Origin of the sequence: Epilithonimonas sp. JDS (assembly GCF_021261315.1) — a bacterium.
Taxonomy (GTDB): Bacteria; Bacteroidota; Bacteroidia; order Flavobacteriales; family Weeksellaceae; genus Epilithonimonas.
Genome location: NZ_JAJSAX010000010.1, coordinates 57,672 through 114,936, shown reverse-complemented (window position 1 = coordinate 114,936; position 57,265 = coordinate 57,672). Strand labels below are relative to the sequence as shown.

Below are 57,265 nucleotides of genomic sequence, written 5' to 3'. Positions count from 1 at the left end.
CGCTTCCCAAAGATCTCTCCTGTGAAAATCGGGATCTTTGCCGGAAATCTTGGTCGCTTCATCCCAAGCTACGGAATGAACACCTAATTTTGGTTTGAAATGAAATTTGACAAAGTGCATTTTCCCTTCATCATTAATGAATTTAAAAGTATGAACACCGAATCCTTCCATCATTCTGTAACTTCTAGGAATCGCTCTGTCGCTCATTGCCCACATAATCATATGCATACTTTCCGGCATCAGGGAAATAAAATCCCAGAATGTATCGTGCGCAGATGCGGCCTGTGGAATGGCATTGTCCGGTTCCGGCTTTACAGCGTGAACCAAATCAGGAAACTTCATCGCATCCTGAATAAAAAATACGGGAATATTATTACCTACCAGATCATAGTTTCCCTGTTCTGTGTAAAATTTAATAGCAAAACCTCTGACATCTCTTGCCAAATCCGTACTTCCGGCACTTCCGGCAACAGTGGAAAAACGCACGAAAACCGGCGTTTCTTTTCCTTCTTCCGATAAGAAATTGGCTTTGGTATATTTAGCAAGACTTTTATTAAGCTTAAAAGTACCGTGTGCACCGGATCCTCTTGCGTGGACAATTCTTTCAGGAATTCTTTCGTGGTCAAAGTGTGTAATTTTTTCCCTTAGAATAAAATCTTCCAGCAGACTTGGACCTCTCTCGCCGGATTTCAGAGAATCCTGGTTGTTGTTAATTTTTAAACCTTGGTTGGTTGTCAAAGCTTGTTCTGAGTTATCTGTTTTCGATAATTCCAATTGCTCCAACTTGTCGTCAGAGAATTTAGGTTTTTTCATAATAATTTATTTTTAGTATCCTTGATTCAGGATGGTGGCTTGGTAGTATCAAAGGTAGAATAGAATCAACGAAGACTTTATGACTTCAATCACAAAAAAATTGAAAATAAAATTGTTCAAACAATGAATAATTTTTATAAATTCTTTTAAAATAACGTAGTACTGATAATCTTTATAGTTCGCATCATAATTGACATAACGTCTTACGTCTAGCTCTACGTCATTCTTTTAGTTTTAATTACTAGATGATTTTTAAAGAATATTGGATATTCTGCCTTCCGAATTTGCGCCACCGCAGCTTTCGATACTGAAAGATGAACTTTTTAAAAAAGCTCAATTGATTCTTCTTGTTTCAACGAGTTTGAGGATCCAATAAAACTTTATCTAAAGAATCTTTTCTATACATTTTAAAATTTATACGAATAAAGAAAATATTGACTTTTATCTAATATATATATATGATCGTCAAGATGTAAGTTTTAGCAATACTTCTAGTATTCAAGCAGACAAGGAGATTGGTCATACGATCCATCGCTTGCCTTCAGATAACTTTGCTATTTTCTACACGACTTTCCCTATGCAATAATTTACAGAACAAATGTGTCAACAAAAATTGCAAGAATTTCGACAACTTACCATTACTAAATTTCACATCACTGACATTGTACAAATCTTTTCGTTTTTTTTTATTTTGCGCATATGTGTACTATCACATCATGAGAATCTACAACTGTTATGTAGTATGTAAATATGACTCTTGTCGCTCAACATATAAATTAGCAATGGGCAATAGTAAGCAACGAATTCAAAAAAATCATAATACAAGTTCTGATTGTTTCATTAACTACAGGGACTGAAGAGTACTTCAACTGTTTGTTAACCTGTACAGTAAAACTTTAGCTGATTACTCAATTATAAATAAAAGCTCATAATAAATATGATCTGTAAAAAACAATTATCTCTAGGTTACTAATTGGTATATTTGTTGACTATATGTTCCAATCTATATCATAATAGATTATATTTTCTACTTTCTAGAGCAGGCACTTGCCTGTTCTTTTACTTTAAAGTAGAACTTACAAGAGATTATAAATTGTTGTGGTATGGTCACATTGTTTTAAATTAAAATCAACCTATCAGACCTATACAACATTTTTGTTTTGTAATAATTTTTTCAATAATACAAAATCTGGCAAATGTAATTCGAATCATAAAAATTGCTGGAAATTATTAGTAGATTAACATAATCTTTAATATTAATTTTTGAGTGCAAACCAAGGCAGTTAATATTGGGAAATTTTTATTAATTTATCAATTCCAAATGAAAAATTTTTCCACTGCAATCTTGCACCTACTGGCAGTCGCAACTTTTGTTATTCTAACCAATTTTTTCGTAAGTAAAATATTATTAGGTAATAGTCCTTTGATTGGCTTTACAATAATCGTTAGCGGATTTGGTATAGATTATTTAATATTGATGTCTATTCAGAAAAGAACAACAATATTCGGCGGATTGAATTTAGTTCATTACCTAAATATTTTTTTTTCATCCTGGATTATTTATGTTTTGTTTTTTTTAAAGGATATAGTTTTTAACAGCAGTGATAATGCGAAAATTATTATGCTTCGAGAGCATAATATCAATATTATTGTCAGTACTTTAATCATACTCTTATTACAACATCTAAATAAGAAGAAAATTACGATCAACAAAGTTGCCAATATCTATCTTTTTTCTGCATCTGTAGTTATATTATTTTTATGCAGGATAATTTTCACACATGTAAGATAACTTTCCACATTCCCTTAAAGAATATTTAATTTGCTTTAGTTAACTAATTTGTCTTTACTGCTTTTATTCTTCATGGTAGAAGATTGAAGTAAACAAAATTATCAGTGAGATTTATATCTTTTAATTTATTTTTTAACAATATCCCTCTTGCTTTAGTTATTAAGCATTAAATGATAAACCATGTTAAATCTAGCAGCTATTATATATACATGACAAGTTCACTAAATAAGATCAACGTAATAAATAGTAGATTAATAAGGACAGATTCAAGATCTTACCTCAGTATCACTTCCTAATGGAACAATCGAAAAAGGATAATGATTTCAACATTTTACTACCAGTATAATACCAGTTTCAACAGTTGGACTTATCGTTGTTTACACTCTGCTCTTTTGAATTCTTCGTTTACCAATCACTAATAATTCCAAAAACTCCACTGATTTCCATTGTAGACAGCCAATGTTTTGATACCGCCGTTGTTGACCAATGCCATCATCCCCGGTGCGGGATTGACGATATCCTGATAAGATGAGACAACAGGCAGCACCATTGCTTTGTTTGCAGATTCCAAAACCAGAATCCCATCCGCTGTGGAAGTTGCACTTCCGATGATCATTTTTGCGTTTGCATTTTCTTTTGCAGCCGGCTGAATCCCAAGAAATGCGGATACATTCGCCGTCTGAACACTCAGGTCAACCCAAGTTGTACCATTGTAATACTCTACTTTTGCTGCGGTTGGCGTTGTAGCGTTCAGTATAATACTTCCAGGTGTTGTAAGACCTGTTTTATCAGTAATGTAAGGCAAAATGATTCCCCGGTTTCCGGCATTTGAAAATTCCATCAACACAGATGTTTTATTTGCGGCAGTTCCAACATTATCCCCGAAAATGACTTGAGCAGAAACTGTATTGATAAGGAAAATAAACAGAAAAAATAGTAAGATTTTTTTCATTTTAAGGACAGGTTTTTTTGTTGTAACATCTCCACCCAATTGCGGCATTCACATATATCTTGAGGCAATTTTCCGTGGTATCATACACCATCATACCTTCTACAGGATTTGTGATGTTGGCAAGATTGGCAGTAGAGCTTCTGGTTATGACGAATGGTTTTTTGTTAGATTCCAAAGCCAGATATCCGCCTTTTCTTACCATTGGCCAATTGTTATTTACCGTTTCAGCTCCGGCCCTGTTTAGAGAAGTGATTCCACTCCTAGTATCCAAAGCAGTTCCTGTGGTAACGGCATTTTCCAGACAATACAGAGACATCGAGTTGGTACTGTATGCAGAAAAAGCCACATCACTAAATCCGGATAAAACTTGTACAAATTTGACTGCCGAGGTATAATTTGCCAACGTAATTCCAAAATCACTTAATTTAAAGGTCAAAACCCGAACATCTCTAGGCGTGTTGGAAAAACCAGAATTAAATGGATAAGGACAAGCAACTGATGCTGAATAAAAATTCCATTGTGCTTTCCCTACTGGCGTTGCGGATGAAAACGCAACAGCTTTTTCGTTCCCTATTGTAACACCATTTATATCTGTAAACTTGAATATATCTGTAAACGTAGCATGAGGTTCGCCGACCTGTGTCACAATGATATCTGGAATATTATCGGATATGCATGATGGATTAATGTCTGCTAATACATTTACATAATAAACTAAATCTTGTTTCGGAATATTAAAAATTGCCGTGCTGAGATCTAATCCATTCTTTCCGTCTCTCAAGTAATAGGCTAAAGAAAAATCACAAGATAGATTTGGTTTTGTTGCATTTGTCTGCAGCACACCATTGGCATAAGCCGGCTGACCAATCAAAAAATCATTAGCAGTAGAAAGTACGGAAAATGAAGATGGAAAAGCCTTGTAATTTTCGTTTACGAAATTGGTAATTCCGTGGGAAGTCAACACTGAGTTATCTGCACCAGTTCCATATATTGTGGAACCAATAGTAAAACCTACCAGATTATTAGTTTCGCGGGAAAGCGTACCATTTGCATTAGTGGAAGTCCAATAACCATTGTAATCGCCATAAACTGCATCTGGTCTTACCTGAGAATTAAAATTGGAATTAAATAAAAAGGAAGTAATTAGAATTAAAATATTAGTTTTTAAAATCTGTTTCATTGTCAATATTAGATTATTGTTTTCGTGCTGCATATCATGGTTATTCACAAAATTATAAAAAACCAAACAAATATTGATTTTATTTAAAGTAAATCATATATAAATGATATTTATCAGTATTTACTTTATAATAATTTGATTATATTTAAATATAATTTATTTATAAAATTAAACCGGTTCAAATGACGAAAATGAATAGTAAATTGTAATGTATTTAATTATTACTATTTCAGTTATCTTCAAGTTCGGTTCTGACCTGTCTTATATCCAATTGATCCGGTTGATATTTATTGGAAATTGCACTAGTAATGCCATCAATTAGTCCTGAAACCAATCATGTGCTGATCGCGTACTAACTAGTTTGCGTTGCACCTAGTAGCATAAAACAGCATCTTTGAAAGCACTCACAGAATTAGTCAATGGATGAGTTTCTGAATTAATAAAGTAGAACATTGTTGCCTAACATATTAAAGGAACATTCATAAGATAATTAAGAATGTTGAGTCTTATTACTTTCGTTTATAGATTCTCATATCAAATTTGCTAGCAAATAAGTTTGTACCCAATTCCTCTAATACTCATCAATTCAATTCCTGCATCATCTTTTAACATCTTTCGAAGGTGGGACATAAAAACATCCATACTTCTAGAATTATAATAGCTGTCATCACCCCAAATTTTCATTAGTGCAGCTTGCTTTTGTAGGACATCGTTTTTGTTTTCCAGCAGCAATTTCAGGATGGCGGTTTCTTTATAGGAGATTTTATAAGAGGCTTTCGGTGTTATCAGTTCCTGATTTAGGGTATTTAGTTCACAGGCACCAAATTTTTGATGGTTTAAAGTTGACAATTTCTCCGACTGAGTATTACCAAATCTTTCGAGCAGGCTTTCAATACGCACCAGAAGCTCACCCATCGTAAATGGCTTTTTTAGATAATCGTTTCCACCACTCCTGAAACCTTTGACTACGTCATCGCCAAGCGATTTGGCACTTAGAAAAATGATAGGAACAATACGGTCAATTTTCCGAATGTCTTCAGCTAGGGTATATCCATCTTTCAAAGGCATCATAATATCAAGAATACAAAGATGTGGTGTATCATCCTGAAACATCTGGTAAGCTGATACTCCGTCTTTAGCGAGCATCACATCATATCCACTGCTTCTAAGTCCATCACTTATAATTTCCGCCAAAGTGCCTTCATCCTCGGCATAAAGTATTTTATATTTCATCGTAAGCAGGTAAGTAAATTGTAAATAATGTGCCTTGCCCCAGAATTCCTGAAACCTCTATCTTTCCTCCGTGTCTGTTAATAATCTCCTTAACATAGTGAAGACCCAGCCCGGTTCCTTTAACGTTATGAATATCGGGATTCTCCGGGATTCTGAAAAAACGTTCAAAAATACGTGTTCTATAAATATTTTCAATGCCTGGCCCATTATCCTGAAACATAATAAGCACGTGACTTGTTGTACATTTACAGCTCACTTTAATGACAGGCTTTGAGCCGCTATACTTGATTGCATTATCTAATAGATTATAGAAAACATTGGTAAGATGTACCGGATCACCATTCACAAAACAAGGATCTTCAGATGGTTGGTAGTCTATCTTTACCAAACCACTATTTTCCCGCAGACGCATCGATAATACTACACTTTCAAGGCCCTGCTGAATATCATAAAGTTCCATTCTAAGGTTGATATTACCATTATCTAGCTGTTCGAGATTCAATACCTTGTCAATGATCTGGTTCAACCTATGGATTTCATTTTTGCTGATTTTAAGATAATGATCCATGCGAATTGGATCATTAGCCAGCTCATATCTTGTAATTGAATCAAGAGCCGCTTCAATGACTGCAACAGGTGTTTTCAGTTCGTGGGTCATATTTCCGGTGAAAGCTAAACGGGCATTGGTATAAAACCTTTCGCTGCGCATAACTTTGAATAGGAACCAAAATGCAAGTCCTGTAAGCAATATCATTGCAAATGACGAGCCGAGATAATAACGCATTCTGTAGAATAGTGTTTTGGTAAGTGATGGAACTACAAGCTGATAGGAATGAATAAAAAAATTAAGGTTGTATCCGAAATGCTCACTTTTATAATCAGCATTTTTGGATCTTATCCAATTTTCCCTAGATCCCGGTTTTCCAGTCATATAATCATAAAGAATATAAAAGCTGTCTTCATTGATTTTCTGACGTTCACATTCTAGCTTCACCAGACTGTCCATTCTTATCAGGTCTCTCCTATCCTCTTTTATAACTGATTCCATTGTCTCTCCATCGTCCAGAATAGAGATCTTTCGGGCTTTTTTTGGCGCTGAACTATTGTTGGCAATGCGAAGTGCAATTTTAATTTGGGTGCTATCGTTTCGGAATGATGACTCAAAACGGCTCATAATACCCATATGGCGCATTTGTGTATATGCCTGCTTAAGCTGGAGCCACTGTGGGGAAAGAAAAAAACTTTTGAAATTAGCATTGTTTTCATGTCCCGGTGCCACACTAAGATATTCGCTCATTCTCGCAGCATTTGCGACAGCTTGATCAAGATCTCTTTTAACCTGTAGTTTTTGAGCATCGAACAATTGCACCAGCCACGCAATCTGAAGACCAATACTGGCAATCATTGCAACATAGACAAGTGGCTGGGCATTTCGGTGAGATAACCATTTCATATTGCTAATTTGATAATAATTTAGGAATAATTAAAAAATTCACCTTTATATTTAACCATAATTAACCTTGGATAATATTGTTTAACAATCATTAACCAGCCTTAACAAAGGGCAGTTGTAGGTTTGCATTATGAAAAATACAACTTTATTTATCCTGTTAATTATTTCAGGATTTTTGCAATCACAGAATATTCTTAAAAGTACTGTGATAGATGCCGACGGTCATATGGTAGACGCTGCGACCATTACTTTAACAAAGGACCAAAAAATAGTTTCCACTGCTTTTTCGGATCTTGGATATTACACTTTGACATTCGGCGAAGCCGGAACCTATGAAATCACTGCTGCACTTTCAGGCTATCAGACTTTGACGCAGATTGTGGATCTTCCGACAGAAAATTTAGCGCTTGTAATGCACAAAAGTGAGACTACAATACAAGAAGTTACCATCAGTAAAAAGAGACCTTTGATAGAAAGGAAGATTGACCGGGTCAGTTTTAATGTGGAAAACAGCATTATTTCCTCGGGTGGAAGCGCGTGGGAAGCTGTGGGTAAAGCTCTTGGTGTACAGATTACCTCTTCAAATACAATAACAGCTAATCGTAAAAACGTTCGGATTTATATGGATGGCAAACCATTACAGGTTTCAGGGGACGATTTGGCTACTTACCTTCAGGGAATTCCTTCAGATCAAGTGGCTCAGATCGAGATTTTCTCCAATCCTCCTGCAAGGTTTGAGGCAGAGGGTGCTTCTATTGTAAATATCATTACCAAAAAATCAAAAAAGAAGGGTTTCAACCTTAGTCTAAACAGTGGAATCACACAGGGTCATTACACCGGATATTCAGGAAGTATAACATTTAATTACCGAAAAGATAAATGGAATGTCTATGGAAACTACGGTTTTACGCAACGTCATACGATTCAGGACCACAACAGCGATATTAATTACGGTAACTCAATCTGGAATGCCCTGAACCGCACCGTCTATAAATCTGATACGCATTCGTATCGCTTTGGTGTTGATTATCAACTATCTCAAAACCAATTGCTGGGATTTCTGATTACTGGAAACAACCGAAGAGGTGACTCAGATGGCAGATCACGTACCCAAATCTACTCCTCTGCAATGAAACTTGATTCGCTGATAACTACAGAAAGTTATGGTTCTGTTAAGGGAAGCCAGTACGCCTATAATCTTAATTATAATCTTAAGTTGGACTCTGCCAAAAGCAGTCTTAATATTGATCTTGACTACTCGCCCTTTCGAAACAGTAACCTTTCCTTCACAGATAGTACGACGCTGCTTTCTGATGGTACGCAAACCAATAACTTTTTTCAGATCTTTACCCCAAGTTCTCAGGACATCAGCATCCTTTCGGGTAAAGCAGATTATCAAGCGAAATTATCTGATGGACTGGAAATCAGCTCAGGGTTAAAATTCAGCGCTACCAAAAGCATCAATATTTTCGATTACTACAACCGGCAAGATGCTAAGTTTACAGCTGTTGATAACAATAACAGTAATTTCACATACAAAGAAGATGTTGCTTCGCTCTACACTAGTGTCTCCGGAACATTGGGAAGTTTGAAATTCCAAGGCGGACTACGTGGAGAATATACCAGAACCGTTGGGCATCAGAAGAATCAGGACATTCTTAATAAAAGGAATTATTTAAAATTGTTCCCAACAGCATTTCTACAATACAAGCTCAATGATAACCATGAGTTCCAACTTAATTATGCATACAGAATTGAACGCCCTGAATATAACCGCCTAAATCCTGCTAAGCGCTATTCATCGCCTTATAATTTTTATGTCGGAAACCCAGCACTTCAACCCGCCTTTGTAAACAGTGTAGAGGCTGGATACACCTTCAAACAAAACTACAATCTCACCGCCTATTTTTCTTCTACCAAAGATGTCTTTACAAATATTGATGTTCAGGACAACGAGACGAACAGTTCTTACGGTACTCACGCAAACCTTGGGCTAAGTACAATGGCTGGTCTGAGATTTTCGGCACAGTTTAAGCCAATCTCTTGGTGGGATCTCAATCTGTTAGCAGATATTTACCAACAGCGCGAAAAGTCCGATTATCTGTCAGGAAGTTATGATTATCATATGTTCTCATTCTATTCTTCACTTACGCAGTCTTTTCTGATTGATAAGAAATCAGGCTTAAAGGCTGAAATCAATGGGACATATAATAGTGCTGGAATTCAGGGTGTCTATCGTGCACAAACAAATTACTTCATAGATCTCGGTGTGAAAATGGATGTGATGAGAAAAGCAGGAACATTGAAGTTTGCTGTAACGGATTTATTTAATACCAACAGTAATTATGTCAGAATCAATTTTCAGGATCAGAACAGCCGATTTTTTCATCAAAGGGAGAGCAGATTCGTCTCTGTAAGTCTTCTTTATCACATCGGCAAAGATGCAGCAGCATCAAGAAACCGGACAACAGCAAGTGATGACGAACGAAAAAGGGCATCTTATTAAAATGTCTCAACTATTCTTGTTCTGTAATACGTAAATTATTCTCACCAATACGGTATAGGATAAATGAAATAAAGTTTACATTTCGTTATCAGTTTTGCACTCACTTTTTATTTACGATCAGGATAATTTTCTAAATTCAAAACCGGGTACAAATCGCGACTATTCCAATATAGGTACAGGACTTGTAGGCTATATCATTGAGTTGAGAACGGGACAAAAACTTAGTGAATACAGTAAAAAATATATTTTCAAACCTTTAAAGATGAAAAATTCAGGTTGGAGCCTATCGGAAATCAATTTAAGGAACCACTCCAAACTTTATCAAAAGGAAAACGGTAAAATAAATTCAATACCATTATATCAGGGTATAACCTATCCAGATGGCGGTGTCCGCACTTCTGTAGAGGAGCTTTCAAGATTTTTTATCACCCTGCTGAATGATGGAAAATATAATAACACGAGATTACTAAAAAAAGAACTGGCAGAAGAAATGCTCCGTTTTCACTTCACAAAATCTAATAAACCTGACAATGTCAAACCTGACAAGCTTAATTCAGGAATTTTCTGGGCAACAAAAATGGGAGGTACAAGAATTGGCCACAATGGTTCTGATCCGGGGGTAAGAACATTTATGCTTTCTGATCTAAACAAAGAAGTAGCTGTGATCGTATCTTTCAACACCTTATTGGGTGAGGCAGACGAAGACAAATTTTTCGACATTTATGAAGATTTATATAAATACGGTTTTGAATTGAGATCAAAGTTACTACTTAACTAGTTCTAAAAAAACATTATTTAGTCAGATAAACTTCTTTTAAACCTATATTTGATCTTTCAAAAACACCATAGAAACAACTAAAAAACTGAATTACCTTAATTAGTATACAAAAATCATCCCTAGCATTATATTAATATTTCAACCCTATAAAAATAACTATGAAAAGATTAATATTCACCTACAGCATTTGTCTAGTATTCATCTTATTATCTTCTAAAACGAACGCGCAAATTCCTTTTGAGGTCAACAGTAACGGACACATTATCATCAAAGCAAAAATCAATAATGTGGAAGGAAAATTCATTCTTGATACCGGAGCAGGTCTCAATGCTATTTTCACAAAATTTTCCAATAAGATCAAAAATGAAAAGACCCCTAATTTTTTTGTCGGACACAGAGCAACTGGTGAAGAACTGAACGTAGACTTATATAACGCCAAAAGTATGGAGATCAACAATAAAGTATTTACTGACCAGCAATATACGATTGTAGATCTGGAATTTGGAGATATTGACGGGATGATCTCATTGCAACCTTTCAGAAATACACCTGTCACCATTGACTATAACAACAAAAAAATACTTTTTAACAAATCTACAAAAGGGGAAAAAAGCATTGATATCCAAATAGCAGATTATGCAGGAAAAGCGCTTGATATTTTCACCTACGTCGAACTGAATGACACCCTGAAGATCCAGACTTTACTGGACAGCGGTGCCGGAAAAAATTCCTTTTGGTTCAGTTCCAAGTTAATGGAAGCTCTGGCTTTAAACAAATCAGATTTTAAAGCAGTTCCTATTAAAAGCGATTTCAAGAAAGAAAATAATTATTACATTGGAAAACTGTCAAAAATAAATACAGCAAATCAACTGCGCAAAGTAGAAAACACAGATGCCGCCTTTGTTGACGGGCTGATCTATGAAGGGAAAACCAGTATTGACTGGCTAGGTCATGTTCTGACCATTGATATTGCCAAGAAAAAAATATTTATTGCAGATTAAAAGTTTCTAAGATCATTAGCTATTGGAAGATTTGAGATCTTTTATATATTTGGTACTATTAAAACCATCCTACCATGCTGGCAGAATTTGCAGATTTTTCTGATGCTGAAATACATTTATTCAATAAAAATATCTGTAGAATGAATCTGGACAAAAATGCGGTTCTAAGCAAAAGAGGTGCTATTTCAAAATCCATATTTTTATTGTTAAAGGCTCATTTTACCAATCTTACTACAATTCTATCAGGGATGAGGACATCATCACGGATCTTTATCTTGCAAATGAATGGGTCTTCAATACGGAAAGCCTCGTCAATCAGAAGCCTGCAAAAACTACAATTAAGGCATTTGAAAGTTCCGAAGTAATTGAACTGAGCCTTAACAGTCTTCACAAACTGATTGCTATATCGAATAAATTCCTGCAGTTCAACAAGCTTCTTATTTCAAGTCCAAAACTGAGTTTCTATGACGAAAATATGACCCCGACAGAGAAGTATAACTATATCCTCACAACAAGACCTCAACTGATCCAGGTATTCCCACTCTCAATGATTGCATCCTATCTCAAAATCAGACCGGAAACTATAAGTAGAATAAGATCGAATGTCTCTTTTTGATTTCGATCAAGTGTTGTTTTGAAAGATTATCATCATTTTTGAAAAAAAAATATGATGACAACCATAATTCCCAAACTGCCTATGCGCAGCAAAGAAACTACCAGAAACTATTACGTTCAATTAGGATTTGAAGCATCTGCAAATGATTTTGAAGGCTATCTTATGATGAAAAACGGTTACAGTTTCTAATCTTGATTTTTGGCTACATTAATGCATAAAATAACCAAATTTACAACAGGATGATTCAGTTGATAGATTTCTGGTGTTCAAATGTCAAATTATTTAGTCACTTTCTTATGCCTTGCACCCCAACTTTCCAACTGCCGCCAAATTGGAATTAAATCGGATGCAATTTCCGTCAATTCATAATCTACCCTTGGAGGGACTTCGGCATAAACCGTACGTTTTACCAAACCTTCTTTTTCAAGATCACGCAATTGAAGCGTGAGCATTCTTTCAGTAATGCCATCGATTTGATTTCTCAATTCACTGAATCTTAGTTTACCATTCTCCAATTTTCCTAAGATCAGGATTTTCCAACGTCCGCCTATTTTACAGACCGCATACGCCAAATCACATTCTGTGATATACTTTTCATTCTGGCTGTTGGTAGAATTTTCCTTTCTGATTCCCATTACTTACAAATTTGTCTGTACCATACATTTAGATGTGTACTGTGCAAAATTAAGTATTAGCAGATACATTTGCTATCTATTTAAAATAAACAACAATGAAATTATCAGAACAGGAAGAATCGGTATTAGATTATATTCAAAATATTGAGGTAGTCGAAACATTAAACCTTTGGGAAGCTGGAAGTGCTTTTTTTAAAACGGTTGCATTAATTGGCGATTCTAAAATTTTGATGGAGAATCCTGCTGAATTGATCAAAATCAAAAATTCTTAATAATGAAAAAATTCGCTTACATCGGCTGTCTGGGTTTTCTGGCAGTCATTACCACAGAATTTGGCATCATCGGCATTTTGCCGCAAGTTGCGGATCATTATGAAATCACTATTGATAAAGCAGGTTATCTATTAAGCGCATTTGCTTTGGTTATTGCATTGTCAGGTCCTTTTATGACTTTGTTGGCATCAGGCTTTGATCGTAAAAAAGTGATGCTCACTGCCATTTTTATTTTTATGATCACCGGAATTGTATCGTCCTTTTCACCACCTTACTGGCTGTTGATGTTAGTGAGGATTTTACCCGCTTTTTTGCAACCTGTCTATATCGCAACTGCTTTAGCTGTGGCCGTTTCACATGCTGATAAAAAACGGGAAAATGAACTGATGAGCATCGTATTCAGCGGTGTTGCAATTGCAATGGTTACCACGGTTCCTTTTGCCACCTGGCTGGCCAGTTTATGGTCCTGGGAATATTCGTTTATTGTTCAGGCCGTCGTTAGTATTGTGGCTTTGACAAGCATTTACTTTGTGTTGCCTCCAATGCCTGTAAAGGAAAAAAAATCGTACCGAAGTCAATTAAAAATATTGAAGCAGCCAACTTTTATTGTCAGTACGGCAATGAACTTTTTTATGATCACCGCATGGTTTTCAACCTACAGTTATTTCGCTGAATATCTGAATAAAGCCAAAGGAATGGATGCAGCGATGGTAAGTTATATGTTGTTTCTTTTTGGTATTATTGGCGTGTTTGCCAATTGGATTGCTGGTAAAATGCTAAATAGGAGTGTCGCAAAAACAACGGCATTTTTCCTGTCCGGGACTATTTTAGTACCCATTCTTCTATACATTTCTGACGGAAATAATCTTGCAACCATTGTAGTGATAGGAATATGGGGATTTTTGTATTCACCAAGTTTTTTGAATGCCTCCACTTATATGATCTCATCAGTACCTGATAGTTTGGAATTCGGAAACAGCCTCGCCACTTCATTTGGAAATCTAGGCGTGACTTTGGGAACAACCATTGGCGGTTGGATCATCATTACCAAAGGCGTTTCTTATAATCCCTGGGTTGGAATTGTTTTTGGAGTTTTGGCATTTGTGATGATTGGCTTGAGAAGTTTTTTAGAACAATCTGAAAGGAAAAGTTTTAGCGACTAGAATAATCCTAAAAAAAATTATTTTATATTTTGAAAGAACGCTGCTCTGGAAATAATAATCAAATCCCGATTTCTGTCGGGATTTTGATGTTTTAAGGAAATCCGTAAATAATTACATTTCGATCTCTAATTAAAAGACTGCCTGAACTCTAAAGGGGTTAAGTTGGTTTTGGTTTTGAACAACCTTATAAAAGACTGGGGATAAAAAACTGAATATGCTGTTGCGTGTTAAGTCCAGTTAATGATCGTTACAGATCACTTAAATAATTGGCGGAAACATGCAGTTGTTCTGCAACATTTTGAACAGACGGCATTCCGTTCTGCAATTCGTGTTCAGAATTAAAATAAAAATCCAGTACCGTTTCAAACTGCTAGATAAGATCAGTATTAACTGCTTTGTAGGTTCGGATAAGATACTTTGTTGTCCTCCATTAAATAAAATGATCATTTGTATCAAGATCAGATACAAAGATATTGCTTATTGGGATCACATCATAATTTGCAGCAAGATCAATTAAAAGACCTTCTGAATTCTAAAGGAGAAATTTTTGTTTTGGTTTTGAACAGATTACTGAAGGATTGGGAATGCTCAAATCCCAAAGCATACGCAACCTCTCCTACAGAAAGATCTGTAGTGGAAAGCATCTGTTTGGCCTCACTGATCAGCCTATCATGGATGTGCTGCTGGGTACTCTGTCCTGTAAGAGAACGCAGCATATCTGTTAGATAACTTGAGGAAAGGTTTAGTTGGTCTGCAAAATATGAGACAGAAGGCAAGCCAAATTCTACAGACAAGTCATCTTTAAAATAGGCATCCAATAGTGTCTCGAATTTTTCAAGAAGATTATTTCCTACTGCCTTTCGGGTAATGAATTGTCTTTTGTAAAAACGATTGGCATAATTGAATAGTAATTCAAGCTGTGAGATGATCACATCATGACTGAAATCATCGATCCTGGCATTTAATTCATTTTCCATAAAACTAAAGAGCGATAGAATAGTATCTTTTTCTTCTTCCGAAAGATGCAAGGTCTCTTTGATGGAATACGAGAAGAAACCAAACTGTTTGATCTTATTAGCCAATGGATAACCCAAAAAGAAGTCGGGATGGATAAACAAAGAAAATTGGGAACATGCTGAATCTTCCGATCCTTTACCTCCCATGATCTGACCCGGTGCTGCAAATAACAATCCGCCCTGATCAAAGTCATAGTAATCCTGTCCATACTCCACTTTTCCGCTTAATTTTGGTTTATACGATATTTTGTAAAAACCTAAAATGTGGCGATGGTGTATTTTATCCAGAGGCATAAAGCTGTGCACTTCATTGATCAGGCTGATCAGCGGATGTTTCGGCCTTGGCAGGTCAAAGAAAAGATGTGCTTCGGTAAGTGATCTAAATTTTGTAGGTATCTGTTCGTCCTTTTTCATATTCTTTATTAAAGATAAGAAAAACCGACTATAAAAATAATCGGTTTTTTTTTAAAATTATTTACTGTTACCCTGTGCCGACCTCGAAACTTCATCCCAAGATTCCCATAATGCTATCCGTTCTGCATAGACCCCCTTGATCAAAGGCAGGTTATGACTTCCCATATTAAAACGCAATGGCGGGTTTTCAGAATCTACAACTTTGAAAAGCGCTTGAGCTGTCGCATTAGGATCTCCTTGCTCAAAAGTTGAAAGGCTTTTAATGAATTCTGTCTTTAGATCTGCATAAGCTTCGATATTCCCTGAGAATTTTAATGATTCCTGACTGCCAAATTCTGTGGCATAGGCACCCGGTTCAATGATGGTGACTTTGATCCCAAACTGCTTCACCTCTTCTGAAAGACTTTCGTGAATGGCCTCGAATGCCCATTTCGAAGAACTGTAATATCCAAGGACCGGCAAAGTGAAGTGGCCAATGTTGCTTGAAGTTCCTAAAATATGACCAAAACCCTGTTCTCTCAAGATAGGCAATGCTGCCTGAACAACACTTACCGGACCAATGATGTTGGTCTCATACAAAGCACGAATCTCATCCGCATTTGCTTCCTCAATAGTGCCGACCAATGAATAGCCTGCATTGTTGAGAACGATATCCAATTTTCCGAAATGTTCGTGGGCTTTCTTGATAGCTTCGTTGACCTGATCCGATTTTGTGACATCTAACTCAAGCGTCAATACCTGATCGCCATATTTTTCTTTAAAATCAGAAATACTCTCCAACTTCCTCGCTGTAGCAACCACTTGGTCACCACGTTCCAATGCAGCTTGTGTCCATACACGTCCGAAACCACGGGAAGATCCCGTAATAAACCATACTCTATTTTGCTGTGCCATAATATTTTATTTAATTTTTACACGACAAAATTAGTAAGAGGCACATTCATATTTGTAGGCGAACCGCAGATGTTTGTATGCTAATGGCAGAACTTTCGGTTTTACAAAAGAATTTCACCTCAATTACGTTTAATTTTTATCTGATTGAAATGATATCGCCGATTACCCGGCAATAATTGATTCATTTAAAGAATTAAACAAACCCAGCATACTTGATCTCTTATCAACCACTTTGAAAAATACAAAAAGCAATTATAAACCCTCTTGGATCATTGCTTTTTAAATCTGAAAGAAAAACTTCATTACAATCCAAAAGATTATTGACAGCAATTGGCCTGCCATTATAACTATCTAATTCTCAGTGTAATTTAGATTAAATTTAAATAATTTTTAAGAATCTCCTAACGATGGATAATCCAATGATGATTTTAGAATTATATCAATAATATTTAAATATAAATATATTATAAGTAAACATAGTGTTATATAATTATTAATAATTGGTACTAGACTTGCAAATAATAAGATAACACTAAAACAAATTATTATGAAAAAGATCTTTACCTTAGTCGGACTTGTGTCCTCATTTGCATTAACAAATGCACAGATTGTTATCAATGAAATTTATACTGGCGGTGGGCTTTTAGGAGCATTGCTTGCAAATGATTTCATTGAATTAAAAAATATTGGATCCACGACTCAAACCCTTACAGGAGCAACTATACAGTACGGTCCCCAATCCGGTCAATTTACACAGTACCATACTTTGCCTACGATCACGCTAAATGCAGGACAGACCTATCTGATCCAGCAAGCTTCTGATGGACTTGGTGGAATTAATTTGCTCAACCCTAACCTTATAGTTGATGTCGTTTTGAATTTGGATGGTTCAGGTCCTGTAGTTGGTGTTGGTTTACAGATCGGCCTGACTTCCGGAAAAGTTGCTTTAGCAACCAATAACACTCGTGTCACAGGGCCAACAGCATCTAATGTCATAGATTTTGTAGGTTATGGTCTAGCAGATCAATTTGAAGGTACTGGAGCAGCACCTTCCCCTACCATACTTAACTCTATAACGAGACTAAACAATGCTGCAGATACCAATAGGAACAATATAGATTTTGTAGCTGCAGTCCCTACTCCTCAAGCTACAGGTCAACCGCTTTCAGTAGGAGATATCAATGGAGCTTCTACAGTATTCATTAAAAATACTCTAGTAAGAGACAATGAGATAATCTTTGGTAAAGAAGTGCAAAGTATAGAGATATACTCTATGTCAGGTCAGCTTGTTAAGACAGCCAACGTAAAGGGCAGTATGAAAGTAAACATATCAGATCTTCCAAAAGGTAACTACATAGTTTCTGGAACTATTGCTAATAAAAAGGTCAACGAGCGAATTATAAAAAACTAATCTTATTAAAAAAAAAGAGAGCTATTAGCAATAGCTCTCTTTTTTTTGCTATAAAAAACTGAAGGAAATAGGATCACTAGATGAATAATCAATCTCTCAAGAATTAAGTATTTCTACTTAATCATATGCCAATACTCAGTTATAAATTTGAATTAAAATCATTGTCATGTCTTTATCAATATTTAATGGGTTTGAATTAATTGTGATTTGCTTATGTTCTTTATTGTTAGCATTTCTAATCTCACAAGGCAAAAAAAGTAATTTTTGAAAACTTTCCAACTTCTCAAAAAAAATGTATGTCCTCTAATCATTACAATATATGCTAAAAGACAAACAAAGCTATTTGAATTTAATGCACAAGACTATTGCAGAGCAGAAAGTGTTTTGTTTGCAAATGACCTTAAGGACATTTCTGTTCCTTCGGTAGATTTTTTTTATGACAGCGATCACTTTTGAAATGATCTGATGACCTCCTTGCGATTCGACAATCCAAATTCTATCAAGGTGTTCAACACCGTCCAGATCTCCTGAGCGTGTGTAGTCAGAACATAATAGGTGATATCTTTGGAAGGTGTAAATTCGATCTTCTTTTGGATCAGCTGGTGCGCTTCTAATGTCGCAAGTTCAGAAGTAAGTACTTTAGGGGAGATTCCTTCTGAAACCTCAAAAAATCTTTAAATCTCAATTTCTCATGATAATGCAGATTCAGTAATATACAGAAACGCCATTTCCCACTTAGTAGATCCAAAGTATCCCGCAATGCTAAAAATCTCTGTTTTAAGATCTGTTCATTTTCTATACAGGGTTTTATTTTCTTTTCCATATTACTTTCCTGGAGGTTAGTAAACACAAATATACTAAACATCGAAAGTAAATTTGCTCAAAAGAAATTTTACAATGAAAAGAATATTGGTAACAGGTGCGACCGGAAATCAAGGAATTTCCACAGTGTATGAACTGTTAAAAAATGATTTTGAAGTGTTTGCGTTGACAAGAGATCCTCGATCACAAAAAGCTTTGAATTTAAAAGATGCAGGAGCTGTTTTAGTAAAAGGCGACTTGGAAGACACTGACGTTTTGAGAGAGGTATTTCAAAAGATCGATGGATTATATATGGTCCTTCCAGGTGTTTGGGTCTGCAGCAAAGAAACAGATGAAAAGGAAGCCGACCTGGGGATCCAGACCCTTAAGCTGGCGGAGGAACAAGGCGTTCAATTTGTATTGTATTCTTCAGTTATGGCTTCTGACAAGCAGGACAGATTCCGCCCCAGATTCAAGTTTACCATTGAAAAATATTTACTGCAAAGTGCATTACAGGGTGCTGTCATAAGACCTGCCTCATTTATGGAGAATCTTCTTCTGCCAAGTTTTGGATTAGGGGACAACAAGTTCATCAACCCCTTACCTGAAGAAACAGCCATATCGTGGATCACGACAAAAGATATCGGAATCTTTGCCCGCATCATATTTCAGAATTACAAAGACTTCAATGGCAGAACAATTGACTTTGGCGGTGAACTTTTCACCCCTAAACAGGTTTTGAAACTGTTACAGGATAAATTAGGTCGACCTATAGAATTTGTTCAGGTTCCTTTGGAAATGCTTTATCATCAAAGCGAAACCTTTGCAAAATTGGTAGAGATGGTAGCAACTGAAGGATATGACCCGATCGACTTGGATCTAATATCTGACTGGCTGCCCAAATTGACAAGTTTCGAAAAATGGCTGGATGATACCGGCATTGAAAAGATAGGTAAACTGCGTCCTTCGAATAATCTGTAGCTAAAATAAATTATGACAGTTTAAAAGCGGCTTATGCCGCTTTTACTTTAGAAATACTATTGCTAGAACGTTAATTTTAAAAATTCATAATCGACGAAAAGCTAACCCCGTTCATTATTGCTATTGATCCCATTATTCTCATAAGCACTGAGACTTACAATTTTATTATTATTCATATTGTAAACGATCTCAACAATGAATGATGACACCTGATATAACAGAAATTTTAGGTCTCTCTTAACAGTTTCACTAATCAATTTTCCCTCAGTCATAACAAGTTCATGCTGAGATTGCTCTGGTAGATTTTTAAAATCATAGTACGAAATAGCCATAATTGTAAGTGCTTAATTTGGGTTTACTTATAGATTTTACAGATCACGAATCAAACGAAACGTTAAATTAATTCTCTCTTTCATAGGGACTGTAGATTTAGCGATCCGATGTTCCCAATTTTCCTGCAGATCACCTTTCATAATGAGAAGGGATCCGTTTGGAAGCGGCAGGCTATATTTGCTCTGATGATGTTCCTTTTTTCTGAAATCAAAGTTTCTTGTTTCGCCTAAACTGATAGAGGCGATCACCGGGCGCTTTCCATACCTGCTCTCTTTATCCCGGTGCCAGGCAACTGAATCATTGTTGTCACGATAAAGATTTAATAAGACACCATTAAACCGGTAACCGAATTCTTTTTCTATTCTTTCTTTTAAAGATAACAACTCCGGAGTCCAGGAGTTGGTGTTTGATGTATTATTATCTGCTGACTCGTTGTATTTTGAATCACCGTACCAAGCTGTTAACCTTGGCGTTATAACCATCTTATCGTACATCATCTGAGTACGCTGTTCCCATCGCACTGTCTGAAGCAGATGTTCTTTTAATTGATCTGCCTCCTCTCTACTCAGTAAATTCTCATTGTATTCCAAAAGGTCTTTTGGAAATTCGTAAAATTCTTCGGCATCAAATAAGCTCAACTGTCCCATTGTGATTTTAAATAAAATATATACTTTTGTTTAATCCCTTTCAATGGGATTAATTTTTTTTTCATCATTTGTGTTTTTAGCTTCCCTTCGGGGAAGTTTTCTGAATAACTAAATTCTAAATAAGCTTTTCGAAATCGATTGAACCCTAATCTACAATTTTTGCTTTGATTTGCTTGATATCGGTTTTGATCTCTTTTATAAAATTTTGAATATGATGTTCTGAGAATTCATCAGGCTCATATTCTTTTGTATTGATACTGCATGCAAATTCCCAGATCTCTTTGATCTCAGGCAATGGAATTTTGTACGGCTCATAAAAATGATTGTCAGCCTTAACCCAAATACCATCTGCTTCATGAAACTGAAATCTTTTGTAACTGATACCATCATTGTTTGTGATAAAAACATAAGTTCTGTCTGTTTTCAGGTCCGAAAGATTTTCAACATATTTCCCTACGATGTAGGTCCCATTCTTGTAAGGTGGCATTGAATCACCGTCAGCGGGGAATGCCCTGAACTTACCTCCTTTTAAGAATGGTAACGATATGGTCTCCAGACTTTCTATATATTCCGGATCTCCATAGCCGTTCAAGTATCCCATAGAGGCTTTTTGTGGAATAATCTCAATCTGATCGTTTCCATCCTGATCAACCCTTATAGGCAGAACGATTCTATTGTCTGGAAGTTCCATGATTTCATCTACCGAAAACTTTCTAACATCTACAGTCAATAAAAGGTCAATGCTGATGTTATAGAACTTTGAAATTCTAATCAATACTTCATTCGGAGGTTCTGATCTTCCATATTCATAAGCGACATACCTGGATCGGGTTAGAATTAACAGATCTGCCAGCTCTTGCTGGGTCATATTTTTCTTACCTCTCAAAAACGTGATGTTATCAGAAAATTTTGACATTGTTACAATTTTAGACAACAAAAATACAAAATTTGTTTCAAAATGTAACTAAATTTGTATAATGGAAAGAGCAATTGCACATATGGATCTGAACACATTTAAATCCCGGGAACTTGAAAGAATTTTACGGGAAGATGTGAGTTTGACATTTAGGGAGCCATATCCTTCGGAATATGAGATCGGCTGCCTAGAAAAAAAATTGATCTGAAAATAATAGTTAGTAACTGATATTTGACTTTAAACATTTATGATCCGATAAACTAAACACATCAAGTTGCTCGCTATTCTTGCCCTTGTATTTAATCCATTTCCCTAAACTGCATCGGGGTCATCTGCATATTTTTTTTAAAGAAATTATTAAAATGCGTAGCCTCTTTAAACCCCAGTGAATATGCAACTTCGGAAATATTCCATTCGGTATGTCTCAATAAAATCTTTGCCTCCTGTAGTAAACGTTTCGCAATGATCTCAGAAGTCGTTTTTTCAGTAATTTCTTTAACGGCCCGGTTGAGGTGATTGACGTGCACGGAAAGCTGACCCGCAAATTCAGAAGGTGAACGAAACTGTATCCGCTGCCTTACGTCCTCAATTGGAAACTGACGCTCTAATAGCTCAAGGAATATATGGGTGATTCTCTGAGAAGCATTAGCCTGCTGCTTTTCAGCTTTTGAAGTCGGTTTCATCTTGAGGGTATAGTGTAGCAGATCAAAAACCAGGTTTCTCAACAGATCATGTTTATGGGCATAATCTGAGACCAACTCTGTCTGCATTTTCATGTAGACCTGCTTTACATATTCCAACTGCTCATCTGTCAGCTCAAAGACCGGTGTCACGTCAGGTTTAAAAACTTCGTAATTGTTCAGATTTCCGAAATGATGGAAAAAAGCCGGAGTAAATACGCAAAAGAATCCTGCCTTATGGTCATCAAGCCATTCAAATTTGTAAGGAATCTGCGGATTGGTGAAAAATAGCGCTTGCTTTTGAATATCAATGACCTTATCAGCATAATGAATCCGGTTTCGGCCGACGATCAGGGTAATCTTAAAATAATCTTTCCGGCTGTAAACCACCGGCTTAGCATTGTTACCGATGTATTCATCGATGGAAAAGACATTGAAGTGCCCCAACCCATTACGGATATTGTCAGGAACCCTGTCAAATTTAGACCGGTAAAATTCTTCCAGTGACTGCATTTTTTCCATTTAATAAATATACAATAATCAAACAAAAAAAACGCTCCCACTTTCAAATGGTAGTAATATTACTTTGATGATATTTAAAAATCAGTATAATACGAAATATCCCTATTATTTTCCAATTCTTGCGACAGCAACTCTATTTTGTCTTTTGCACGGTTGTAAGCATCAGTACCCAAATACAAACGCACGGGAGGATTGGGATTTTCTGCAAGAGCGATCACGACTTGGGCCAACTTGTCGGGATCTCCGGCCTGCGTTTCGTTCATTGCAGCGTATTTTTGGTGTGAAGCTCTGATCGAATCGTAGCCGTCAATTTTATTCTCAGCGAAAACGAGGGAGTTTTCTTTCAGGAACTCGGTCCGGAAAGCACCCGGTGCCAACACCGTCACCTTAACACCGAACTCTTTTACATCTTCTGCCATAACCTCGGACAGTCCCGTTACCGCATACTTTGTTGCGGCGTACATGGCCCAGCCGATTCCCGGCGCAAATCCTGCAATTGAAGAAATATTGATGATGTTCCCTGACTTCTGTTCCCTAAAGTAAGGCATGACCGTCTGCATTGTCTTAATCACAGCCATAACATTAATGTCAAAACTGTCCATGATCTCTTCTTGATTTAATTCTTCCACGGCTCCACCGATGCCATAGCCCGCATTATTGACTAAAACGTCTATTTTTCCAAAGTGGCCAACAGTCTTTTCAAATGCTTTTCTGACAGATTGCTCACTTGTCAGATCTACTTCCAACGGTAAGAACTGCTTTTTGTCCAAATCACCGACCGCCTCCATTAAACTCTTGGAGTTCCTGGTGGTTGCAGCGACGCTATAACCACTTTCAATCAGTTTTCTCACTAATGAAAGCCCCATTCCTTTGGACGCTCCCGTTACAAACCATACTTTATCTGTTTTCATATCTTAATTTTATTATTATACAAAATTAGAATGACTGTCCAATTCTGCTGTAATAAAACTGAAACAATAGATTACGAAAATCAAACAAGTTTGGAAAGTCTCTTAATGAATACAATAGTAAGTTTTAGCACAACTTTACAAGAATCTAAATTTTAAAAAATAGGTCTACATCTAAGGATAATAACTTGTGAACTTTTTGATAAAAAGCAGACTCGGATCATTTTCGCATGAAATGTTTTAAACTTTCCCAAATAACATTGATACCGTAGTTTAAACTTCTTTTAAAGTTAATGCTGGATGCTTCAGGAAAATATTTTGTCGGACAACTGATCTCACCGATTTCATAACCAGCTTTAAAAATTTGAATTATTACCTGGTTGTCAAAAATAAAATCATCACTGTTGCTCTCAAAATCAATCTCTTCCAAGACTTTCCGCTCATAAGCGCGGTAACCCGAATGGTATTCACTCAATTTTTGGTTGATCAGTATATTCTGAATAAAAGTCAAGATGCGATTCGCAAAATATTTATATAAAGGCATTCCACCTTTCAAAGCGCCATTACCTAAAATGCGACTACCGAGGACAACCGGATAAACTCTGCTGGCAATCATACTGCACATGGCAGTAATGAGCATTGGTGTATACTGATAATCAGGATGGAGCATAACCACAATGTCAACATCCAGTTCCAGTGCTTTGTTATAGCACGTTTTCTGATTGGCTCCATATCCTTTGTTCTTATCATGCTTTATAATATGTCTAATACCCAAACTATCAGCTACTGTCAGAGTATTGTCAGCACTAAAATCATCAACAAGAATAACCTCATCAACGACATCAAAAGGAATCTCCAAATAGGTTTGTCTCAAAGTTTTTCCCGCATTGTATGCGGGAAGGACTACGACTATCTTTTTATTCTGAATCATCTCATTAAACCTTTAAGTTATTTCTGAAGTTGCAAAAGAATTTTTCCTGCTTCATCTTTACGGTTTTGTGCCACATAATTATCATAGAGAAAACCAAGATTTCTTTTGAGGCACTGTTCCTTTTCAATACTTTCATTTGGCAGTGATTTGACAGATTTTATAACTTGGAGAAATAATTTTTCTGCATTTTTCAGTTCGGTTTGGGGAAGCTTACCCGAAAAAATATTTTTCTGCAAGCTCAGAGCATAGTTTTCCTGATAATCTCTACTTTCCGGCTGGTTGTTATAGGCTTTTTGTGCATAAAAAAAACTTTTGGCAGAATCACCTTTTATAGAATATGCAGTTCCCAAAAGAAAATATGCATAAGAATTTTTCGGATCAGTTTTCTCCGCTAATTGCAGATACTCAATCGCTTTTTCTAGGTTTCCAAAATTTTGTCCGTATAATTTACCCAAAGAAGTGTAACAAAGACTTTTGAACGTTTGAAGATCTTTGAGATACTGGATTGGTTTGTAAGTGTCTGTAATTTTGTAAGCTGCTTCGGCCGTTTTCAGATAAATCAAACGTTGGTTTGCGTCCAAACTTTCCTGATCACCGAGCATTTTATTAGTTCTCGCAAGGTTGAACCAAACTAGTCCATACATCGGATATATGTCCAGAGCTTCTTTATAATATGGCAGAGTTTCCTTCAAAAGATTAACTTGGTTTGTCTTTTCGTCATCTGTGAGTTCGCGCTGTTCTTGCTGTACTTCGATAGACTTTTTATAAATATTTTCCAGTACAACTTCTCCAAAATCTGATTTCACTTTTGCACTGTTTTTTGAAATTAGGATATCATGGGAGAATAAGGTGAAATTATCTTTCCAGTCAAAGTTTCTTTTAAAAGTGATTCCTATAAAAAGTATTGATACGATTGTAACAAAACTTAAAACTAATTTAGATCCTGCCCGATTGATTAATTTTAACAATAAAAATGAAAATGCCATCAGAATCCCAACTGAAGGCATAAACATAAAACGCTCGCCCATATTAGTTCCGATCGGAAAAAAAACATTTGAAGTGATGGAAAATGTGATGAAATAAAACAAAATCCCATAACTGTAAACTTGTTTGTTTCTCAATCCAGAAATTGCAATGATCAATAATCCAAGATTGACGATTAACGAAATCCAGACCTCAACATCAGAGAAAGATTTTACAGTAACGTATCTTGGATAATAGTCATAAGTTAAAGATACAGGAAGAATCAATAACTGAATGTACTTGCCAAAAGTATAAATGTTAGTTGCCAGTTTATCTAAAAAAGGCATCTGATGAATACTCTGAAATGACGGGTTTTGTAAAACCATCACATCAGAGCTTTCTAAAAGAGGCTTAAAATCTGTATTTTCATCTATAATTAAGAACGGATTGTTCATCATATCCATTTTATCTTCCATCTTAAAATTGATGGTTCCGGCAGCATTGGTCCTCAATCCAAAATAAATTAAAAAAACAACAGCCAAAGCTCCCGTTGATGAAAGGATATTTGATATTTTAACCTTACCAAAAAACCAAAGCGTCATCGGAATAATGATCATAAACATCATCGAATTTTCTTTCGCTAAAAGAGCATTAAAAAATAAAACACCAGACAAAATAATTTGTGAAATCTTATTTGAATAATTTTCCCGAAAAGCCTTGAACATCACTGTTGCTGCAAGTAATGAGAAAAGTAAAGAAAGAATTTCGTCACTTCCTTTGACGTTTGCCACCACTTCTGTGTGAATCGGATGGACAGTGAAAATTAGAGCTGTTAAAAATGCCAGAAGAAAACGGTGCTTCTGATGTTCAAAAATAAGAATAAGAAATTGATACAAAACCCAGCAAAGAAAGGCGTAAAGCAGAATATTCAAAACGTGCATCACGTTTGGGAAAGTCGTTTTTTCGGAAAGATCATTGAGTGGATTTCCGTATTTGTCCTTTTGGATTTTGCCTGTCAGAACATCGGTATTAGGTTTTGCTAAAATCTCCGAAAATACAGCATACATCGCTGGCGTTAACGGTCTCCATCGTCCCCCGGAAACTGCATCTGTATTATTTCCTAGACTTCCATACATAAAATCTTGTGAAAAAATATCAGGAATTCCGGCAATACCACGTTGAACCAACTGGTTTTTTTGAATCACAACAACATCATCAACAGCCCATTTGTTAGGAATCGTATTGATATAAATAAGGGCTGCCAAAATAGTGATCACAATTCCTACATGTTTGGTATTGGTAATAAAATCCCAAAATTTATCCATTAGATTTAGTTTTTTTGAATTTAAAAATAATTAGCATTATTATCGATGAGAAAAGGGAAACGATGGAAATCCAGGTTCCTAAAATTTTATGTGGAGGCGAATAATCTAATTTGATCTGATGATTTCCCTTGTCTAAAACTAAAAAAGTAAGTCCACCGAAAGCTTTATAAAGACAGGCTGTTTTGTCGTTATCAAGTGCTTTCCATCCTTCATCAAAAGGCATTGAAAGAAAGAGAAAACGGGATTTATTTGTTTTGATATTTCCGGAAATATGATTATCATCAAAATGAGTGATTTTTAAAGTTTCACTTTTTCTGTCTGTAATATTTTCTTCAATTGTTTTTCGCGATATCGGCTGGAAAATAATATCGGAATTCTTAAACGCTTTCAAATCTCTTTCTTCTACAACTAAAGTCTGAAAAATGAGTTGCTTTCGTTCATTTTTGGAATAGAAATTAAAATCATTAATTCCCAAAATATTGTCGTAGCAAAAGCCAAAAGGAAGCGAATTTTCGTCTTTAAATACTTTAAACTTTCCATTGTCTTCCACTTCGTTAAATCCGATTTTAATTAGATTTTCATTGTGAGATTTCGAAGAGAGAAAATACTTGACAGAACATAATTTCATCAGCAAATGTGAATTTCTGATGCCTTCAACAAATCTGGTTTCAGGTTCGTTCTGAGTTTTAATAAATCCGAAAGTCTGCAGAAAATTAATATAATTGGAATTATTAAATGAGTTGTAAACCGACGAAGAATTGTAATTCTGAATTTTCGCCTCATTATAAGAATTCAGCCAGGAAATACCGGAATAAAAGTCTTTTTCCATTCGAAAAAAGGAATTGTCTTTTTTATTAATTTTCGAAATCACCTTTGACGAAAGATCGTTGTAACCTTTTATTTTAATATCATTCTCGCCACAAATTTCTCTCTGGGCGATTGTTTGTGAAGAAGTGACAATGAGCTCGGTTGAAATTAATAATAGAAAAAGGATTGATAATTTATTATCTGAAAATCTATTTCTAAAGATCAGAAAAATGGTAAAAACAATAATAAAAAAACAGGGAACTAATACTGAAGAACCGCTGTCAACTTTTATATTAAAAAAATCAAAAACCAGAATGGTGATAAAAGCTGCAGCCGTAGTAATCAAAGGTTGAATTATAATTTTACCTTTAATGATAACCTTTGATAGGATAAAGCTTGAGATTACAGTTAATATTAGTACGAAAAAAATATTTAATATTCTGTAATAATCTCCGGAACACAGCCAGACGAAACTTCTTAAAAGTGGAGATAAATAAATTAAAGTCATTATTAAAACTGCAGAAATGGCCACGGTCGTACTCTTCTTTGCGAGTAATAATAACTGTGATAATAATAGTAAAGTCAGAATTCCGCAGTACAATAATGGTGCTTCGAAGTAATTTCTATATGCTGAAAAATGCCCTGCGTCACCTAATAAATTTGGAGAAAATAATCTGTAAACCATGGAAATCAATTCACCTTTTCCTGCAAGCCATTGTGGTTCTGATTCGAATGCTGAAACGTTCCCAACCGCACGCGGACTTTGAAACATCAACTGTAAGCTGCTGAACAACATCCAGCAACTTATTCCGATTCCTAGCAAAATGCAGATAGCTGAATAAAAGATCTTTTTCCAGAAATCTCGTGTTTCAAAACCATTTAGATAAAATTTAATCAAAAAATAAATGACTGAAAAAATAATGGCGAAAAATAAGTTGAAAGGATAACTGATGCCAATTAACGCAAAAACTATTGCAAGCCAAAAATATTGTTTTCCAGAAGTTGCTCTCTCCAACGCAAAAAGTAAAAAAGCAAAATGAAAAGCATAAGGTGAAAACAAAGAAACCGACCAGCTGGAAGCCAATAGATAATATCCTGAAAATGCCCAGACCAAACTCCCGAAAACCTTTGCGCAGAAATGAAGTTTATGCTCGGAAAGAAAAAGAAACATCAGTAAACCTGACAGATATATATAAACCAGAGGTAAAATCAGCATTACCCTTTCGGCAGAAACGTCTGATATTTTAAATAAAATCCAGGAAACCGGCTCGAAGGAATAAGGATAGAGATTTTCTCCCAAACCATTATGAAATGACCAGCCAGGCAGAAAATGTTGTTTCGCTTCAGACATTCTGTTAACCAGCAGCGGATAATCATTCACGTAAGAATCAGATCCCAGATCCTTGAAAATGAAATATAGGTCTCCAAAAAGAAATTCCCGGAAAATTATCATTTCCAGAAAAATCATTAGTAAGGAAAAAAAGAGAATTTCTTTAGATTTCATCAATAGTATTACTAAAAAATCGCACACCTGAGGGATCTGAATGTGCGACTGTCATTTGTTTAATGAGATTATTTAAGTTTTATAATTTTGATATAACTTACTTTTGTAGCTGCAAAATCGGCACCCACGACCGTGCTTCCAGACATAGCACGAATGTAAAAGAAATCATTTGGATTCATATAGACCAGACGTTGCAAAGTTCCTCTTTGTTTATGGGGTGTCTGTGCTGTGGTTGTATGACCTGTACCATTACCGTAATAACTGCTTTCCACATTACCAAGACCATTATAGTCCAACATAGGAACACCGTACATTATATTCCCCACCAACTGAATGTCTACAAGATAAAGACCTCCTGTAACAGCGGTAAATTTGCTGATTTGATTACTTACCGAATTTCCTCCCGTACTACCTGCACTCGGATCTGTAAGGGTAGTCCAAGTGTTACCTCCTGTCAGAGCTGCGGGAGAGTTGTTGGAAGAGAATGAAACTCCTGAGGGCAGAACAAGAGAACTTCCTACAGAAGTGGTCTGTGCCGTAGCGATAGTCGCATAAACTTCATAGCTAGAACTTCCGCCAGAGGATGATCCCCAGGAAAGATCCGTTCCATTTGTGGTCAAAAACTTGCCCTCATTACCTGTTTGAGCCGGCAGAGATGTTCCACTTGGAGGCGTTGACCAGCTCCCATCGCCACGAAGATAAGTGGTTGCAGAAGCAGTTCCTGTTGCAGATAACTTTTCTTTGGTTACACTTGCATCAGCTAATTTTGATGTGGTTACAGCATTGCTTGCAATCGTGGTAACTGCAGAACTGCTGATTGTTACGTCACCAGTTACAGTTGCCGGGTTTTGCGAAGCATATGGTGAAGCAGAACCTGTCAAAACCAATTGTCCTGCAGCGGTACCATTTTTTAGACCATTGTCAGCAGATTTTGCATTTAGAGCGTACGGAACGCTTAGTAGTTGCTGAGTTCCACTAATATTGTAATTTGTTCCTCCATTTGGATCAATTTCAGTTTTAATGAAATATTTGTCAGCACTCCAATTAACAAGGGAAAGTGCTCCCGTAACAACAGTCCCTCTTCCCACTTCTGTACTTAAAAGTCCGTTTCCGTTGGTTGTTGCAGTCTGCGTTTCAGCAAATACGACAGTTCCCGTAGCCGAAGTTTTCAGAACTGAGAACTTGATTCCTACAGATTGATTCTTAATAAGATCGTTATTGGAATTCCTTACCACCGACTGGTAACTGAGTAGATCCGGTGACTGTGCCAGTAAAAAAGTAGCCATAAAAAAGGCTGCGAGTGTAAAAATATTCTTCATTATTGATTATTTTTTAATGATTTTAAAAGTTTTGATGATTTTTTGATTCTGCTTTACGGTGAGAAGATAAGTACCGGCAGGATAATTTGACATTGGGATTTTCGTATCGTGCTCTTTCGTATTTTGCGTTTGTAACTGTGAACCTTTTGAGTCAAATAATTCGTAATTGTAAGTGGTTGCGTTTTTAGCATCGATTTTCAGATTAAGGTAATCGGTTACGGGATTCGGATAGATTTTCATTTCAAGTTTTACAAAGGTTTGATCCATTCCCAAAGTAGCCGTAATCACATAAGAATCTATTGTTCCCGGACTGGATGAACCACCTGAGCCGGAAAGTTCTTCATAAAATACGTTTCCGAGAGCATAAATAGCACTTCCGCCAATTCCGCTTAAGTTCCCGCCAGCAGCATTTTCTGAACTCTGTGCAAAAGCGCAGAAGGTTCCCATCAAAAGAAAAACCGATATTGTAATTTTGGTTTTCATAGGCATTATTATTTAGAATATTTAATTTTCAATATCTGATAGGCGTCTGCGATATCCTGTAATATGTAAGACTAGTTCCAGAAACAGAGTGACAGCGCGGATGAATAAAATTAATTTCATCGGTGATAATTGATGCGAAGTAAATAGAAAAAAGGCTCACAATTGCTACCCGTACAGGTAGTTCTCCAAAATAATGATGACTACCCATTCGGGTAGTCACTTTTAACTTATTGACTTTAAATAGATTAAAGAAATTACAGAATTCTTATAAGAATTAGATCTTTATTAGATAAGCAATTCTGCTAATTTTTAAATCGATACTAATATTTGAATTTCAATGAATCATTTATATTAAAAAAGGATTATTTTTGCCCACTTATATTTTATGAAATCAAAGTTTTACTCTTTTTTATTTCTTCTGATAACAGGCTTCACCCTTAGCCAGTCATTTAATTTTAATGACTTAGAAAAGACTGTTTACCGAAACAATCAACTTGGAAAGCACAAAGTTTCTCAGCAGAAATTACTTAAAGTTTTAAAGAATAAAGATCTGGAATTAGAGGACCAAGTGAAGGTAAACCTTCTTCTTGCGAAGACATTCAGAAGTATCAATGACTATCCGACATCCATTAATTACCTTAAAACAGCGCAAACACTTTCTATTGATCTGACGTTGCAGGATTCCTTAAAAACAGACATTAAAGCAGAACTCGCATTTGCACAATTTGACAATCATAATTATACGGAGTCTGATAAAATAATGCAGCAGATAGCTTTGGTAAAATATAAAAACCTGGATGAAGACAGCAAAGCGTATATTATTATGCAGCAGGCTTATATTAATTTTCTTCAGGAAAATTATGATCTGGCGGAAAAGCAGTATAAATCTTCTTTATCTCTATTAAAAAAGAGTTCACCCTGCAATCTGCCTCCCGTTCTGGTAAAACAAATGCAGCTGTATGGCGAAAAAAAGGAGTTTGATAAGATGGAAGAAATTTATACTCAAGTCCTTCAAAAAGCTGATTCCTGTTCTATCCTGAAATATAAAATCTACGCCGCCGAGGAAATTCAGAATGTTTATAAAGCTAATAAAATGGTGAATAAGGCTTTCGCAGCAAGCAAATTTCTGGATTCACTAAAAATTCTTGACGGCAGGGAAAACAATCTGTCTCAGATGCACGTGGAAAACGAAACTTTTTTACAACAGCAGAATCAAAATGAAAAAGACAATTCCTTCCGGAACATCATAATATTCACTATTCTTTTAATTATTCTGATCGGATTCGGAATTTATTTTTACCGTAGATCAGCAATACACAAGAAAGAAAAGCAGAAGTTTGAACTGGAACTTATTCAGATGAAGGAAGTTCTGAAAAACTACTCTCAACAGCAATTTTCATACAATAACAACAGCAACAAAATTTTAGAAACAGAACTTCTGAATGAAAGACAGAAGCAACTCCTTGAATTGATGTCTGAAGGACTTTCCAATAAAATGATTGCTGATAAATTATTTATATCCGAGAATACAGTCAAATATCATATCAAGAATATTTATCTTATTCTTAATCTGAAAGACCGGAAAGACCTTCTTACTAAAATAAAAAAATAACATCCAATCAAAGATTTAAAATTGTAGCTATTTTCTCTTGATCATTACTGTAGTGTCGGAACTAACCAGAGTTGAAATTATCATTGCAATTTTGTATCTATTGACCAAGCAAAAATAACCAACAATGTTTTGAACATAATAGGACTGAAATATTTTAACTAACTGAATAAAAAATGTACTACCACTAACAAAGGTTTTACAACAGTATGGCGAACTGCAAAGTTCGTTGCCGAAGCGTCGGGATTCTTCGATTGAACTTTATTGCAAAGTCGGAGACTTTTGGCTCGATCGCGATCCGATACGAACCTTTACGGCCTCACGAATAAAAAAATCGTCATAAACGAAGCAGGAACTGACGATCTGAAATTATCTGGTCATCAAAAAAAATTCTGGTAGATTGAATGCTGCTGACCAACAGTAAAGATCTGCCATTACAAAGTCGATCTTTAAGAGGCAGATCTTCACAATGATCTCTAAGAATTATTAACAGCAATACTAAACTATGGTGCAAGTTATAATTGTTGACCAGAATTCTTTTGGCTGTCGATTACTTTTTTATGATCTTATCGATATTTACATCTCCATTTTTATCCAGATAATTGATGATATACGTTCCTGATGCTAGATCTCTAATGTTGATCTTGCTTGTATTGTTGAAAGATCTTAACAATTTGCCGGAAGTATCATAAATATGAACCCAGGTAATTTCTTGGCTAAAGTTAACTGCATCTGCAGTCGGATTTGGATAGATGCTTAATTTATCTTTATCAAAATCACTATCACCCAGGGTCGCAAAGTTCAAGACAGAAAATGGTGAGAAACTATTGATGCCATTTGCCAAGATACTGTAAGGGTTATTACCGGAAACCGAGCCAGAGTTTTCTTCGATCCATACCCCGTTTTTATAATGTCCTACTTTTGCTGTATTTCTTTGAAAACCCGCTTGCTCCTGAGATTGATTCCAACCCAAATTCAATGCAACGTTACTTCCACCAGCAGTAGATTCGGAAATATCCCAGCTAACATTCAATGATCTGTCTGCATTAATAATACCTTCAGAAACGCTTAATGAAAAAGAATCTGCGATCCCATTATTTGAAATTATTGCCGGGTTGTAATAATTTGATGTTCCTACAGGAATCATAACAGCACCTCTTGAAGCGTCCAGATTTTCAATCACAACTTTACTATTTTCATTCGTGACGATATAATTAGAAGTATTAGAACCGCTTACTTTTGAAATGTTTCCGTTAAGAACCAGACTACTGTTACTTAAAGTAATTTTGGATTCCAAAGCAACATTTCCGGAAACATTTAAAATTCCATTGGTTAAATTAACCGGAGAAGACACCTGAAAATCTCTTGTGTAGGCAGTCCCGTCTATAACAACATTATAGGATGAAGGTATTATTGAATTATCGGTAATCATTGGTGTAGCACCAGCCTTCCAGTTAGTTGGACTACTCCATTTACTATCCTGTCCGCCATTTGTAAAAGTAAAATCAGGGTTAAATTTGAACAATTTTCTTCCGTTAACCTGATCTGCTATAAAATACATCTCGCCGTTGTGTGCAAAAAAGCCTTTTGGAGATGCATTATTTGGGAAAGTATAACCTGAAAATGTAAGAAATCCTGGATAGATATCCTTTAACAATTCTGTGTGCAGATCATCCATACGCCATAATTCACGACCATAGATCTGTGTATCATTTTTCAAAGCATTAGCAGAATAAAAAGTATTTTTAAATGCAAATGTATCCTGAGATGATACAAATAAATTCCCTGTGTTGACAATTCTCACACCACTATTACGATTAGCAAAATAAAAAGTATATTCATCACTCAGATTAACATTTAGAAGTTTTGCATATAATAATCCGGCATCAGTAGCGGCTAAAAAATAAGTGTTTGTTTGAGGAAGATCGGCAATCTTTTTCACATCGGAAAAATCAGTTGTATGAAATAAGGTTTTACCTGTTGCGGAGCCCAAATACAATTCTTTATTATCATAATTATAACCATCGATACCGTTTACCGGTAGGGAAAGAGGAATTTTGTTCGATGTAATCCCATCTGCTGTGTAACTGATTAAGTTCGCAATCTGATCATCAAATGTTGCATAATAATAAAATTTCCCGTTCAGCATACCTAGCGTTGCAAATAGTTGCGAATGGAACTGAGTTCCGGATGCGGTACCGTCTGTAATCCAAATTTCCCAAAAATTAGTAGACCCCAGCACGGTAAAGAGCATCTTATTTCCCACTTTATCTATAGGCGAATAGGCTGCAGTAGAAGTATTGGTCACGGTATTTTCCATTAATTTTACGGTGCCTTCAGGTGTTCCGTTGGTTATCCAGACGGCTCGTGTACCCGGTGTAGGAGACGAACTGAACATAAAATCGCCGTTAATAGAATTTTTTGCAGCAAGATTCGATTTCACAGAATACTCCGCACTCTTGATATTAAAAAAGTTGACCGGTGCTCCCTCAAAAGATTTAATTTTCACAGTTCCAGACTCTGTCCCATCTGTGCGCCAGAGTTCATTGATACCTTTTGCAGATGTGATGTAGGTATAAGTTGTAAAGTAGAGATATTTCTCGTTTGCCTTATAAGTCATTATCGATGTCAGTCCTGTATTGGTGGATGACGCTGAAATGTCCTTCACTGAAACTGGAGCTGAAGTGCTGGTATCTTTATAATATAAAAAAGTTTTTTTTGCAGTATTGTCCTGATAATAATAGAAGAATTTTCCATCATAGATTCTTTCCTTTGTTTCGCCCGCAAAATCGTTGGATGCAGGCCCAGTGTAACCGAAATTATACACTTCCGTCAATTGCGCCTGACTTAAAGTAATCAATCCCAGTAATAAAAACAGTATAATTTTTTTCATTTCTTTAATATTTTTTGCTAATAACTATTTATTAAGATTATTCTGGTATTTCTCCAACCCCTTTGCAGCGGCTGCAGACATCATAGAATGTTCTTCCTGTTGACGTCGTTGTTGTGGGATTCGTCAAATTAATTCTTCCCTGACCAAACTCACTCATCGTGTAAGTTCCTGCCGTTGTGTAAGAATAGCTGGATTTGCTTCCGGTAATTCCTTTGCCATTACAAACCGGGCATTTTACATGTTTCACATTAGCGGCTTTCTGCTGAGCTTCCAGTTGAGCTTCCAATGCAGGATTGTGAACTTCCGTGATCACGTTGTCCAGCATTCTGACGGTTGCGCCTGTGTCGTAATGGGTGTAGAGACCGGTTTTAGGAGTCCCATCCTGATTAAATGTGCCGACGAAATCCACTTCTTCAGGATGATAGGAAAATTTGCCATCAAGGATGACATTCTCTCTAAACTCACCCTCAAAAATATTTCCTCCTGCGAAATAAAATGTTCCGTTACCATGAATCATTCCGCCCTGAAAATTGCCTACGTATAGGTTACCGCTTGGGAAATGCATTTCGCCGCTTCCGTTTTTACAGTCTCCTTTTTCACAGCCTTCTACCGGCGCACCACCGACGTAATTGGGTGCACTTTTTCTTACCAGATTACCAAAGCTGTATTCTACATTTTCGGTCTTACCGTTTTTACGGGTTAATATGCCCTTTCCGTGTTCTGAACCATCTGCAAATTCTCCGGTATATTTTTCGCCACCGTAGTCTATCACCCCGCGTCCGTGAGGTTTCCCGTTTTTAAAACTTCCTTCATAAACTGCATATCCCAAATCAGATTTTCCTGTTCCGTCTTTGCAATTGCCACTCAAACACTGTGCAGTAATCAAGTCAACTGAAATACTTATCAGTAAAATAAAAAATATCAGCTTTTTCATCACTCAAAATTTATCACATTGTCTGAACAGCTTCCCAATCTGAGATCCCTGGCACTTTCAAGACTAATCTTCATTTTTCTTGCAATGTCGCTGTATAAATCACTGCATTTTGATCCCTGATTAAAAGAATATCCCACATAGCCGCTGTCTGAAATGTATTTGGACTTTAAATTCTGAACAACCGTTTCCTCTGAAACTGTATTTCCAAATTTCACCGAATATGCTTTGTATGAAGTGGCAGATGCTGATGTTCCAAACCAGAAAATAACCATACCCTCCGTATTATTCCAACGGCTGAGATTGGCGTATGAAAAAGTGACATTCCCGTTCTGAGCTTTCGCCAAAGCTTCCGGAGAAGGCGGTTTAGTCCCTGCCAGTTTGATTCCTGCAAATTTCGGAACACTTACATAAACGCTTACGAAAGTTCCTTCATCAGTTTCGGGAATATATTCAGCAGGCATATGCATATTTTCTTTTTTCGGAATGTAAATAACACAGTAAAAATTGCCGTCGATTTTCAGATTTCCCACCCAATAACTTTTATAATATGGCATCAGCGCTCTGTTTTCTTCGTGACTGCCTTTTCTAAGACCTGAAGGAACCACATCGTTTTTTAATAAATAGATTATTCTATCCAATTGCTCCGGACTGTACTTTATTTTTTTGAATTCTGGATCCTTAAAATTCCTGTCTTGAGGTTTCAGACGGGTTTTGTAACCGTCGTTGATATCCCATAAAGCAGCCCGCAGTTCCACGGGATGATCTCTTCGATTAGCTGCATCAGGAATGATCTTGGTCTGCCCAAAAAAAATGAGCTGAATAAACACGAATGGGATTACTAAATATTTTTTCATCATTACATTTTAAAATTTCACTTAAAAATTAAAAAAACAGCCGATTACTTCTTCTTCTTAGCAATCTCAAAATACATCGTGTTTGTATTCAGGTTGCTAATCAGCATCATTGCATCTTCACCATCTTTGGTAAATTTTGTAACGTCGTTTCCTACTTTGTTTTTGTATTCAGATGGCGTGTAACCTTTTGCCGGAAGCTCCTGTAAAACAGGGATGAGGTTATTTAGGAACGTCATCGTTTCGGGGTCGGTCATGTCCATTTCCAAAACATATTCGTAGGCTTCGGCGGTTTCATTGATTTTATTTTTAAAATATCCTAAACCAATTGTACTGTTGTAGGTCATAAAGCCGGAATCATTTTTTCCGCTAATGGTTCCTTTTAAGTTTTTAAAACCGGTAGCTCTCTCATCCAATAATCGATAAAAATCTCTTTTAAAGTCGATTGTTTTTTCTAAAATAACCAATCCGGCGTCTGCTACATTACCTTCATTTAAGCCTACACCTACCGTTGCTTTTGTCACGCCTGATGATGGCTGAAAATCATCGGTTTCCAGTATGGCGTAGTTCTCAGACACTTTTCCCTGAGTTCCCGCATAAGTATTGCTTCCATCTTTGATAATGAGCATCGCATTCTGACCTTTGCTCTCTTTCGCTTTTACCGCACCCAAAGCTGTGTACGCAAATCCTTGTTTGAAATTAACTTCAACGGCGACCGGTTCGGCTTTGTAGCTTTCATATACTTTCGTCCAGCCGTCTCCAAGTAAAGCTTTTTCTCTTTCAAAAATGGCTTGTTTTGCATCTGAAGTTGTGCTGGTTTTCGACTGTTTTGATGTTGCAGTGCTGGTTTTCTGAGCTTGTACAGCGGTGAGAGAGCATGCAACGATTGCTATGGTAAAAAATTTCTTGATCATGACCGTTTAGTTTTATTTTAATAAATATTTTCTGATTTTATTTCTTTTTAAAAATATAGAAGTAGGCCGTGTTTTTGGCAGGATAGCTTGCGATCATCATCACATTTTCACCATTTTTTTTGAACTCTGTCACATCTCCGCCGGCATTATTTTTATAATCTTTACTGGTAAAACCGAGTGCCGGAAGTTCTTTCATCACCAAATCAAGATTGTCTAAAAAAAGCAGTGTTTTCGGATTGTCGGAATCTAAGACGATGATGTATTCATCAGTGGCACTTGATTCCAGAATTTTGGCTTCCTGATAACCCAACGCATCGTTGCTGTAATAAATCTGTTCGTTATTTTCTGTGATATTGCCTTTCATGCCTTTGTACTCTTTAAATCCTGTATGTCTTGCTTCCAGAAGACTGTAGAAACTTCTTTTAAAATCAAAAGGTCTTTCAAAAACAAGCAGACAGGCACCGGAAACAGGCTCACCGGAAGCATCTATGAAATAAGTTCCTTTTAGAACTGATATATCCTCTTTTAAATCATAAACCCCGAGAGTTGCCAAATTATTTTCAATATTTTTTCTGATGTCACCCAACCGGTTATCACCATTGTAAGCTGCCAACATCGGAAATATACCTGATTTAGTGGAAGTCACCGCTCCTATTGCTGTGTAGGAATGTCCGGGCAAAAATCTTATTTCAGCTGCGCATGCTGCGGTTTGATAGTCTTCATAAATTTTCTTCCAGCCCTGTGCAATGAGTGATTTTTCTTCCTGTTCTACATACGGCGACATCTTAGATTTATTCTCCGGCGTGAAAACAGGACCATCTTCAGCGCTCTTTACAAAACTGTAATTCACGTCTGCACAATTTCCGTTTCTCAGATCTTTCACATCACGCAGACTCAAATTGAGGGATCTCGCGAGATAGCCGTAAGTCTGGTTGCAGTCGTAATTTTCAAGAAATTCGTAGGTAATGTATTTTGAAGATTTATAAGCTTTCTTTTTTAACTCCTGTGCCACCTGAAACTCCTCGTACGAATCATCAAATTTCACGGTAAAAGCTGCATACTCACTCGCTTTTCCGCCGTTTCCGTACCATAAAATGAAGGTTCCTTTTTTATTTTTCCAGCGGTCGAGCGAAACACTCGTCTGTATTTGCGAAAACACAATACTGCTGATCAGTAAAAACATCAGAAATGTAATTGATTTTCTTTTCATCATTTCTATTTTTTAGATGCGGCGTCGAGCGCATTGGCTCTGTTCTCATACCATTCTGCTTTTGCTGTATCGTTGCGGCCCCATTTGAAGCCAATTGCCATATACATATGTGCAAGAGCATTATTTTCATCTGCAGCAATCGCCTTAGTCGCCGAAGAAATTACCGTTTCATAGTCTTTTAAATTCATTGCGATATCTGCTTTGTTGGTAAAATATTCCGGTTTTGAAGGATCTTTTTCGCAGGCAATACTGATCAATGAAAGCGCCTTATTTAAATTGCCAATCTTCATAAATGAAATTGCGGCATTGTTGTAATCATCAGAATACATATGCGGTTCGGGCACATCGTAAGCCAATTGATATTGTTCGGAAGCTTCTTTGTACATCTGCAATCTCATATAGAAATTCCCAAAGTAGCAGCGCAGAAAACCAGTGTCCATATTTTTAACAAGGATGCCTCTGTTGAAAAGGTCTCTCGCCCCGTTAACATTGTTGAGTTTTGCATAAGCTGCAAAAGCTTCCTTGTACATTTCTGCCTGCGATGGATGTTTTTCCACTCCTTTTAAAAATACAGATAATGCAGCATCATAATCTCCCAAAGCATAGTGATAACCGCCGAGTTTAATGTAAAACTGAATAGGTTCAGGATTGATCAGTAAAGCGGCTTTCTGATCTTCAACGGCTTTTTCAACCAAACCTTTTCTGTAAAATACAATTCCCCGAAGTGTAAGAATATTAGTGTCGTCAGGCAACAACTTTATAGCCTTGGAAAGTGTTACCAGCGCAGCATTGACGTCGTTATCTCCATACATTTGCCATCCTCCGCGTTCTGCTAAAATATAGCCGTTTTCAGGATATTTCTTTTCAAGAATTGTCAGCAGACGATTGGCTTCCTCAATGTCTCCTGTTGTATAACTGATTTTAGTAAGTTTTATATAATCAGGATCTTTCTGTTGAGAATTAAAAGTTCCGATGGCTGCAATTGTAAATGCAACAATCAAAAAACACTTTAAAACTGATAATTGTTTAAACAGGACAAATTCGGCAAATATTATTCGGGATGATTTCATGATTGGTCGTTTTTAAAATGAAAATACTTCTGTGTTTTCTATTGGGAAAGTCTGAAAAATGCGCCACCTGCTTTTTCATATTCTTCATATTCCGCATGGGCTTTTTCGAAATCTGTTTTGGCTAAATCTTTTAATGGAGAATCTGCAGGCGCATTGTTGATGATGAATAGAAAATCGTTCATCGCATCTACGAATTTTATTTTTCTGGTACGCATTCTTCCTCGGTACAGATAGGCTTCAAGATCTTTGGGATTTTGGGAAATTGCCTTGTCAAGATCAGGAATGGCGAGGTCTGCAGAATTCATTTTAGCATGAAGTTTTCCTCGGAACTGCAAGGCTTGATAAAAATCCGGTTTTATTTTCAGTGAAGCATCGAGGTACTGCAAAGCCTGAATATTCTGTTCCTTTGATATCAATGATGTTGCGGCGAGGAAACTTGCATCTTGATTTTGAGGATTAATTATAAATGCTTTTTCAGCATCAATCAAAGCTTCATCAAATCTTTTGAGCCTGATTAATACATTGGCGCGCTGGGTCAGAGCAGCTTCATTTTTCGGATTGGTTTCGATGACTTTAGTCAATTCCTGCAGAGCGGGCTGATAATTATTTTGTCGGGATGCGGCAATAGCTTCCTGAGACAATATTTGCTGACCTGAGGCACAGATTCCGCTCAAAAATAGTCCTAAAAAAACTAATTTAAATATTTTTCCCATAATCTCTGATTTAAGATTCTGAGACTGGAAAATTAATCAGAACTAATCTTGTTTTCCGGTCTCATATCATCCTATTACAAAGATATTTGGAACAGCATTTTTGGGCAATGGGCTGTTCAGCCCATTTTTATTTCAGAATGAAATATGAAAAATTAAGCTGGATTTAATATTTACATTAAAAATAAGGTAAAAGATCTAAAAAAGATTCTGATCACGTGCTTTCATAAGCAACTCAGTGCGATTATGAGCCTGAAGTTTCTGATATATATTTTCAATATGTCTTTTCACGGTAAAAGGCGAAATAAAAAGCTGTTCTGAAATCACTTTATTAGTTAAACCTTTGCTAAGATATTCTAAAATTTCGCTTTCTCTTGACGAAAGCAGATTTTCTGCCGTTTTGCTTTGAGGCTGTACAGTGTCGTTGCCTTTCCTGAGTAATTTTAAAGTTTTTACGGCAATCGATGGAGACATTACCGCGCCGCCAGCCATTGTATCGATAATGGTTTCATAAATTTTTTCGGCTTTTGTATCCTTTAAAATATAACTGTCAGCACCGGCCTGAATCGCACTGAAAATGTGGTCGTCATCGTCATACACTGTGATCATCACAATCTTGGTTTCAGGAAATTTCTGTTTGATCAGGAATGTTGCATCAATACCGTTCATTACAGGCATTTCAATATCCATAAAAATCAAATCTGCATTGCTGTTCTGCACAATTTTTTCGATGCCTGACTTTCCATTTTCAGCGGTTGTAACTATTGAAACATCAGGATATAGCGAAATTTTTTCTTTTAAAGATTTCAAGGCAACTTTATTATCTTCTACAATGGCGATTTTTATCATTTCAAAAGTGTTACAATAGTATATTTTGTGCCGTTTCCAGGCGAAGTTTCCAACTCGAGTGTTCCAGAAAGTTCATCTGTTCTTTTGTTAATATTGGAAAGTCCGAATGAACTGTCTTTTTCCATTTCAAAATCAAAACCTTTTCCGTTGTCAGAAATAATCATTTTTAAATTATTCAGATTCTGATTAATTCGAATATCAATTAACCTGGCATCACTGTGTTTCAAAGAATTGTTGAGTATCTCCTGCAAAATTCTGAAAATATTGGCGGCGATTTTAGATTCGATTTTTACATTTTCTTGAATATCAAATTGGTAATTAAATTTAATATCCTCTTTCGCTTCAGAAGCATTATTGATAAAATTCAGAATTTTAAGATGAAGATCTTCCAGAAAAACTTCATCTGCATTCAGTATCCATAAGGTATTTCTCAATTCAGATATCGAAAGATCCACAAAAGATGATAGAGAAGAAATCTTTTCTTTCGATTTTACAGGATCTTTTTCTGAATTTTTCAGACTGTCCAAAGTAGAGCTCATCAACGTCAGCTGGGAACCAACGCTGTCGTGAAGATCCCGCGATATTTCAAGCCTCTGTTGTTGTGCTTTTGAAATATTCTGTTCCTGAAGCAAATCATTTTCTAGTGCTAACTGTTTTTGGTTCAGCCGGGATTTTATAGCGAGATTTCTAAATATAAGTAAACCCACAATGAAGAAACCTGCCAAAACAATCAGCCAGATATTTTTCTGCTTTGATGCCAAAACTTCTTTAGACACTTTGAGTTTCGTTAAGCTGAGCTCCTTTTCCTTTTTCTCAGTTTCATATCTAATGTTTAAAAAAGCGACTTTATCGATCATTTCATCATTAAATATTTTATCCTGATAAGTGGTGTACTGTTGTTGCAATTCTATTGCTCTACCCAAATTTCCTGATAATTTATAACTGTCTGCCAAGCTTTTACTGCTCTCCGCAATCCGGTCATTTGATTTTATATTTTTTGAAACAGCCAGTGCTTTTTCTCCAAAAATGATCGCCTTGCTTAGTTTACCAGTTAATTTGTAAGTTTCTGCCAAATTCATATAGGTAAAACTAAGACCCAAACTGTCCTTTATTTCCTCACGTATAGCCTTGCTTTTCTCATAGTACCAAAGTGCCTTACTATAATTTTTAATATTTTTATACTCAATGCCGGCGTTTAAATAACTTATTCCCAAACCGTAGTTATCTTCTATTTCCGTCTGTAAATCAATGGCTTTTTGGTGATAAAAAAATACAGAATCGTGTTTGTTAACAATCGAGTACGCATTTGCCAGATTGTTGTAGTTGCTGGCGAGGTTATACTCATTTTTATCTTTCATCCTGAAAGCCAATGCTTTTTTCTGCCATATCAGCGCTTCATGAGGTCGGTTAATATCCTGATAAACAAGCCCAATATTACTGCTTATATTTCCCTGAATTTTATCTGAACCAATAGATTCCGCATATCTTAGTGCATAGAAAAATGTTGACAGCGATTCTTTGTAATTTCCAGATTTCCATTCCAGCAAACCGATATTATTAGACACACTTGCTATTAATTTCGTTTTTTTTGCCGGTTTGGCTAGTTGCAGTGATTTTTTGTAAAATTCCAGTGCTTTTATGTAATGGGCATTAATATCTTCCACTACGCCAAGAAAATTGTAGGCATCAGCTTTTCCGGATTGGTCGTTGATTTTTTCAGAAATCTGCAGCATAGAAGTAGCATATTTCTGTAATTTCTGATTATCGACATCGATATATTCTCTGCAGATTTTCCGTAAAATATTAATTTTTGCTGTGTCCTGTAGGGTTTTTGATCTAAATTGATGTTCCGCTAATTCTCCTTTCGAAAGTGTTTTTGTAGTTGTCGACTTCATTTTACTACTTTGCGGAGTCTGCGCAGACAGCAGATTCAAAGGGAGAATGAAAAGAATGATCAACTTAATATAATGAATCACCCAATAATATTTTAAATTAAAGATACAATATCCTTTTTATAATCAAATTAATGAAGATTAACTTTGATAAAAGTTTTTTGTATTCGGTTATATCATCCTCGTTAAACTTGGCAGTTCAGTAGAACCTGAGAGGAAATTTTTCAAGGTAAATTTGGAATTCAAATTGCATTCTCTAACGAAAACATCATAAAATGAAAAAATCAGAAAACCTTTCGAAATTATCCAATGATGCATTGCTTATAACCCTTAAAAGGGCAAAAAACCAATTTATTGGGTTTATGGTATTTTTTGTACTGCTTGTAATTGTTTGCAATTATTTCACGTTCACCAAAGGATTTGGATACTACACATTGATTCCAATCCCCTTTCTCTTAATTATCATAGCTAATATTTTCAGTTATGGAAAGATCAAGCAGGAGGTTAAGATCAGAAGATTGTCTTAAAATTAGGAGTGTGCGTAGAACAATAGGGTTATTATTTTTATATGAGATTTTATCGTAGATGGAAACGATTTAGTGGTTTTTGTCATCAATTGTTAATACCATATTACTGTCGATGACTGATAATGTATAATAGGCAAGATCTTTTTTATATCTGACCGCATATCTTACATTGTGCTTGTTATTGTTTGTGTCCAAAAGTACTAGTAAACGATCCAACGCAAGTTCATTGTGTTTTATGTACTTGTCATCATACATTCCTTTGATAAATTTGAACGATCTGTCATTGCTGATTCGTCCGTGAATTCTTAGCCAGTCCGAATGTGCATCTTTTGCCTCAATCTGAAATATAAACATTTCGCCGATCTTGCCGTTATTGGAAGGATGTTCTTCAATACCAATCTGAAAACCATCCATTTCGTAGACCATTTGCTGAATGCCGGCGTTTGAGGAAATGACAGCAGGTGGATTGTTCATATAGTTGATGAATGAATCTATGTTTTTATTATAAAACCCAGAATAGGCCATAAGCTGGCTAAAGCTTTGGCCATAAGAAAATGAACTAAGCAGTAGCAGAAGTAGTGTATTTTTAGACATTACTTTATGTATTATAGTATGTTTTAAATCTAGTTTATACTTGGTAGTTTTAAAATACCATATCCTTAATCTATATTTAACATTATGCTTATTAATGTGCTTTAGGTAAGTGTCGTTTAATTTCGCTGGTCAGGCAGCTTAATGCGCACTCGGCAAAATAATTCTGAGCATCCAAAGGTTTTGTTAAGGGGTGCAGATCGATGCGATCCGACACTATAACTTCTCCCTTATAACTTAATGCATAAAAGGCAAAGAGATCGTTTCCGGATTCCGGTATCGGTGTTGAATATCCCGTAGTGGCAATAGACCATTCAGTTCCATACAGTTTTGCGACATTAAGAGCCATAACCTCCGTCAAATTTTTGGAAACACAATTCACAGCCTTTGCCTCATTATAGTCAATATTTAGCTGCTTGACTTTTTGATCGATAGTATAGACGGTCAATCCTCCTTCAAAAAATTGTTCCGCACTGGGCATTTTCGAAAAGGCAAGCTGCAGACATCCTGAGGTGACGCTTTCGGCAATAGAGATTTTCTCATTTCTATCTCTCAAATAATAGCTGATTTTTTGTAGAAGTATTTCTGAAAATTTCATGAATTATAATTTTGAATCGTTACTTTGACATTGACAAAATAGTTTTTAAATAATGCAGATTTTCTGACCTTGGTAACATTCTAGGAATGAAATAAAAAATTTGAACATACTATCTTAGTATAGGATCTTTCTATTCCTAATCTTGACAATGTTGTTCCTCTCCATTATTTTGACAGTCCTTATAGTGGTTTCAACACAAAGTCCAGTCAAATTGGCTAATTCCTGACGGGTAAAGGGAACCTGAAAAGCAAAAGGCTCCTGTATCTTTTGAATACTTTTCAAATAATCCAGTAATGCTGTTAATTTCGCCGTTGGATTATGTGTACAGATGATTTGTACCATCACGTGTTTAAAATGGAGAAAACTGGAAATGCGCTTATTGATTTCCAAACTTATTTTAGGATTATTCATTAAAAGATTCATAAAAGCAGATCTCCGCAGCACTAAAACAACACAAGAACTTAACGTAATAGCATTTACCGGATAAGTACCATCAAGGAAAAGTGAGGACTCTCCTATGCTCTGTCCATTTTCAAGGATGTTGTGAAGAACTTCCTTGCCCTCTGGATTGTAGTTGTTAAGCTTGATTTTACCATTGATGATCTGGTAATAGAATTTTGGAACATCGTTTTCCAAAAATATTGTTTCAGCGGAGTCACAATTTTTCGTAATTGCACCGACCGACTCTAAAATACATTGCTTGATAACCATAACATCCTAATTTTAAAATCCCAAATGACCTGGTACTATGATCAATAGAAACATATAATTAATTTGATATAATTATTTTTCATCTTCAAGTTTGTTTTTCGCATCATTCAAAATTTATGCCCAGGCAAGACAATAACATGTAAAATTACATATTACACAATAATGATTAGTTATAAATACGAATATGCTAATTTAAAATACCAAATAATTAAACTTGGCAAGGATATATTACATTTCGACTTGGAGGCATGTGCCGTCGTTTTCCATATAATTTGAGAGGCTTAAAAAGGCCAAAACAGCATTTTTTTGCAGGAAAAAATAAAAAGGTTTTCTTACAAGATGAAAATGTGATCTACGGAAATTTATCAGAATGTAAATCTTCGATCTGCAATTAACATTTAGGAAAAAAACGTTTAATAACTTGTCAAACTGAGCTATCTGGCAGAATCCCTTCTTGAAGGAGATGAATTTGAGGTACTGTCAGACATCGTTCCAGAAGTTGCTGCTGATGCGGAAGCTGTAGCACTGTCAGTCTGAGGTGCGGGATTTGGAATGGCTGCTGTACTATCCGATGCTAAAGAATCACTGCTCGTGGAACTGGTCTGTGAGGAATCATTTTTTGAGCAGCTCATAATAGTTAAGACACTAAATGCTAAAAGAAACTTTTTCATAATAATTTGTTTTGTGATATTCAAATCTAGTAACTTGATTTGTAATTTATTATGATCACAGTCATAATACCAACTTTTTAATGCAGTAAGCTTATTTATCATTAGTACAATTTTTGTTGATTATTGATAATTCGTTTTCTTTCAAAGCAGATAAATGAATCTTTAGTAAAGAATAAAAAGACCGCCCACACACGGTATTATGAATGAAAAGACCGACTACAGTTCAGAAAACAACTTAAATTAATATAAACCAAATTCACTGCGATGAAAATAGCCACATATAATGTAAATGGCATCAATGGCCGCCTGCCTGTCCTTCTTAAATGGCTGAAAAATGCAAAACCTGATATCGTATGCCTTCAGGAATTGAAGGCACCGCAGGAAAAGTTTCCCATTGCGGAAATCAATGAAGCAGGCTATCAGGCCATTTGGCAAGGACAGAAGCAATGGAACGGCGTGGCGATTTTGTCGAGAGGGTTCGAAATGACAGAGGTTCAACGTTCTCTCCCTGGTAATGAAGATGATATCCAAAGCCGCTATCTCGAAGTCATCATTGACCAGATTGTCATCTGCTGTCTCTACTTACCGAATGGAAATCCTTTCCCGGGGCCTAAGTTTGAATACAAAATGGATTGGATCAAGCGTTTTAAAAAAAGAACAAAGCAATTTATCGATATGGATCTGCCTGCCATATTAATAGGTGATTTTAATATTATTCCGACTGAAAAGGATGTTTACAAACCTGAAAGATGGAAAGATGACGCACTTTATCAGCCAGAGGTCAAGAATGCTTACAGCCAACTGTTGAAAAATGGATGGACAGATTCTATTCGCACATTATTTCCGGACGAAACAATCTATACTTTTTGGGACTACCTGTACAAAGCGTACGACAGAAATGCGGGAATCAGACTTGATCATATTCTTCTCAGCCCCTATCTGAAGTCCAGCCTGATACATGGAGGTGTCGATAAGGAAGTCCGCGGCTGGGAAAAAAGGAGTGATCATGCTCCTGTCTGGATCGAACTTGACCGGACATAAAATTTTCAAGTCATTCTTACTTAATGAAGCATTTTTTTATTGGTAAACGGCCGAATCTTTTTTGAGGCACAACCACAATTGCATTGTAAATCTCTTTACATTAAGGGAATACATAAAGTGGAATATTCATTCAAACAATACACATTATCTCAAATAATCTTCGCTCATAGACTAATTCGCTGGTATGTAATAGATTGGCATTAGTTATGAAGTTAATTTCTAAATATTAGTTCGTTAAACTTTAAATTTTGATATTATGGGAATTAAACCGGGACCAAAAAAAATGGCGGAATCCACAGAAAAACTGGACAAACGTCAGCATGACAATAAGGAAACGCCAAAGAACAAGCCTTCTCTTAAAAAACACGATCATAAAAAAGGTGACTAATGGTCTGATCGTTAGAAACAAATCCCAACATATCGGGATTTTCAACTGTATGAGCCCGGACACTATTTAACTGATATGTCACGAGCTGATCAGTATTTAATTGCGTTGAAATTTAGATAAGCACAAATACCACACCTACAAAATGCTTGCAATAACACTGATTTTGTATGGTATTTGATAGGTGTATTACCTAACCAAATACATTACTGATATGCAATTCATAGATTTTAAAAAGGAACACTTTTCCAAAAGTGAAGAAACCGAAGACTACTTTATTGAAATACCTAAAGAAGAAATAGGATTCGGTGATATAGAAGTACAGCAGAAGAAGGACGACGGTCTCTATTCAAAAGCTGAATTCAATGTTGAAGAAGATATTAATAAGGTAACTATCAAAATGAAGCAGCCCATTGATATCAGGGTGAATTTTTAATTAGTGAGATTAAATTTTCTACATAATAAAATGCATTACAATATCAAAACTATCTAACCATTTGCTTAGATAGTTTTGTTTTGTAAAATTTAAGAAACTTAGGAATAACCCAATGCTTATTGTAGACCGTGATATATCGTTATGACAAAAACATAGTCAGATCAATCTTTAATTTCCATTTCTGGTTTTCAATGAGATCTTGTAGGCTTCATCACGCAATTTTTGAATTCGCCCAACAGGTTTAAGACCGGATATACTTTCAAATGGATTAAATGACATCTCCTCCACTGCTCTATCCTCCTTATCAATAAGGTTGTTTATCTTAATTCTGCCAATAGAAATAAAATCAGAATCTTTCCACATCTTATTTAACCGGTTGACAGGCTGGTCTTTTAAATTGTAACAATACTGTACCATCAGTTCCAGTTCATAATGATGATTGGAAAAATAATCTTCTATAGCCTGATCGATTCTTTTCTCAGCTGATTTAACATCCACCGCTACAGGAACCAGTTTATATTTTACAATGTGATCACCCAATCTATAAGCACCAATACTATGATAATCATGAGAAAGAATGAAATGGTTCCACTTTGCGAGAAATCTTTTGACCTGTATCATAAATGAGGGATGAAAGAACCCCGGACTTACTGCTATTGTATTTTTTGCAATTTTGAGAGTTTGCCAAAATTTCTGCAGAAAGCCACCTGAAAAAAAACATTAAGGGCTGTAAATATTTTTAGAAACCGAGAGATACTGATTATTGGAAACAATGGGAAATTGACCATAGGCAAATTGAGGATCGTCTCTTGATTATTGAAGATCTTAAGTGAAAATCCGTAAGTAGGGATTGTTCTTTTTTGCGACACCAGCTTCATATGGGGATTGGAAATTCTAATGATGCAGGCTGTATGTCCTGCTGGAAAAACAATATGTTCCTCAAAATTGTCATAGACTGAAAAGGTCCCACATAAATTAAAATAAGTTGTTGCATGTGCATCTCTGGTTCGATAATTCGTATGATTGATTATTGCCGATCGTCCGACAAATATCTTAATAGAATTACACGCGCGCTTGAGAAGAATTACTTCTTCAGCGCTTAAAGTATCCATACTCGGGTCGTATATCAGTTTTTTTTTCATATCCACTACCAAAACCAAAAGCAAGCCACCCGTGATGAATCATTGTTCAACTAAAGTGAAAGTTTGATACAGTCAGTTTTAAATATATTTTGCTATCATATATCCAATGATCAGGGGAAAGAGAAACGCAATAATAGCCATGACATAGTTACTTTTTTATTTTTGGCGGATATTTAATCAATACATAGTCATCCTAAAAATATCACCGTGCGCTATACCACATGAATGTGATTATCTTCATTTAATATAGAATTCAAACAGAAAGTAATGTCAACAAATTTTACTGTCCAAGGGTCTAAATAAATGACTAGGCACCTCATTTGTTTATCTATTTTAATGAGTAATGACAAACCAAGTTATCTGAATTTTAAATCTGAAAATTATTTCTGGAAGCCCGGTATTGATTACCGCAAATATCCGGAAAATTACAGGGTTGGCAAAGGAGAACAGGGGGTCTTGATTTGTGAACCTTATAAATCGGAAATCGGTCAATACTGGCGATTTAAAAATTCAGAGATCGCTGCAGAAAGTTCAGAGAAAATTTTTGACCTATTTATCAGATACCTCAAACAAAACGATTTTGTAGGAGCTGATATGGCTAGAAAATATCTTCAAATGGGTTTTACAAGAGCAAGACGTTATTTCAATTATAAAGGCGGAAAAAAGTATGATGCCAACAATGATTACAAACTTAACGAACGCGGTACAGGTGACCCTGCAAAAGCAAAAGCGGCTGAGATATTTTATAAAAAATGGAAAGAGGCCGAAGAAAATCCTGTTTATTCAAATATGAAGATCCAATGGAAAAAAGATCTTGGATGACTTAAAACTTAGTAACACCTATTGTATAAACTATCTGGAACAGTTTTGATAAAACTAAGATTTAGAATCCTTCTGAGGTATCTTGTGACTGCCCTTGCCACGGATCCAGATTTGATATCAATGGAAAACTGCCGAACGTTTCGGCATTGAATGGTCTTACACCAATAACTCGCACATAGAGAATAACGTGATGCACTTTAATAAGAGCTTAGAATACAAATTAAAAAGAAATGTAATACTCAAATAGATTGATTAAAATAAAGGGAGAGGCCTGATATCAGGCCTCTCCCTTTATTAATTGGGAAAATATGTGTCATTTCCAAGCACCAATGTGATTTAATCAGCTTATTTGACAGTTGATTTTGTTTTTTCGGACTCCATTAAATGGTGTTCCAAAGTCGGAACCGTCTTTGTGGCAAATGATTTAAGGGATGCTTCACTACCTTCCGTAGATTCTTTCTTAAACGCGGCTAAAACTTTTTTGTGATCGTTAACCATTACATCTGCGAACATACGGTCAAACTCAGCGCCTTTTTTAGCTTTCAGCTCATCATAGGTCTTCTGCTGCTCCGCAGTGACTGAGCTTGGTAATGAATATCCGGCTGCCGAAGCCCAGCTTTTGAGTTCCTCATTAGCTTTACCGTGGTCCCTTACCATCATAGCGCCTAAAGCTTTTACCGACGCATTGGTTCCATTTGATGAAGCAAGCTCTCCAAGCATCACTTCTGCCATCCCACCTTGTGCAGCGGCGTCAGCAAATTTCTTATCCTGATCTGTTAAGTCAGAGTTGCTCTGGTTTGTAGTTGGAGCTACCGATGTGGAGTCGGTCATCGTAACGGAAGTATCAGCCGTTACCGCTGAACTGTCAACTGAGCCACTTGCACTTGTTGTTTCTTTCTTTTCGCAAGCTATGATCGCTATCAATGCCATAGAGCTTAAAATCAATTTTTTCATAATAATAATATTTTTTTTAATTGGTTAGTGATTGATATTGTTCTCTTTACAAAAACTAAGCCTAGAAATACATATGAATTAGCACACCATCTAAAAATGTATTCTTTCCTGTATATTTATATGGGGGTATGATAAATAAAAATCCAGCAAATCTGATATTGTTTTGTAATTATTTCGGTAACGGCATCAACCTCGCATGCTGTATCGCAAATTTTTTAGAAGGAACATTTGTGCTGTCTGTGAGTTCTGAAAACTTGGCATTCATTATCCAAACCTTATCTTTTGCTTTTGTAGCGGTTGAGGGATAAGTAAAACGGTCTGCTCCTAACGTTGATGCAGATAATTTTGCTGATGACCAGTTGTCCATCGAAGTCAGTTCATATATTTTATCGCTTCCTCCATTTTGTACCACCACAAGTTTATTATTACTGGTAAGCAGCAGTCCGTCACCATTCATAAAAAATTGGTCGGTCATCACTTTTGTGACATTTTTCGGTGTATTGAGGTCTATTTTATATATAGTTCCGGTTGCACCACTGATTGTAAGCAGATATCCGGATGGATGATAAACGATCCCATTGAGACCAACACCTTCTGTTTTAAACATAGAACTATCTGTGAAAACTGATGCCTTTCCACCTGGAGTTACTTTATAAATGACATTAGCAAAACTGTCTGTTATGTATGCGTTCTGTTGACCGTCAAAAGTGAGGTCGTTTGGGAAATGATTCCCGGGAACTAGGTGTGCCAGATTTATATCATCTGTTTTTTTCCCTGTAGCCATATCGATACCGACAAGGCGGGCCATTTTTTTCTTAGTTTCAGGCGTGCTGAATTTGCTGTAATTCGCATCACCTACGCAGGCAAAAACACGTTTCCCATCAGGATGTATCTTAACACCATAACTAGATTTGAAGGTAGGATCAGTAATTACTGTGCTGTAAATGCCAGCTGTGGTTACCTTACCAATATTACCAAGCCTAGCTGAAGAAACAAAGTAAACATCTGAAATACTGTCGTAAGCAATTCCTTCAGGGTAAGTTTCGGGTGCATTAAATTCTATTCTTGCAGTTGGCTGATCCGGAATTGCGGCCGTACAGCCTGTAAAAAGGACACAGATTAATATTTTTTTCATAATTATTATTTTTGTTTAATACTATAAAGAACACCGTTTGCATCATCCGAAATAAACACTGTTCCAGTCGGAGTTATAGCAAGACCAGCAGGTCTCCCAAATCTTGTTTTGCCCTGAAGAAAACCAGTCAAAAAATCTTCTGCTGCCACCGGCTGACCATTTGAAAATTTGATCTTTTGCACTTTGAAACCTACAGATTTACTTCGGTTCCAGGATCCGTGCCAGTTGACAAGCGCATCACCACTGAATGGCGAACCAGCGGGAAAAAACTGAAATCCGATGGGTGCCATATGCGCCTGAAACTCCATAACTGAAGGTTCTGTAGTTTCTACCCATTTTTCTTTGCTGTTCCCGGCAGGATCTTCACGGGATATATCGACTTCTTTCTTTGCGTAAGCAAACGGAAAGCCGTAATTTTTTCCTTCTTTGATATTGTTTAGTTCTTCAGGCGGCCAGTCATCACCTTTTGCATCACCACCATTGTCAACGCCCCACAATTCGCCGTTGACAGGACTCCAGCCAAATCCAATTGTGTTTCTAAGTCCTGATGCAAAAATAGTACGTTTCCAAGTTATGGGATCGACTTGCACCAAAGTTGCTGCCTCTCTATCAGATTCCTTACAATCATTACATAGCGATCCGATTGAAATGTAAAGTTTACCATCGGGTCCAAAATCCATAGTTCTGTTAGGATGTTGTCCTGCACTCGGCATATCTTTGAAGAGCATTTCTTTATCACCTAATGTCCCATCCTGATTCACTTTGTATCTTCGCAATTCATTATTGTTGCACAAATAAAGCCTCCCGTCTTTCATTGTGATGCCGTGAACCCCTTTGAAGTCGGAAGCAACGGTTTTAACTTCTTCAAATTTACCGTCACCATTTGGGTCTTTCAGAAGAAGGACATCTCCGGTGTCACGTCTGGTGATGTAGAGATTTCCGTTAGGTGTGTAATATAACATCCTGGGTTTTCCAAGACCTGATGCCGCAATTGAAACTTTCCATCCGTCAGGTACTTTTAAAAGATTGACCATCTCTGGAAGGAAATCCAGATGTTGGGCATAATTTGTAGAATGCGTAATTGTGGTTACGTCTTTTGGAGGAACTCCCCGCTGAGCTGATATATTAGAAAATATAAAAGCGCTGACAACCGGAATGATTTTAATAATAGTTCTATTTCTCATACGTTATGATTTATTTATGGTCACTTTTACAAATATCAGACCTCAATTAATAAATTCATAATATTTAACGTAATTAGTATTAATAATACAAGAAAAAACTCTTATTTCTAAATTTATGATCGAAATATAGTTATTTTGATAACATTATGATTTAGATCATAAATTTGATAAGATAATATAACGTATTTATAAAACTCTATAATGGAGCTATTTATAATAGCTCTCTGCTTCAAATCAGGCTAGAATGATAGCATATATGATTAAAATAATATAAATCCCAGTTAAGAGATGAATTTTCATTGAAACCTTGATTTGTGCGGCAGAGCAATATTTTGACATGACCCATTTTTTCTGACAGTTTAGAAAAAAATACTTGTCAAGAAAGATGCTATTTCTCTCTATTTGGAATCATCGAATAGGTTTGTCATTTTCCGACGGCTACCATCATAACGACAATGAAGATGCCTTAGATCACGAATCCAGGATATTGGATACGTCAGGACAAAACAAAGGCGATATAAATATATGAGATGGGATTGAATAGGATTAAATATATTAAAGGCAGCACATCCAAATCTATCTTAAAACAGAAACGTCTCAAAAAATATTAAGAGGGCGGAATTGATGTACAGTGATAAAAATATTATTCCAAGAATAAAAAGAATTAGTGTGTTGGTATTCTTCGTATAGATACCGTGAACTCAACAGTTATCTTCTAACAAATCGGCAGACTAAATATTAGCCTACCATATTTGTTAAAAGCACTATAAAGGTACTTCTGAATTTCTAAATAATTTCAATTGTAATGATAATTAGAACAGTTTTTTCATCGCCTGCATTTGTAAAATCATATAGATTTCTAATTATTTAACAATCAATAACTAATCGAAAATCATTGCAGCAAATTTCGGTTTTTTTTTAAATTTCTATGTTGTAAATCTTTAATTAATACTTGCAATTATCACACTTTTTTTGAAAAAAAATCACAACTAATGTGTGATTAGTGTAAGTTAAATTAATTCTTTTGTAACAGGTAAGCTGTGCAACATGCGTAAATTACAACTTAAAAATTTTATAGGTATTAATTAGTTACAGCGATTCTAGAACAAAAAACACTTTTGGATTAGCCATAGTACGATCAGAATTTATTAAGATCAAATGTGTAATTATCCAATGCCTTTTTGCAGAGAGAGATATGAAATTATATATTAAACATATGGTAAGTATGCGCTGTAAGCTTATTGTAGAGAACGCACTCGATACTTTGAAAATACAATATTTACGTGTAGACCTGGTGCTTGTGGAAACATTATCCAGAACAGGTGAAAATAAAAGAAGGGAATTAGCGGAAATCCTCAAGAAGTCAGGATTGCAGCTCTTGGACGACAAAAAAAGCATTCTAATTGAAAAAATAAAGATTGTTGTTATCCAGATGATACATTACTCAGATGAGCAGCCATCAAAAAATCATTCAGAATATATCAGCGAAAAATTAGGGTATAATTATACTTATCTTGCTAATACATTTTCAGAAGTTAAGGGAATCACAATTCAGCGTTTTATTATTATCCATAAGATCGAGAGAGCCAAGGAACTGATACTTTACAATGAGATGAATTTAACTGAAATATCATACAAATTGAATTACAGCAGTGTAGCACACTTTTCCAATCAATTTAAAAAAATAACAGGATTTAGCCCTTCTTTTTATAAACAATTTGGTGAGAGAAGGAAACAAAATCTGGAAGATATATAAAACGTTATCGCTTTATATCTGACCCCTTAAATGAAAATACTTTTTCTCTGAAACTGTTTTCAACATAGAATTTAATCATCAGGAAAAATATTACATCAGATATATTTGGAACCGTAATATCTATCAAATGGTCAAACTTCAAAAAAACTGTATACCGTATAATTAAAAAATTGGAATGGAGAAATCACGACAAAAATAGTGAAGGATTAAAGCACATATGTAACATGCAATTTATGAGATCATTCAAAAAAAGAATTACTCATGCTTAACATCTGCCGAAGTTTCATCTAACAACCCAAAATGCATCAATGCTTTTTCTATTCCGCGATTATCGACATCTTCCGTGATATAGTCGGCAATTTCCTTGACATTATCTCCGGCATTCCCCATGGCAACGCCTACCTTTACGGACTTCAGCATAGAAATATCATTTCCGCCATCACCAAAAGCCATTGTTTCAGAGATATCGATATTATAATATTTACAAAAATATTCAACACCTCCCTGTTTGCTTACGCCTTCGGGATTGACATCCGCAAATAACGGTGTCCATCTTGAAGACAGTGAATTTGGCATGACCTCCTGCATAAAGGAATCATCATGTTCAGGATCAATAAAGACGTTGACCTGCAGAACATTTTCAATATCAGCATCTTCTTTATCAAATAAAGGCGGCACAGGAATATCAACGTGACGATACAGTTCAAGGACCTTTGGACTTTCGTGACTGATTCTTACTTTATCATCGTACATCAAGGAAAAGCTCACCTCAGATCTTTCCGAGTAATCTATCAGATTTCTGATATCATCAGGGCTGATTACTTTTCTGAACATCACTTGACCGTCAATTGTCGTACAATGCCCACCATTGAACGTAAGAAAACCATCAAACTCAATATGTCTAATATGATTAAGATCGTTGACTGACCGACCGGTTGCAACGATAACCTTGATTCCATTCTCCCGAAGCTTCTTTAGAGCTTTCCTAGTCGATTCCGGAATTGATTTTGTTTTAAAACTGAATAGTGTTCCATCTACGTCAAAGAAGACGGCTTTTATTTTGGGATTTTTCAAAAAGGTCATTTTAATTATTTTCTGCATCATTGATATAAAAATACAAACAATATTCTG

General features: G+C 35.9%; 52 protein-coding genes. 16 read left to right on the top strand and 36 right to left on the bottom strand.

What is annotated here, in order from left to right; translation table 11 throughout:
• The 5 genes from LUD75_RS18585 to LUD75_RS18565 form a co-directional block, all read right to left on the bottom strand.
• On the bottom strand, window positions 1-813 hold an 813-nt coding region (locus LUD75_RS18585; protein ID WP_232707303.1), incomplete at its 3' end, for a catalase.
• Window positions 814-3,020: 2,207 nt separating this feature from the next.
• Window positions 3,021-3,557, bottom strand: coding sequence for a hypothetical protein (locus LUD75_RS18580; protein WP_232707302.1), 537 nt, complete (start codon window positions 3,555-3,557; stop codon window positions 3,021-3,023).
• A 1-nt stretch (window position 3,558) separates the two neighbouring features.
• A complete protein-coding gene (locus LUD75_RS18575) occupies window positions 3,559-4,737 on the bottom strand; it encodes a hypothetical protein (RefSeq protein WP_232707301.1) in 1,179 nt (392 codons plus the stop codon).
• A gap of 543 nt (window positions 4,738-5,280) precedes the next feature.
• Window positions 5,281-5,970 carry a response regulator transcription factor gene (locus LUD75_RS18570; protein WP_232707300.1) on the bottom strand — a complete coding sequence of 230 codons (690 nt, stop codon included), beginning with the start codon at window positions 5,968-5,970 and terminating at the stop codon, window positions 5,281-5,283.
• Window positions 5,960-7,423 carry a HAMP domain-containing sensor histidine kinase gene (locus LUD75_RS18565; RefSeq protein ID WP_232707299.1) on the bottom strand — a complete coding sequence of 488 codons (1,464 nt, stop codon included), beginning with the start codon at window positions 7,421-7,423 and terminating at the stop codon, window positions 5,960-5,962. Before LUD75_RS18565 ends, LUD75_RS18570 begins: the two co-directional genes overlap by 11 nt.
• 130 nt (window positions 7,424-7,553) lie before the next feature.
• Between LUD75_RS18565 and LUD75_RS18560 the strand changes: the two genes are divergently transcribed.
• The 5 genes from LUD75_RS18560 to LUD75_RS18540 all read left to right on the top strand — a co-directional run bounded on the left by LUD75_RS18560 (window position 7,554) and on the right by LUD75_RS18540 (window position 12,513).
• Window positions 7,554-9,929, top strand: coding sequence for an outer membrane beta-barrel family protein (locus tag LUD75_RS18560; RefSeq protein ID WP_232707298.1), 2,376 nt, complete (start codon window positions 7,554-7,556; stop codon window positions 9,927-9,929).
• Window positions 9,930-10,023: 94 nt separating this feature from the next.
• The gene (locus LUD75_RS18555; RefSeq protein WP_232707297.1) at window positions 10,024-10,707 is read left to right on the top strand and encodes a serine hydrolase domain-containing protein; all 684 of its coding nucleotides are present in this window, start codon (window positions 10,024-10,026) and stop codon (window positions 10,705-10,707) included.
• A 158-nt stretch (window positions 10,708-10,865) separates the two neighbouring features.
• Window positions 10,866-11,708: an aspartyl protease family protein gene (locus LUD75_RS18550; RefSeq protein WP_232707296.1), complete on the top strand. Its 843-nt coding sequence runs from the start codon at window positions 10,866-10,868 to the stop codon at window positions 11,706-11,708.
• Between the two features lie 74 nt (window positions 11,709-11,782).
• Window positions 11,783-12,073, top strand: a complete 291-nt coding sequence (locus LUD75_RS18545) for a hypothetical protein (RefSeq protein WP_232707295.1) — start codon at window positions 11,783-11,785, stop codon at window positions 12,071-12,073.
• A 302-nt stretch (window positions 12,074-12,375) separates the two neighbouring features.
• Window positions 12,376-12,513, top strand: coding sequence for a hypothetical protein (locus LUD75_RS18540; RefSeq protein WP_232707294.1), 138 nt, complete (start codon window positions 12,376-12,378; stop codon window positions 12,511-12,513).
• A gap of 89 nt (window positions 12,514-12,602) precedes the next feature.
• Here the strand turns inward: LUD75_RS18540 and LUD75_RS18535 are convergent, their stop codons facing one another.
• Entirely contained in the window at window positions 12,603-12,959 is a 357-nt protein-coding gene (locus LUD75_RS18535; protein ID WP_232707293.1) for a helix-turn-helix domain-containing protein, read from the bottom strand.
• Between the two features lie 95 nt (window positions 12,960-13,054).
• On the opposite strand from LUD75_RS18535, the gene LUD75_RS18530 reads away from it, so the two are divergent.
• Both LUD75_RS18530 and LUD75_RS18525 read left to right on the top strand, forming a co-directional pair.
• Complete coding sequence (locus LUD75_RS18530; RefSeq protein ID WP_232707292.1) at window positions 13,055-13,231, top strand: hypothetical protein; 177 nt, start codon at window positions 13,055-13,057, stop codon at window positions 13,229-13,231.
• A 2-nt stretch (window positions 13,232-13,233) separates the two neighbouring features.
• Complete coding sequence (locus LUD75_RS18525) at window positions 13,234-14,394, top strand: MFS transporter (RefSeq protein ID WP_232707291.1); 1,161 nt, start codon at window positions 13,234-13,236, stop codon at window positions 14,392-14,394.
• A 509-nt stretch (window positions 14,395-14,903) separates the two neighbouring features.
• Here LUD75_RS18525 and LUD75_RS18520 read toward each other — a convergent pair.
• Complete coding sequence (locus LUD75_RS18520; RefSeq protein WP_232707290.1) at window positions 14,904-15,824, bottom strand: helix-turn-helix transcriptional regulator; 921 nt, start codon at window positions 15,822-15,824, stop codon at window positions 14,904-14,906.
• A 57-nt stretch (window positions 15,825-15,881) separates the two neighbouring features.
• Window positions 15,882-16,718 (bottom strand): SDR family NAD(P)-dependent oxidoreductase, encoded by an 837-nt coding sequence (locus LUD75_RS18515; RefSeq protein ID WP_232707289.1) that lies wholly within the window; start codon window positions 16,716-16,718, stop codon window positions 15,882-15,884.
• 547 nt (window positions 16,719-17,265) lie between these two features.
• Here LUD75_RS18515 and LUD75_RS18510 point away from each other — a divergent pair.
• Entirely contained in the window at window positions 17,266-18,129 is an 864-nt protein-coding gene (locus LUD75_RS18510; protein WP_232707288.1) for a lamin tail domain-containing protein, read from the top strand.
• A 446-nt stretch (window positions 18,130-18,575) separates the two neighbouring features.
• Here LUD75_RS18510 and LUD75_RS18505 read toward each other — a convergent pair whose 3' ends face one another.
• Window positions 18,576-18,725 (bottom strand): hypothetical protein, encoded by a 150-nt coding sequence (locus LUD75_RS18505; RefSeq protein WP_232707306.1) that lies wholly within the window; start codon window positions 18,723-18,725, stop codon window positions 18,576-18,578.
• 301 nt (window positions 18,726-19,026) lie between these two features.
• On the opposite strand from LUD75_RS18505, the gene LUD75_RS18500 reads away from it, so the two are divergent.
• Entirely contained in the window at window positions 19,027-19,911 is an 885-nt protein-coding gene (locus LUD75_RS18500; RefSeq protein WP_232707287.1) for an NmrA family NAD(P)-binding protein, read from the top strand.
• 368 nt (window positions 19,912-20,279) lie between these two features.
• Here LUD75_RS18500 and LUD75_RS18495 read toward each other — a convergent pair whose 3' ends face one another.
• The 9 genes from LUD75_RS18495 to LUD75_RS18455 all read right to left on the bottom strand — a co-directional run bounded on the left by LUD75_RS18495 (window position 20,280) and on the right by LUD75_RS18455 (window position 31,249).
• Window positions 20,280-20,891 carry an alpha-ketoglutarate-dependent dioxygenase AlkB gene (locus tag LUD75_RS18495; protein WP_232707286.1) on the bottom strand — a complete coding sequence of 204 codons (612 nt, stop codon included), beginning with the start codon at window positions 20,889-20,891 and terminating at the stop codon, window positions 20,280-20,282.
• Window positions 20,892-21,036: 145 nt separating this feature from the next.
• Window positions 21,037-21,807, bottom strand: a complete 771-nt coding sequence (locus LUD75_RS18490) for a helix-turn-helix domain-containing protein (RefSeq protein ID WP_232707285.1) — start codon at window positions 21,805-21,807, stop codon at window positions 21,037-21,039.
• A gap of 299 nt (window positions 21,808-22,106) precedes the next feature.
• Complete coding sequence (locus LUD75_RS18485; protein ID WP_232707284.1) at window positions 22,107-23,000, bottom strand: response regulator transcription factor; 894 nt, start codon at window positions 22,998-23,000, stop codon at window positions 22,107-22,109.
• A gap of 83 nt (window positions 23,001-23,083) precedes the next feature.
• Entirely contained in the window at window positions 23,084-23,920 is an 837-nt protein-coding gene (locus LUD75_RS18480) for an SDR family oxidoreductase (RefSeq protein WP_262908234.1), read from the bottom strand.
• A 217-nt stretch (window positions 23,921-24,137) separates the two neighbouring features.
• Window positions 24,138-24,848, bottom strand: a complete 711-nt coding sequence (locus LUD75_RS18475) for a glycosyltransferase family 2 protein (RefSeq protein ID WP_232707283.1) — start codon at window positions 24,846-24,848, stop codon at window positions 24,138-24,140.
• Between the two features lie 17 nt (window positions 24,849-24,865).
• Window positions 24,866-27,136, bottom strand: coding sequence for a tetratricopeptide repeat protein (locus LUD75_RS18470; RefSeq protein WP_232707282.1), 2,271 nt, complete (start codon window positions 27,134-27,136; stop codon window positions 24,866-24,868).
• Window positions 27,129-29,447, bottom strand: a complete 2,319-nt coding sequence (locus LUD75_RS18465) for a YfhO family protein (protein WP_232707281.1) — start codon at window positions 29,445-29,447, stop codon at window positions 27,129-27,131. The genes LUD75_RS18470 and LUD75_RS18465 overlap by 8 nt, the downstream gene beginning before the upstream one ends.
• A gap of 68 nt (window positions 29,448-29,515) precedes the next feature.
• Entirely contained in the window at window positions 29,516-30,766 is a 1,251-nt protein-coding gene (locus LUD75_RS18460; RefSeq protein ID WP_232707280.1) for a hypothetical protein, read from the bottom strand.
• A 6-nt stretch (window positions 30,767-30,772) separates the two neighbouring features.
• Window positions 30,773-31,249: a T9SS type A sorting domain-containing protein gene (locus tag LUD75_RS18455; RefSeq protein ID WP_232707279.1), complete on the bottom strand. Its 477-nt coding sequence runs from the start codon at window positions 31,247-31,249 to the stop codon at window positions 30,773-30,775.
• A 385-nt stretch (window positions 31,250-31,634) separates the two neighbouring features.
• Here LUD75_RS18455 and LUD75_RS18450 point away from each other — a divergent pair, with 385 nt between their 5' ends.
• On the top strand, window positions 31,635-32,861 hold the full coding sequence (locus tag LUD75_RS18450) for a LuxR C-terminal-related transcriptional regulator (protein ID WP_232707278.1): 1,227 nt from the start codon (window positions 31,635-31,637) through the stop codon (window positions 32,859-32,861).
• Between the two features lie 547 nt (window positions 32,862-33,408).
• Here the strand turns inward: LUD75_RS18450 and LUD75_RS18445 are convergent.
• From LUD75_RS18445 to LUD75_RS18405, 9 genes are all read right to left on the bottom strand, one after another.
• Window positions 33,409-35,751, bottom strand: a complete 2,343-nt coding sequence (locus LUD75_RS18445; protein ID WP_232707277.1) for a T9SS type A sorting domain-containing protein — start codon at window positions 35,749-35,751, stop codon at window positions 33,409-33,411.
• Window positions 35,752-35,788: 37 nt separating this feature from the next.
• Window positions 35,789-36,685 carry a hypothetical protein gene (locus tag LUD75_RS18440; protein ID WP_232707276.1) on the bottom strand — a complete coding sequence of 299 codons (897 nt, stop codon included), beginning with the start codon at window positions 36,683-36,685 and terminating at the stop codon, window positions 35,789-35,791.
• Complete coding sequence (locus LUD75_RS18435) at window positions 36,685-37,539, bottom strand: hypothetical protein (RefSeq protein ID WP_232707275.1); 855 nt, start codon at window positions 37,537-37,539, stop codon at window positions 36,685-36,687. The genes LUD75_RS18440 and LUD75_RS18435 overlap by 1 nt, the downstream gene beginning before the upstream one ends.
• Before the next feature lie 44 nt (window positions 37,540-37,583).
• Window positions 37,584-38,450, bottom strand: a complete 867-nt coding sequence (locus LUD75_RS18430) for a hypothetical protein (protein WP_232707274.1) — start codon at window positions 38,448-38,450, stop codon at window positions 37,584-37,586.
• A 37-nt stretch (window positions 38,451-38,487) separates the two neighbouring features.
• Window positions 38,488-39,663, bottom strand: coding sequence for a hypothetical protein (locus LUD75_RS18425; RefSeq protein ID WP_232707273.1), 1,176 nt, complete (start codon window positions 39,661-39,663; stop codon window positions 38,488-38,490).
• A 2-nt stretch (window positions 39,664-39,665) separates the two neighbouring features.
• Window positions 39,666-40,661, bottom strand: coding sequence for a tetratricopeptide repeat protein (locus LUD75_RS18420; RefSeq protein ID WP_232707272.1), 996 nt, complete (start codon window positions 40,659-40,661; stop codon window positions 39,666-39,668).
• Window positions 40,662-40,768: 107 nt separating this feature from the next.
• Window positions 40,769-41,443 carry a tetratricopeptide repeat protein gene (locus tag LUD75_RS18415; RefSeq protein ID WP_232707271.1) on the bottom strand — a complete coding sequence of 225 codons (675 nt, stop codon included), beginning with the start codon at window positions 41,441-41,443 and terminating at the stop codon, window positions 40,769-40,771.
• 195 nt (window positions 41,444-41,638) lie between these two features.
• On the bottom strand, window positions 41,639-42,289 hold the full coding sequence (locus LUD75_RS18410) for a response regulator transcription factor (protein ID WP_232707270.1): 651 nt from the start codon (window positions 42,287-42,289) through the stop codon (window positions 41,639-41,641).
• Complete coding sequence (locus LUD75_RS18405) at window positions 42,286-44,265, bottom strand: sensor histidine kinase (RefSeq protein WP_232707269.1); 1,980 nt, start codon at window positions 44,263-44,265, stop codon at window positions 42,286-42,288. Before LUD75_RS18405 ends, LUD75_RS18410 begins: the two co-directional genes overlap by 4 nt.
• A 191-nt stretch (window positions 44,266-44,456) precedes the next feature.
• Here LUD75_RS18405 and LUD75_RS18400 point away from each other — a divergent pair, with 191 nt between their 5' ends.
• Window positions 44,457-44,708: a hypothetical protein gene (locus LUD75_RS18400; RefSeq protein ID WP_232707268.1), complete on the top strand. Its 252-nt coding sequence runs from the start codon at window positions 44,457-44,459 to the stop codon at window positions 44,706-44,708.
• Window positions 44,709-44,777: 69 nt separating this feature from the next.
• Here the strand turns inward: LUD75_RS18400 and LUD75_RS18395 are convergent, their stop codons facing one another.
• The 4 genes from LUD75_RS18395 to LUD75_RS18380 form a co-directional block, all read right to left on the bottom strand.
• Entirely contained in the window at window positions 44,778-45,302 is a 525-nt protein-coding gene (locus LUD75_RS18395; RefSeq protein WP_232707267.1) for a hypothetical protein, read from the bottom strand.
• Between the two features lie 91 nt (window positions 45,303-45,393).
• A complete protein-coding gene (locus LUD75_RS18390) occupies window positions 45,394-45,897 on the bottom strand; it encodes a CinA family protein (protein WP_232707266.1) in 504 nt (167 codons plus the stop codon).
• A gap of 114 nt (window positions 45,898-46,011) precedes the next feature.
• Window positions 46,012-46,608 carry a Crp/Fnr family transcriptional regulator gene (locus LUD75_RS18385; RefSeq protein ID WP_232707265.1) on the bottom strand — a complete coding sequence of 199 codons (597 nt, stop codon included), beginning with the start codon at window positions 46,606-46,608 and terminating at the stop codon, window positions 46,012-46,014.
• 434 nt (window positions 46,609-47,042) lie between these two features.
• Window positions 47,043-47,279, bottom strand: a complete 237-nt coding sequence (locus LUD75_RS18380; protein WP_232707264.1) for a hypothetical protein — start codon at window positions 47,277-47,279, stop codon at window positions 47,043-47,045.
• Window positions 47,280-47,543: 264 nt separating this feature from the next.
• Here LUD75_RS18380 and xth point away from each other — a divergent pair, with 264 nt between their 5' ends.
• The 3 genes from xth to LUD75_RS18370 all read left to right on the top strand — a co-directional run bounded on the left by xth (window position 47,544) and on the right by LUD75_RS18370 (window position 49,141).
• The gene (gene xth, locus LUD75_RS18375; protein WP_232707263.1) at window positions 47,544-48,320 is read left to right on the top strand and encodes an exodeoxyribonuclease III; all 777 of its coding nucleotides are present in this window, start codon (window positions 47,544-47,546) and stop codon (window positions 48,318-48,320) included.
• 256 nt (window positions 48,321-48,576) lie between these two features.
• Complete coding sequence (locus LUD75_RS19155) at window positions 48,577-48,708, top strand: hypothetical protein (protein WP_262908233.1); 132 nt, start codon at window positions 48,577-48,579, stop codon at window positions 48,706-48,708.
• Window positions 48,709-48,919: 211 nt separating this feature from the next.
• A complete protein-coding gene (locus LUD75_RS18370) occupies window positions 48,920-49,141 on the top strand; it encodes a hypothetical protein (protein ID WP_232707262.1) in 222 nt (73 codons plus the stop codon).
• A gap of 168 nt (window positions 49,142-49,309) precedes the next feature.
• Here LUD75_RS18370 and LUD75_RS18365 read toward each other — a convergent pair whose 3' ends face one another.
• Window positions 49,310-49,762 (bottom strand): hypothetical protein, encoded by a 453-nt coding sequence (locus tag LUD75_RS18365; RefSeq protein WP_232707261.1) that lies wholly within the window; start codon window positions 49,760-49,762, stop codon window positions 49,310-49,312.
• Between the two features lie 857 nt (window positions 49,763-50,619).
• Here LUD75_RS18365 and LUD75_RS18360 point away from each other — a divergent pair.
• Window positions 50,620-51,105 carry a DUF4385 domain-containing protein gene (locus LUD75_RS18360; protein ID WP_232707260.1) on the top strand — a complete coding sequence of 162 codons (486 nt, stop codon included), beginning with the start codon at window positions 50,620-50,622 and terminating at the stop codon, window positions 51,103-51,105.
• Between the two features lie 345 nt (window positions 51,106-51,450).
• On the opposite strand, the gene LUD75_RS18355 is transcribed toward LUD75_RS18360, so the two are convergent.
• The 3 genes from LUD75_RS18355 to LUD75_RS18345 all read right to left on the bottom strand — a co-directional run bounded on the left by LUD75_RS18355 (window position 51,451) and on the right by LUD75_RS18345 (window position 54,378).
• The gene (locus LUD75_RS18355; RefSeq protein ID WP_232707259.1) at window positions 51,451-52,059 is read right to left on the bottom strand and encodes a DUF4142 domain-containing protein; all 609 of its coding nucleotides are present in this window, start codon (window positions 52,057-52,059) and stop codon (window positions 51,451-51,453) included.
• Window positions 52,060-52,228: 169 nt separating this feature from the next.
• A complete protein-coding gene (locus tag LUD75_RS18350; protein ID WP_232707258.1) occupies window positions 52,229-53,194 on the bottom strand; it encodes a gluconolaconase in 966 nt (321 codons plus the stop codon).
• A 5-nt stretch (window positions 53,195-53,199) separates the two neighbouring features.
• A complete protein-coding gene (locus tag LUD75_RS18345) occupies window positions 53,200-54,378 on the bottom strand; it encodes a PQQ-dependent sugar dehydrogenase (RefSeq protein WP_232707257.1) in 1,179 nt (392 codons plus the stop codon).
• Between the two features lie 1,195 nt (window positions 54,379-55,573).
• On the opposite strand from LUD75_RS18345, the gene LUD75_RS18340 reads away from it, so the two are divergent.
• The gene (locus tag LUD75_RS18340) at window positions 55,574-56,134 is read left to right on the top strand and encodes an AraC family transcriptional regulator (protein ID WP_232707256.1); all 561 of its coding nucleotides are present in this window, start codon (window positions 55,574-55,576) and stop codon (window positions 56,132-56,134) included.
• 255 nt (window positions 56,135-56,389) lie between these two features.
• Here LUD75_RS18340 and LUD75_RS18335 read toward each other — a convergent pair whose 3' ends face one another.
• Window positions 56,390-57,238, bottom strand: a complete 849-nt coding sequence (locus tag LUD75_RS18335) for a Cof-type HAD-IIB family hydrolase (RefSeq protein WP_232707255.1) — start codon at window positions 57,236-57,238, stop codon at window positions 56,390-56,392.
• Window positions 57,239-57,265: the final 27 nt, after the last annotated feature.

Bases quoted from the DNA above. Each gene is read 5' to 3' on its own strand.
- LUD75_RS18355 (WP_232707259.1), bottom strand. From the start codon at position 52,059: ATGAAAAAATTGATTTTAAGCTCTATGGCATTGATAGCGATCATAGCT.
- LUD75_RS18430 (WP_232707274.1), bottom strand. From the start codon at position 38,450: ATGATCAAGAAATTTTTTACCATAGCAATCGTTGCATGCTCTCTCACC.
- LUD75_RS18380 (WP_232707264.1), bottom strand. From the start codon at position 47,279: ATGAAAAAGTTTCTTTTAGCATTTAGTGTCTTAACTATTATGAGCTGC.
- LUD75_RS18580 (WP_232707302.1), bottom strand. From the start codon at position 3,557: ATGAAAAAAATCTTACTATTTTTTCTGTTTATTTTCCTTATCAATACA.
- LUD75_RS18470 (WP_232707282.1), bottom strand. From the start codon at position 27,136: ATGGATAAATTTTGGGATTTTATTACCAATACCAAACATGTAGGAATT.
- LUD75_RS18475 (WP_232707283.1), bottom strand. From the start codon at position 24,848: ATGATTCAGAATAAAAAGATAGTCGTAGTCCTTCCCGCATACAATGCG.
- LUD75_RS18340 (WP_232707256.1), top strand. From the start codon at position 55,574: ATGAAATTATATATTAAACATATGGTAAGTATGCGCTGTAAGCTTATT.
- LUD75_RS18560 (WP_232707298.1), top strand. From the start codon at position 7,554: ATGAAAAATACAACTTTATTTATCCTGTTAATTATTTCAGGATTTTTG.
- LUD75_RS18390 (WP_232707266.1), bottom strand. From the start codon at position 45,897: ATGAAATTTTCAGAAATACTTCTACAAAAAATCAGCTATTATTTGAGA.
- LUD75_RS18535 (WP_232707293.1), bottom strand. From the start codon at position 12,959: ATGGGAATCAGAAAGGAAAATTCTACCAACAGCCAGAATGAAAAGTAT.
- LUD75_RS18345 (WP_232707257.1), bottom strand. From the start codon at position 54,378: ATGAGAAATAGAACTATTATTAAAATCATTCCGGTTGTCAGCGCTTTT.
- LUD75_RS18455 (WP_232707279.1), bottom strand. From the start codon at position 31,249: ATGAAAACCAAAATTACAATATCGGTTTTTCTTTTGATGGGAACCTTC.
- LUD75_RS18540 (WP_232707294.1), top strand. From the start codon at position 12,376: ATGATGACAACCATAATTCCCAAACTGCCTATGCGCAGCAAAGAAACT.
- LUD75_RS18400 (WP_232707268.1), top strand. From the start codon at position 44,457: ATGAAAAAATCAGAAAACCTTTCGAAATTATCCAATGATGCATTGCTT.
- LUD75_RS18550 (WP_232707296.1), top strand. From the start codon at position 10,866: ATGAAAAGATTAATATTCACCTACAGCATTTGTCTAGTATTCATCTTA.
- LUD75_RS18545 (WP_232707295.1), top strand. From the start codon at position 11,783: ATGCTGGCAGAATTTGCAGATTTTTCTGATGCTGAAATACATTTATTC.
- LUD75_RS18425 (WP_232707273.1), bottom strand. From the start codon at position 39,663: ATGATGAAAAGAAAATCAATTACATTTCTGATGTTTTTACTGATCAGC.
- LUD75_RS18395 (WP_232707267.1), bottom strand. From the start codon at position 45,302: ATGTCTAAAAATACACTACTTCTGCTACTGCTTAGTTCATTTTCTTAT.
- LUD75_RS18385 (WP_232707265.1), bottom strand. From the start codon at position 46,608: ATGGTTATCAAGCAATGTATTTTAGAGTCGGTCGGTGCAATTACGAAA.
- LUD75_RS18565 (WP_232707299.1), bottom strand. From the start codon at position 7,423: ATGAAATGGTTATCTCACCGAAATGCCCAGCCACTTGTCTATGTTGCA.
- LUD75_RS18495 (WP_232707286.1), bottom strand. From the start codon at position 20,891: ATGGGACAGTTGAGCTTATTTGATGCCGAAGAATTTTACGAATTTCCA.
- LUD75_RS18510 (WP_232707288.1), top strand. From the start codon at position 17,266: ATGAAAAAGATCTTTACCTTAGTCGGACTTGTGTCCTCATTTGCATTA.
- LUD75_RS18480 (WP_262908234.1), bottom strand. From the start codon at position 23,920: ATGAAAACAGATAAAGTATGGTTTGTAACGGGAGCGTCCAAAGGAATG.
- LUD75_RS18350 (WP_232707258.1), bottom strand. From the start codon at position 53,194: ATGAAAAAAATATTAATCTGTGTCCTTTTTACAGGCTGTACGGCCGCA.
- LUD75_RS18445 (WP_232707277.1), bottom strand. From the start codon at position 35,751: ATGAAAAAAATTATACTGTTTTTATTACTGGGATTGATTACTTTAAGT.
- LUD75_RS18335 (WP_232707255.1), bottom strand. From the start codon at position 57,238: ATGATGCAGAAAATAATTAAAATGACCTTTTTGAAAAATCCCAAAATA.
- LUD75_RS18440 (WP_232707276.1), bottom strand. From the start codon at position 36,685: ATGAAAAAGCTGATATTTTTTATTTTACTGATAAGTATTTCAGTTGAC.
- LUD75_RS18520 (WP_232707290.1), bottom strand. From the start codon at position 15,824: ATGAAAAAGGACGAACAGATACCTACAAAATTTAGATCACTTACCGAA.
- LUD75_RS18490 (WP_232707285.1), bottom strand. From the start codon at position 21,807: ATGTCAAAATTTTCTGATAACATCACGTTTTTGAGAGGTAAGAAAAAT.
- LUD75_RS18365 (WP_232707261.1), bottom strand. From the start codon at position 49,762: ATGATACAGGTCAAAAGATTTCTCGCAAAGTGGAACCATTTCATTCTT.
- LUD75_RS18515 (WP_232707289.1), bottom strand. From the start codon at position 16,718: ATGGCACAGCAAAATAGAGTATGGTTTATTACGGGATCTTCCCGTGGT.
- LUD75_RS18530 (WP_232707292.1), top strand. From the start codon at position 13,055: ATGAAATTATCAGAACAGGAAGAATCGGTATTAGATTATATTCAAAAT.
- LUD75_RS18575 (WP_232707301.1), bottom strand. From the start codon at position 4,737: ATGAAACAGATTTTAAAAACTAATATTTTAATTCTAATTACTTCCTTT.
- LUD75_RS18500 (WP_232707287.1), top strand. From the start codon at position 19,027: ATGAAAAGAATATTGGTAACAGGTGCGACCGGAAATCAAGGAATTTCC.
- LUD75_RS18460 (WP_232707280.1), bottom strand. From the start codon at position 30,766: ATGAAGAATATTTTTACACTCGCAGCCTTTTTTATGGCTACTTTTTTA.
- LUD75_RS19155 (WP_262908233.1), top strand. From the start codon at position 48,577: ATGGGAATTAAACCGGGACCAAAAAAAATGGCGGAATCCACAGAAAAA.
- LUD75_RS18370 (WP_232707262.1), top strand. From the start codon at position 48,920: ATGCAATTCATAGATTTTAAAAAGGAACACTTTTCCAAAAGTGAAGAA.
- LUD75_RS18465 (WP_232707281.1), bottom strand. From the start codon at position 29,447: ATGAAATCTAAAGAAATTCTCTTTTTTTCCTTACTAATGATTTTTCTG.
- LUD75_RS18570 (WP_232707300.1), bottom strand. From the start codon at position 5,970: ATGAAATATAAAATACTTTATGCCGAGGATGAAGGCACTTTGGCGGAA.
- xth (WP_232707263.1), top strand. From the start codon at position 47,544: ATGAAAATAGCCACATATAATGTAAATGGCATCAATGGCCGCCTGCCT.
- LUD75_RS18360 (WP_232707260.1), top strand. From the start codon at position 50,620: ATGAGTAATGACAAACCAAGTTATCTGAATTTTAAATCTGAAAATTAT.
- LUD75_RS18450 (WP_232707278.1), top strand. From the start codon at position 31,635: ATGAAATCAAAGTTTTACTCTTTTTTATTTCTTCTGATAACAGGCTTC.
- LUD75_RS18415 (WP_232707271.1), bottom strand. From the start codon at position 41,443: ATGGGAAAAATATTTAAATTAGTTTTTTTAGGACTATTTTTGAGCGGA.
- LUD75_RS18410 (WP_232707270.1), bottom strand. From the start codon at position 42,289: ATGATAAAAATCGCCATTGTAGAAGATAATAAAGTTGCCTTGAAATCT.
- LUD75_RS18525 (WP_232707291.1), top strand. From the start codon at position 13,234: ATGAAAAAATTCGCTTACATCGGCTGTCTGGGTTTTCTGGCAGTCATT.
- LUD75_RS18485 (WP_232707284.1), bottom strand. From the start codon at position 23,000: ATGCAGTCACTGGAAGAATTTTACCGGTCTAAATTTGACAGGGTTCCT.
- LUD75_RS18435 (WP_232707275.1), bottom strand. From the start codon at position 37,539: ATGAAAAAATATTTAGTAATCCCATTCGTGTTTATTCAGCTCATTTTT.